Origin of the sequence: Paracoccus sp. 08, assembly GCF_024105395.1 — a bacterium.
Classification (GTDB): Bacteria; Pseudomonadota; Alphaproteobacteria; order Rhodobacterales; family Rhodobacteraceae; genus Paracoccus; species Paracoccus marcusii.
Genome location: NZ_WEKR01000072.1, coordinates 1 through 54,799, shown reverse-complemented (window position 1 = coordinate 54,799; position 54,799 = coordinate 1). Strand labels below are relative to the sequence as shown.

General features: G+C 61.8%; 53 protein-coding genes and 10 pseudogenes. 30 read left to right on the top strand and 33 right to left on the bottom strand.

The annotated features are described in order from the left end of the window. Positions 1-202: 202 nt before the first annotated feature. The 10 genes and pseudogenes from GBO37_RS19080 to GBO37_RS19035 form a co-directional block, all read right to left on the bottom strand. Positions 203-343: pseudogene (locus GBO37_RS19080) on the bottom strand (Y-family DNA polymerase); the annotation flags it as partial. A gap of 11 nt (positions 344-354) precedes the next feature. After that, the gene (locus tag GBO37_RS19075) at positions 355-789 is read right to left on the bottom strand and encodes a LexA family transcriptional regulator (protein ID WP_252930461.1); all 435 of its coding nucleotides are present in this window, start codon (positions 787-789) and stop codon (positions 355-357) included. Positions 790-987: 198 nt separating this feature from the next. Further along, positions 988-1,377: a hypothetical protein gene (locus GBO37_RS19070; RefSeq protein ID WP_252930460.1), complete on the bottom strand. Its 390-nt coding sequence runs from the start codon at positions 1,375-1,377 to the stop codon at positions 988-990. Positions 1,378-1,444: 67 nt separating this feature from the next. Beyond that, positions 1,445-1,654 (bottom strand): annotated as a pseudogene (locus tag GBO37_RS19065) (integrase core domain-containing protein); the annotation flags it as partial. Positions 1,655-2,212: 558 nt separating this feature from the next. Further along, positions 2,213-3,568 (bottom strand): IS1380-like element ISPme1 family transposase, encoded by a 1,356-nt coding sequence (locus tag GBO37_RS19060; RefSeq protein ID WP_012112698.1) that lies wholly within the window; start codon positions 3,566-3,568, stop codon positions 2,213-2,215. 179 nt (positions 3,569-3,747) lie between these two features. After that, positions 3,748-3,984: pseudogene (locus GBO37_RS19055) on the bottom strand (integrase core domain-containing protein); the annotation flags it as partial. A 35-nt stretch (positions 3,985-4,019) separates the two neighbouring features. After that, complete coding sequence (locus tag GBO37_RS19050; protein WP_136857822.1) at positions 4,020-4,958, bottom strand: IS110 family transposase; 939 nt, start codon at positions 4,956-4,958, stop codon at positions 4,020-4,022. Between the two features lie 215 nt (positions 4,959-5,173). Beyond that, positions 5,174-5,470, bottom strand: a pseudogene (locus GBO37_RS19045) (transposase); the annotation flags it as partial. 47 nt (positions 5,471-5,517) lie between these two features. Beyond that, positions 5,518-7,908: a YbcC family protein gene (locus GBO37_RS19040; protein WP_252930459.1), complete on the bottom strand. Its 2,391-nt coding sequence runs from the start codon at positions 7,906-7,908 to the stop codon at positions 5,518-5,520. A gap of 30 nt (positions 7,909-7,938) precedes the next feature. After that, positions 7,939-9,477: a proton-conducting transporter membrane subunit gene (locus GBO37_RS19035; protein ID WP_136857819.1), complete on the bottom strand. Its 1,539-nt coding sequence runs from the start codon at positions 9,475-9,477 to the stop codon at positions 7,939-7,941. 98 nt (positions 9,478-9,575) lie between these two features. On the opposite strand from GBO37_RS19035, the gene GBO37_RS19030 reads away from it, so the two are divergent. Further along, positions 9,576-10,448 (top strand): LysR substrate-binding domain-containing protein, encoded by an 873-nt coding sequence (locus GBO37_RS19030; protein ID WP_252930458.1) that lies wholly within the window; start codon positions 9,576-9,578, stop codon positions 10,446-10,448. A gap of 290 nt (positions 10,449-10,738) precedes the next feature. Continuing rightward, positions 10,739-11,647: a calcium/sodium antiporter gene (locus GBO37_RS19025; RefSeq protein ID WP_042250039.1), complete on the top strand. Its 909-nt coding sequence runs from the start codon at positions 10,739-10,741 to the stop codon at positions 11,645-11,647. An 81-nt stretch (positions 11,648-11,728) separates the two neighbouring features. On the opposite strand, the gene GBO37_RS19020 is transcribed toward GBO37_RS19025, so the two are convergent. The 3 genes and pseudogenes from GBO37_RS19020 to GBO37_RS19010 all read right to left on the bottom strand — a co-directional run. After that, complete coding sequence (locus GBO37_RS19020) at positions 11,729-11,968, bottom strand: hypothetical protein (protein ID WP_042250040.1); 240 nt, start codon at positions 11,966-11,968, stop codon at positions 11,729-11,731. Between the two features lie 138 nt (positions 11,969-12,106). After that, positions 12,107-13,075, bottom strand: coding sequence for a magnesium and cobalt transport protein CorA (locus GBO37_RS19015; protein ID WP_042250041.1), 969 nt, complete (start codon positions 13,073-13,075; stop codon positions 12,107-12,109). Positions 13,076-13,301: 226 nt separating this feature from the next. After that, positions 13,302-13,583, bottom strand: a pseudogene (locus GBO37_RS19010) (integrase core domain-containing protein); the annotation flags it as partial. Positions 13,584-13,707: 124 nt separating this feature from the next. Between GBO37_RS19010 and GBO37_RS21715 the strand changes: the two are divergent. From GBO37_RS21715 to GBO37_RS18965, 9 genes are all read left to right on the top strand, one after another. Next, the gene (locus tag GBO37_RS21715; protein ID WP_081994960.1) at positions 13,708-13,836 is read left to right on the top strand and encodes a zf-TFIIB domain-containing protein; all 129 of its coding nucleotides are present in this window, start codon (positions 13,708-13,710) and stop codon (positions 13,834-13,836) included. A 379-nt stretch (positions 13,837-14,215) separates the two neighbouring features. After that, positions 14,216-14,689, top strand: a complete 474-nt coding sequence (locus GBO37_RS19000) for a Na+/H+ antiporter subunit E (protein WP_052650125.1) — start codon at positions 14,216-14,218, stop codon at positions 14,687-14,689. Continuing rightward, complete coding sequence (locus GBO37_RS18995) at positions 14,682-14,963, top strand: monovalent cation/H+ antiporter complex subunit F (protein WP_042249992.1); 282 nt, start codon at positions 14,682-14,684, stop codon at positions 14,961-14,963. The genes GBO37_RS19000 and GBO37_RS18995 overlap by 8 nt, the downstream gene beginning before the upstream one ends. Continuing rightward, entirely contained in the window at positions 14,960-15,256 is a 297-nt protein-coding gene (locus GBO37_RS18990; protein WP_042249993.1) for a monovalent cation/H(+) antiporter subunit G, read from the top strand. The genes GBO37_RS18995 and GBO37_RS18990 overlap by 4 nt, the downstream gene beginning before the upstream one ends. Next, entirely contained in the window at positions 15,253-16,215 is a 963-nt protein-coding gene (locus GBO37_RS18985; RefSeq protein ID WP_042249994.1) for a hydrogenase subunit MbhD domain-containing protein, read from the top strand. Before GBO37_RS18990 ends, GBO37_RS18985 begins: the two co-directional genes overlap by 4 nt. Position 16,216: 1 nt before the next feature. Beyond that, complete coding sequence (locus GBO37_RS18980; RefSeq protein WP_136857814.1) at positions 16,217-16,549, top strand: NADH-quinone oxidoreductase subunit K; 333 nt, start codon at positions 16,217-16,219, stop codon at positions 16,547-16,549. Further along, positions 16,546-18,021, top strand: a complete 1,476-nt coding sequence (locus GBO37_RS18975) for a complex I subunit 5 family protein (RefSeq protein ID WP_136857813.1) — start codon at positions 16,546-16,548, stop codon at positions 18,019-18,021. Before GBO37_RS18980 ends, GBO37_RS18975 begins: the two co-directional genes overlap by 4 nt. After that, positions 18,018-19,496, top strand: a complete 1,479-nt coding sequence (locus GBO37_RS18970) for a proton-conducting transporter membrane subunit (RefSeq protein ID WP_252930457.1) — start codon at positions 18,018-18,020, stop codon at positions 19,494-19,496. The genes GBO37_RS18975 and GBO37_RS18970 overlap by 4 nt, the downstream gene beginning before the upstream one ends. After that, entirely contained in the window at positions 19,493-21,181 is a 1,689-nt protein-coding gene (locus GBO37_RS18965; RefSeq protein WP_136857812.1) for a complex I subunit 5 family protein, read from the top strand. The genes GBO37_RS18970 and GBO37_RS18965 overlap by 4 nt, the downstream gene beginning before the upstream one ends. A gap of 180 nt (positions 21,182-21,361) precedes the next feature. On the opposite strand, the gene GBO37_RS18960 is transcribed toward GBO37_RS18965, so the two are convergent. Both GBO37_RS18960 and GBO37_RS18955 read right to left on the bottom strand, forming a co-directional pair. Continuing rightward, on the bottom strand, positions 21,362-21,538 hold the full coding sequence (locus GBO37_RS18960) for an SDR family NAD(P)-dependent oxidoreductase (RefSeq protein ID WP_252930528.1): 177 nt from the start codon (positions 21,536-21,538) through the stop codon (positions 21,362-21,364). Beyond that, positions 21,538-21,984 (bottom strand): SDR family NAD(P)-dependent oxidoreductase, encoded by a 447-nt coding sequence (locus GBO37_RS18955; protein ID WP_197054753.1) that lies wholly within the window; start codon positions 21,982-21,984, stop codon positions 21,538-21,540. Before GBO37_RS18955 ends, GBO37_RS18960 begins: the two co-directional genes overlap by 1 nt. Before the next feature lie 259 nt (positions 21,985-22,243). On the opposite strand from GBO37_RS18955, the gene GBO37_RS18950 reads away from it, so the two are divergent. Continuing rightward, positions 22,244-22,795, top strand: coding sequence for a universal stress protein (locus GBO37_RS18950; RefSeq protein WP_052650133.1), 552 nt, complete (start codon positions 22,244-22,246; stop codon positions 22,793-22,795). 67 nt (positions 22,796-22,862) lie between these two features. Here GBO37_RS18950 and GBO37_RS18945 read toward each other — a convergent pair whose 3' ends face one another. Genes GBO37_RS18945 through GBO37_RS18935 form a run of 3 tightly spaced genes read right to left on the bottom strand, consistent with a single transcriptional unit; the run spans position 22,863 to position 23,851 of the window. Next, complete coding sequence (locus tag GBO37_RS18945) at positions 22,863-23,099, bottom strand: integrase core domain-containing protein (protein ID WP_255351411.1); 237 nt, start codon at positions 23,097-23,099, stop codon at positions 22,863-22,865. 30 nt (positions 23,100-23,129) lie between these two features. Next, positions 23,130-23,654 (bottom strand): IS3 family transposase, encoded by a 525-nt coding sequence (locus GBO37_RS18940; protein WP_252930456.1) that lies wholly within the window; start codon positions 23,652-23,654, stop codon positions 23,130-23,132. Beyond that, on the bottom strand, positions 23,651-23,851 hold the full coding sequence (locus tag GBO37_RS18935; RefSeq protein WP_231559036.1) for a hypothetical protein: 201 nt from the start codon (positions 23,849-23,851) through the stop codon (positions 23,651-23,653). The genes GBO37_RS18940 and GBO37_RS18935 overlap by 4 nt, the downstream gene beginning before the upstream one ends. Positions 23,852-24,159: 308 nt before the next feature. Here GBO37_RS18935 and istA point away from each other — a divergent pair. Next, positions 24,160-25,168 (top strand): annotated as a pseudogene (gene istA / locus GBO37_RS18930) (IS21 family transposase); the annotation flags it as partial. Here istA and GBO37_RS18925 read toward each other — a convergent pair. Next, positions 25,105-25,353 (bottom strand): annotated as a pseudogene (locus GBO37_RS18925) (transposase); the annotation flags it as partial. The pseudogenes istA and GBO37_RS18925 overlap by 64 nt on opposite strands. A 53-nt stretch (positions 25,354-25,406) precedes the next feature. On the opposite strand from GBO37_RS18925, the gene GBO37_RS18920 reads away from it, so the two are divergent. After that, positions 25,407-25,646 carry a hypothetical protein gene (locus GBO37_RS18920; protein ID WP_252930455.1) on the top strand — a complete coding sequence of 80 codons (240 nt, stop codon included), beginning with the start codon at positions 25,407-25,409 and terminating at the stop codon, positions 25,644-25,646. Positions 25,647-26,718: 1,072 nt separating this feature from the next. Here GBO37_RS18920 and GBO37_RS18915 read toward each other — a convergent pair. Further along, entirely contained in the window at positions 26,719-28,005 is a 1,287-nt protein-coding gene (locus GBO37_RS18915) for a DUF4010 domain-containing protein (protein WP_042250000.1), read from the bottom strand. A 262-nt stretch (positions 28,006-28,267) separates the two neighbouring features. After that, positions 28,268-28,573, bottom strand: a pseudogene (locus GBO37_RS18910) (IS5/IS1182 family transposase); the annotation flags it as partial. Between the two features lie 211 nt (positions 28,574-28,784). Between GBO37_RS18910 and GBO37_RS18905 the strand changes: the two are divergent. The 3 genes from GBO37_RS18905 to GBO37_RS18895 are packed head-to-tail and all read left to right on the top strand — an operon-like array spanning position 28,785 to position 31,778. Continuing rightward, the gene (locus GBO37_RS18905; protein WP_252930454.1) at positions 28,785-29,603 is read left to right on the top strand and encodes a sulfurtransferase/chromate resistance protein; all 819 of its coding nucleotides are present in this window, start codon (positions 28,785-28,787) and stop codon (positions 29,601-29,603) included. After that, positions 29,603-30,970, top strand: coding sequence for a chromate efflux transporter (gene chrA / locus GBO37_RS18900; RefSeq protein WP_252930527.1), 1,368 nt, complete (start codon positions 29,603-29,605; stop codon positions 30,968-30,970). The genes GBO37_RS18905 and chrA overlap by 1 nt, the downstream gene beginning before the upstream one ends. A 46-nt stretch (positions 30,971-31,016) precedes the next feature. After that, entirely contained in the window at positions 31,017-31,778 is a 762-nt protein-coding gene (locus GBO37_RS18895; RefSeq protein ID WP_042246922.1) for a sulfurtransferase, read from the top strand. Between the two features lie 219 nt (positions 31,779-31,997). Here GBO37_RS18895 and GBO37_RS18890 read toward each other — a convergent pair whose 3' ends face one another. The 6 genes and pseudogenes from GBO37_RS18890 to GBO37_RS18865 form a co-directional block, all read right to left on the bottom strand. Continuing rightward, on the bottom strand, positions 31,998-32,651 hold the full coding sequence (locus GBO37_RS18890) for a hypothetical protein (protein ID WP_252930453.1): 654 nt from the start codon (positions 32,649-32,651) through the stop codon (positions 31,998-32,000). Between the two features lie 367 nt (positions 32,652-33,018). After that, a pseudogene (locus GBO37_RS18885) lies at positions 33,019-34,123 on the bottom strand (IS3 family transposase). A gap of 243 nt (positions 34,124-34,366) precedes the next feature. Next, positions 34,367-35,485 carry a helix-turn-helix domain-containing protein gene (locus GBO37_RS18880; RefSeq protein WP_252930452.1) on the bottom strand — a complete coding sequence of 373 codons (1,119 nt, stop codon included), beginning with the start codon at positions 35,483-35,485 and terminating at the stop codon, positions 34,367-34,369. 203 nt (positions 35,486-35,688) lie between these two features. Continuing rightward, on the bottom strand, positions 35,689-36,612 hold the full coding sequence (locus GBO37_RS18875) for a ParB/RepB/Spo0J family partition protein (protein WP_252930451.1): 924 nt from the start codon (positions 36,610-36,612) through the stop codon (positions 35,689-35,691). Further along, on the bottom strand, positions 36,602-37,906 hold the full coding sequence (gene repA, locus GBO37_RS18870) for a plasmid partitioning protein RepA (protein WP_252930450.1): 1,305 nt from the start codon (positions 37,904-37,906) through the stop codon (positions 36,602-36,604). The genes GBO37_RS18875 and repA overlap by 11 nt, the downstream gene beginning before the upstream one ends. A gap of 133 nt (positions 37,907-38,039) precedes the next feature. Beyond that, the gene (locus GBO37_RS18865) at positions 38,040-38,924 is read right to left on the bottom strand and encodes a recombinase family protein (protein ID WP_252930449.1); all 885 of its coding nucleotides are present in this window, start codon (positions 38,922-38,924) and stop codon (positions 38,040-38,042) included. 274 nt (positions 38,925-39,198) lie between these two features. Between GBO37_RS18865 and GBO37_RS18860 the strand changes: the two genes are divergently transcribed. Together GBO37_RS18860 and GBO37_RS21495 are read left to right on the top strand one after the other, a co-directional pair. Next, a complete protein-coding gene (locus GBO37_RS18860; RefSeq protein ID WP_252930448.1) occupies positions 39,199-40,410 on the top strand; it encodes a helix-turn-helix domain-containing protein in 1,212 nt (403 codons plus the stop codon). Positions 40,411-40,573: 163 nt separating this feature from the next. Then, positions 40,574-40,705, top strand: coding sequence for a hypothetical protein (locus tag GBO37_RS21495; protein WP_256481214.1), 132 nt, complete (start codon positions 40,574-40,576; stop codon positions 40,703-40,705). A gap of 434 nt (positions 40,706-41,139) precedes the next feature. On the opposite strand, the gene GBO37_RS18855 is transcribed toward GBO37_RS21495, so the two are convergent. Both GBO37_RS18855 and GBO37_RS18850 read right to left on the bottom strand, forming a co-directional pair. Next, positions 41,140-41,346, bottom strand: a complete 207-nt coding sequence (locus GBO37_RS18855) for a cold-shock protein (protein ID WP_045983979.1) — start codon at positions 41,344-41,346, stop codon at positions 41,140-41,142. A 504-nt stretch (positions 41,347-41,850) separates the two neighbouring features. After that, entirely contained in the window at positions 41,851-42,042 is a 192-nt protein-coding gene (locus GBO37_RS18850) for a hypothetical protein (protein ID WP_252930447.1), read from the bottom strand. Positions 42,043-42,385: 343 nt separating this feature from the next. Here GBO37_RS18850 and GBO37_RS18845 point away from each other — a divergent pair, with 343 nt between their 5' ends. The 4 genes from GBO37_RS18845 (at position 42,386) to GBO37_RS18830 (ending at position 45,177) form a co-directional block, all read left to right on the top strand. Next, a complete protein-coding gene (locus GBO37_RS18845; RefSeq protein WP_045983980.1) occupies positions 42,386-42,673 on the top strand; it encodes a hypothetical protein in 288 nt (95 codons plus the stop codon). 112 nt (positions 42,674-42,785) lie between these two features. After that, positions 42,786-43,262 (top strand): hypothetical protein, encoded by a 477-nt coding sequence (locus GBO37_RS18840; protein WP_252930446.1) that lies wholly within the window; start codon positions 42,786-42,788, stop codon positions 43,260-43,262. A 244-nt stretch (positions 43,263-43,506) separates the two neighbouring features. Then, on the top strand, positions 43,507-43,659 hold the full coding sequence (locus GBO37_RS18835) for a hypothetical protein (protein WP_252930445.1): 153 nt from the start codon (positions 43,507-43,509) through the stop codon (positions 43,657-43,659). A 435-nt stretch (positions 43,660-44,094) separates the two neighbouring features. Beyond that, positions 44,095-45,177, top strand: coding sequence for an endonuclease/exonuclease/phosphatase family protein (locus GBO37_RS18830; protein ID WP_252930444.1), 1,083 nt, complete (start codon positions 44,095-44,097; stop codon positions 45,175-45,177). A 465-nt stretch (positions 45,178-45,642) separates the two neighbouring features. Here GBO37_RS18830 and GBO37_RS18825 read toward each other — a convergent pair whose 3' ends face one another. The 3 genes from GBO37_RS18825 to GBO37_RS18815 form a co-directional block, all read right to left on the bottom strand. Further along, positions 45,643-47,505 carry a sodium:proton antiporter gene (locus GBO37_RS18825; protein ID WP_252930443.1) on the bottom strand — a complete coding sequence of 621 codons (1,863 nt, stop codon included), beginning with the start codon at positions 47,503-47,505 and terminating at the stop codon, positions 45,643-45,645. A gap of 334 nt (positions 47,506-47,839) precedes the next feature. Further along, positions 47,840-48,091, bottom strand: coding sequence for a hypothetical protein (locus GBO37_RS18820; protein WP_252930442.1), 252 nt, complete (start codon positions 48,089-48,091; stop codon positions 47,840-47,842). Positions 48,092-48,103: 12 nt separating this feature from the next. Further along, positions 48,104-48,316 carry a hypothetical protein gene (locus GBO37_RS18815; protein ID WP_252930441.1) on the bottom strand — a complete coding sequence of 71 codons (213 nt, stop codon included), beginning with the start codon at positions 48,314-48,316 and terminating at the stop codon, positions 48,104-48,106. 450 nt (positions 48,317-48,766) lie between these two features. Between GBO37_RS18815 and GBO37_RS18810 the strand changes: the two genes are divergently transcribed. The 7 genes from GBO37_RS18810 (at position 48,767) to GBO37_RS18780 (ending at position 54,404) form a co-directional block, all read left to right on the top strand. Continuing rightward, entirely contained in the window at positions 48,767-49,546 is a 780-nt protein-coding gene (locus GBO37_RS18810; protein WP_252930440.1) for a cell wall hydrolase, read from the top strand. A gap of 186 nt (positions 49,547-49,732) precedes the next feature. Next, the gene (locus GBO37_RS18805; protein WP_252930439.1) at positions 49,733-50,560 is read left to right on the top strand and encodes a hypothetical protein; all 828 of its coding nucleotides are present in this window, start codon (positions 49,733-49,735) and stop codon (positions 50,558-50,560) included. Positions 50,561-50,995: 435 nt separating this feature from the next. Beyond that, positions 50,996-51,634, top strand: coding sequence for a hypothetical protein (locus GBO37_RS18800; RefSeq protein ID WP_252930438.1), 639 nt, complete (start codon positions 50,996-50,998; stop codon positions 51,632-51,634). Then, complete coding sequence (locus GBO37_RS18795) at positions 51,627-52,028, top strand: phage holin family protein (RefSeq protein ID WP_252930437.1); 402 nt, start codon at positions 51,627-51,629, stop codon at positions 52,026-52,028. The genes GBO37_RS18800 and GBO37_RS18795 overlap by 8 nt, the downstream gene beginning before the upstream one ends. After that, entirely contained in the window at positions 52,018-53,082 is a 1,065-nt protein-coding gene (locus GBO37_RS18790; RefSeq protein WP_252930436.1) for a DUF3618 domain-containing protein, read from the top strand. Before GBO37_RS18795 ends, GBO37_RS18790 begins: the two co-directional genes overlap by 11 nt. Before the next feature lie 348 nt (positions 53,083-53,430). Beyond that, on the top strand, positions 53,431-53,793 hold the full coding sequence (locus tag GBO37_RS18785; protein WP_252930435.1) for a DUF202 domain-containing protein: 363 nt from the start codon (positions 53,431-53,433) through the stop codon (positions 53,791-53,793). Between the two features lie 104 nt (positions 53,794-53,897). After that, positions 53,898-54,404, top strand: a complete 507-nt coding sequence (locus GBO37_RS18780; RefSeq protein WP_252930434.1) for a DUF421 domain-containing protein — start codon at positions 53,898-53,900, stop codon at positions 54,402-54,404. Between the two features lie 169 nt (positions 54,405-54,573). Here GBO37_RS18780 and GBO37_RS18775 read toward each other — a convergent pair. After that, positions 54,574-54,799: pseudogene (locus GBO37_RS18775) on the bottom strand (mechanosensitive ion channel protein MscS); the annotation flags it as partial.

Sequence of the window (54,799 nt, the reverse complement as noted above, 5' to 3'; positions counted from 1 at the left end):
GGCAATAAAAGATGTAGCGTGAGAAACAGAGGCTATTATCGTTGGCAGGTTCTTGCTTGATAAAGATTCATCAACTGTTGTTCTGACGCATGATCCAACCGGGCTGCGATGGCGGAAGTCTGCGCCCGCCCGGATCATGCTTTTCCATCGCGCGGCGTTTGCCTTAAATCAGAACTCTCACTTCCAATTCTACATAATCATCGCTGCGGGCGACGGCACAGCCGTCATTGTTCGACAGGACAATGACGGGGATGCCGCGCAACGACATATCAAACACGCGTTCACAGCTGACGTAAAAGTTGTTGCAGTCGATCAGCGCAATGGGGCGGTCGGATTGCTCCACCGTGCCTGCCCCTACTCGATGGGCAGGCGGCGGACGACACCGGCGACAACCCCCCATATCTCGGTCGTCTCCGTGACCGGGATTGTGGCATAGCCATCCGCACGGGCGCGCGGATCGAGAAACCAAACGCCGTCGCGCTTGGCGAGCTTCTTGACGGTAATGGCCCCATCGACCACCGCGACGACGATGCGGCCATGGCGGCGCTTGCCAGCGCGATCCACGGCAATCAGATCGCCGTCCAGAATGCCCTCTGCCTCCAGACTGTCGCCGGACACGCGCCACCAAAAGGTCGCATGCTCATGCCGCACCACCCACTTGATCGGGTCGATTGTATCCTCAAGATCATCCGCAGCGGGTGACGGCAAACCGGCCGGAACCGGCATGGATGCCAAGGGCACATGCCGGTCTACGAGCGTGATCTTGATAGGGCTTAAGTGCAGGGTCATGGCTATAAGCGGACATACATCGCGTTGATTGCAGCATAGACGCCGCAGAGAAAGTCGAGAGCGCCTTGTTTAAGTGGAAAGTCGGCCATATGGGACGTTATCTCCTGGTGTAGACGTTGATTGGATCACGGGATAAAAGCCGTTCTCAAGGGCTTGATAAGTTGGAGGGGTCTGCAAGCCACTTAAGCCTTGCACACATCAGGCCGCCTTCCGGGCGCCAAGAGCATCGAGAATCTGCAGCGCATGGTCGGGATCGCGCACCAAAAGGTGCGAGATCTTTGATCCCACGAACTCGGGGTAGCCGCTAAGATTGCTGTTGCAGCCCTTATTGTCCTCGCCCACGCCAATCCAGCCACGTCCCTTTGGCTCCTTTTCGCGGCGCTCCACGCCCTCCGGAATATCAACCTGAAAGAGGTTCATCTTCTTAATCCAGAAGCCCACGCTGTTTGTGCCGAACTCGACGCCGACATAGCGATCTGCCGCGCTTTCCCAGACCTCGAGATGCACGCCGCGGGTTCCCGCGAGCTTCGGCTGGACCCGATGGTAGCTGCTCTCAAGACGGGCGCGGACAATCTTCGAGATGGACATGGCTGCTCTTGGTTGTTGAAGGTCCGCAGTGGTCTTGTCGCGTATTTGTGCCGCCCCAAGTGCTCGTTTAGGCCACTTTCCGTTCGAAAGCGACCGGGCTTTTCCAGCCCAATGCTGAGTGCCGACGACGCAGATTATAGAAGCCGTTGATCTATAAGAAGATCGCCATCTCAGCTTGACGCCTTGTTGCCCATGACTTCCGCCAGATCAGCTCGGCCTGGTTGGTCTTGAAGAATGTCTCGACGGCCGCATTGTCATAACAATTGCCTTTCGCCGGGACTGGAACCGTCCGTTGCCGCAGGCACAGGAGCCGCTGCGGTTCGCCTAAAGAATCCTGTGCCACCGCGCCAGCTTCGACGCTGAAGAAGAGACATGGCGATGGAAACCCAGCCCGTCTTTTGAAAGGCGGAAGCGACTGATTAAATTGGGCAGAACTCCGGCGGTGCCACGTCCTCAAGCCGCGCGCCCGCGAGGGGAACTTCGACCGAGACCCAGGGTGCGCTCCCGCTCTTGCCAGTCTCCCATGTTGCGACGAGTAGAGCAACATCGCGGGGATCAACGTCCCGACTGCGGCAATCGAGACGGCTCGCATCATTGAAATAATGGCCTTGCAACCGACATTTCCCAAGTGGCCTGCCGCTTGACTTCAAGATCGCCTGATTTTGCTCGCTGGGCAAGCGTTTTTAGCCCCGAGCGGTGTCTGTCGTCGCGCAAACGGCCGAAGTCGGGTGGATCAAGCCTCGAACCCGCAGCATTCTGGCCCGGCAGAGCCGCTTTTCCGCGCGGCAGACGGACCTGTCCTGCCGCTTTCGTTCAGCTTGGGCATGGATCGTGGTCATGCGCATGACGGAGGCGTTCGAAGACGGCGGATGGCGGCAAGGACGGCCCGCACCATCGGGCCGGTGACGGCGACCTCGGCCAACTGGAAGGTAATGGCGCGGGCGTGGCGGACGACGCGGGCGCCGATCTTGATCAGCTTGAGTTGCAGGCTGGTCAACGACCAGTCCGCCATGGCCTCGGGCAGTTCGATGCAGCGCAGGAAGGTTGCCAGGTTGTAGGCCAGCGCGTGCAGTTGCAGCCGCACCTCGTTGTGCCGGAACTTCCGGCATGACAGCCGCGTCCAGCGAAAGGCATATTTGCCTTCCTTGATGTGCTGCTCTGCGGTGCCGCGCTGGTTGTAGAACCTCACCACCCAGTCTGGCTCCATCGGCAGGTTGGTGACGATGAAGCCGACTTTGGGGAACAGCTCGCCCGGATGCCATTCGATCTTGGCGATGACGCGGCGCGGCTTGTCCCAGGACGCCGCCTGATACTCGAAGTCCTCGAAGAACCGTTTGACCTTGGTCAGCGAAGGCCGTCCCACGGGCCGTGTCAGCCGATGCGCGATCTTCTCGCGCAAGACGGCGTTGGCGGGCAGACGGATGGCGTAGAAGAACCTGGCTTCTTCCAGCCGCATATAGATCGCGGGGATCGCGTAGGCAGCGTCGGCCCGGAAGAAGCGTCCACCAAGGTCGCGGCCAGCATATCGGGCAATGACGGGATCAAGGACATCCCGCCAGCCATCGGCGCTGTGGACATTGCCGTTACGCAGGGCGCAGCGCTCCAGCATGCCAAACTGGTTGAACAAGAAGATGGGGTGATAGCAGGTGCAGTCGAAATGCCCGTTCCAGGCAGCACCTTCCTGATCGCCGTGGGTGGGGCTGACCGAGCTGTCCATGTCCAGCACGATGTATTTCAACCCGTTGCGGTCATGAAACCGGTCGATCCATTGGCCGTTCAGATCGGCCAGCGCCGCCCGGTTCGCGGCCAGAGCCAGCGTCTCGGTCTCGAACCGTCCCATCTGCGATGCCGAAGCAGCTTGCGCCTCGACGGCCCTGCCGCCAACGACCTGACGCATCACGGGATCGAGGGCCAAGCGGTCGGCATCGTTCACATCCTCGTATCCGGCCAGTCGTCCGAACACCGATTGCCGGAACAATCCGTCAAGCCGATGGAGCGTGTTCTTCCCGGTGCGGCTGTCTCGCAGCGCCTCCGACGCCAGATTGGACAGGCCGAGCACGTCATCAAGCTCGCGCATCACCAGCAGGCCACCGTCTGAACTGATCTGCGCACCACGGAACTCCAGACGCACACGGCGGTCGAAATCAACCCGATCTCCCCGCGCCAAGCCCGCACCCTCCAGGTGATCCATGAAACGCGCCCCTCGCAGCCGTCAACGCCATGATTTATATGCGAAATATCACGATTACGACAGCGAAATCAGCGACTTACTTGGAGAATGTGGGTTTATGGGTAGAATTCTGGTTCGGTAAAGGCGGGCGGGCGTTGAAAAACATGTTCGCCAACTGGCACGTGTGAACCGCCCCGGATTTACCGGAGAGTTTCTGGTTCAATAATTAGGGGACTTTTTTCGACAGCTTTCAAGTTTGCATAGAAGGCCTCCTCTGCTTCTTGCGGCGTGACATAGCCAATGGCGCTGTGCAGGCGGGTGTTGTTATACCAGTCGACCCATTTCAAGGTTTCCCATTCGACCTGACCAACGGACTTCGAAGGGCCGAGGAACTTGATGACCTCGGTTTTGAAAAGGCCGTTGATGCTTTCAGCGATCATTTACGGAATGGGTGGTCGAGTATCCGTTTTGGTCAAGGGCGCTCCGGCTGCCAATCGCGGGCGTCGCGCAGCAGCGTGTTCGCGAGAACCAACATGCGGCGCATGACGGCGGTGATTGCTACTTTCTTGGCTTTACCGGCCTTCACGAGCTGCTGATTCTTGTCATGAAGATCTCGATTGAAACGGATCGCGACCAGCGTCGGCATGTAGATTGCCCGCCGGATTGATGACCGGCCGCCGGTAACGCGTTCCTTGCCCTGCCACTTTCCAGACTGCTGCGTCATTGGCGCCAACCCGGCCAGAGCAGTGATCTTCTTGCTGTCGAGATGCCCCAGTTCTGGCATGTCGATCAGCATTGTGGTGGCGGTCAGACGGCCGATCCCCGGGATGGTCATCAATCGACGAATGCGCTCTTCGAGGGTGCCTCGCTGCTTGGCGATCTGCGCGATTACTTCATCAAGCGCCTTGATATCGGTGCCAATGTCATCAATGCGGCGACAGATCTGTTCTCGCACGAGCGGATTGATTGCCGTAGCAAGTCTGGTCTTCGCAGTGACCTGATCCCTGACGAGGGCCCGGCGGGCTGTCAGCAACTCCCTGGGATCATGAACCTCTTCGCCCTCGACATCCTGTGGGGCCAGATCGAGCACCACCCCCATGCGCGCCAGCATCCTGGCATCGACGCTGTCGGTCTTCGCCAGTCGACCAATGGCCTGTGCAAATCGGCGCGCCTGCTTTGGATTGACTTTAATGAAGGGCCGCCCTGCCAGGCTGAGATGTCGCTCCAGGCCACGATGGTAGGCGCCGGTCGCCTCGAAGACGATCAGCACACCCTCCTCCTCACCAAGCCAGTCGCACATCTGGCCGAACCCTTCATCCGTGTTCGGCAGGCGGCGCGCTTCGGATCGGGAATGCCAGAATGCGTCGAGACGGTCTTTCGAGACGTCGATGCCGATGGTATCCTTGGCCATCTTTCTTTCCACTTTTGCTTGTCGTTCGGGCCCGAAGCCCACGTATCCGTTCAGGTCGTCAGAAAAGACGGGGGCTCGTCAACTCGACCGCGGTCCTGCAAGACCAAGCTCCGCACGACGCCACCCCCGCCGCTGCCCCGCAGTTTGCGGTGCCGGGCAGCGGCTCCCTTTTGCCTCAACAGCCACGGATTCCATAAGACAAGCTCCGCCATCGCAAAATACGCTGATGCCTTGCGAAGGATCTCGTTGGCTTGCCTGAGTTCACGGTTCTCACGCTCCAAGGCTTTGATTCGTGCCTTTTCCTCGCTCGTCGGTCCGGACAGTTCGCCTGCATCACGCGCGGCGCGCCGATACCAGTCCCGCCGGCTGAAAGACGAACAACACAGCTTCGAGGCAATTGCCCGGTAGGCGGCACTGTCGCTGCTGTAATCAGAACGATGGTCGCGGAAAAGCCGAACGCCGCGCGCGCGGAACTCGGCCGTGTAGCTCGGGGTGTGTTTCTTTTCTGTCATGAGGCTTACCCTTTGAGAGTTTTACTCTCCGGTAAACCCGGGGCGGTTCAATACGGCTTGTTGCCGTTAAAAGGGGGAGTTCCTCCACTCGTCTCCTTACGCCAGCCCTTTCCGGGACGATGGCGTGCGACGACGCGGCCCCCCTCCAGCGCCAGCAGATGCAGCCAGCCGTTGTCGAACAGGCGCGCCACGTCCGGATGGCGACCAAGGATCGCGTCGATGGCGGATGTCGGGGCGTCCAGCATCACCGTCAGCCGCAGCGGGTCGTGGACGGTGCGGGTGCCGTCATGGACCGCCTGCCACGGCAGGCCGGGGCGCAGCCGGCCGCCATTGCCCTCGACCACGCCGATGCCGCCGGTGACGTTGTGGATCAGCTTGGTGCCGCCCCCGAACAGGGGCGGGGCCACGGTCGAGCCATAGTATTGCAGGCTGATCCAGCTGGCGACGACGACCGGGGCGGTCAGGATCAGCTCCAGAACCGTGAAATCAGGGTCCAGCGCGCGGTCATAGCTGTGCAGGAAGGCGCGCCCGCCCAGGTCGATCCCGCGCGTGACGGCGCGCGGCGCGGCGATGAAGGCGGCGCATCCGGCCAGCCCCCATTCCGGCCGCGTCTCGGCCCAGTTCGACGCGCGCGCCGCCACCGTGGCAGGCGTCGCACTCGGCAGACGGGTCGCTCGCGCCGTGCGGTTGCGCGCCGCCGCGCGGGCCAGCCAGTTCGCAGCCCGGTCCAGATCACTCGCATGGCTGGCCGGTGCATTGACCTCGTACAGCGCCACATGGTCCGTCGTTGTGTCATGCAGCGCCGCGACGAACAGCGTATCATCGGGCAACGTGATGCCGTGATCGGGCAGGGCCGCCCGTGTCTGGGGGTCGTTCAGCAGGTCCGCCAGCACGCGAGCCGAAACCTCTCCGGTCTGGCCGCCGCAGGCGCCGCAGTGATAGGCGCTGTGATGCGGGTTGTTCGTCATGCTGGCGCCGTGGCCGACCAGCAGGACCAGCCTTGCATGCCCCGCGACCAGGCCCATGGCGCGCAGGATGGTGGCGGCCAGCCGTCCCTTGTCCGCCGTCGACATCGGCGCGGACAGGCGGGGCGCGCCCGCAGGGGCAGGGGCGGCGTCGCGGCCCATCGCCCCCTTCAGCAGCTTCATCCCGTAGAGCGGCCCGACCGCCTCGACAAAGGCAAAGGACGACACCGCGGCCTGCCGGAACCGGTCCCAGGCCCGCGTGGCCCGGGCGGCGATGCGCGCGGCATCCTCGGCCTGATCCTGGCTGGTGGCGTCAAGCGAGGGGGTCAGCAGCACCGGCAGATGCGGCACCGCCCGGACGCTGGCCTGGGTGTGATGCTGCAATGGCAGGCCGAAGAAGCCCGCAAAGCCATAGGTCTCGGCGTCCGGGGCGACCTCCTCCAGCGCGCGGCGAAAAGGTTCGGACCGGACGTCGATGCAGAACGCCGCCTGCATCGCCGGACGGGACAGGGTCGGGCGCGACCCCGACAGGCATGCCGCAAGGCCGCGCTGATAAGCGCGCTCGACCGCGTCCTGGGCGATCGCATCCGCGACCTGATCGGCCGATGGCTGGACCGGCCGCGCATGCGCGCGCACCGCGTCGGCCCAGGGATCGGCCAGGTCAGGGCAATGCGCCAGCAGCGCCTCCTCCCAGATCAGGCGGATCGCCAGCAGGTCGATCAGGGTGCCATCGGTGCCCCCCGCCTGTTCGGCCTGCCAGGACAGCCATCGCGCGTGCTGTGCCCAGCCCCCCAGATCGACCAGCAGCCGATGGAACGCGGTCGGCGCCGCGTCGGGCGTCAGGGCCAGCCGTTCGGCCGCCCGCAGGATGACGCGTTCCGCCCGGTCGGGGGCGGCTGCGACATGGGCGCAGAAGCCGCGCAGGCCCGCGATTTCCGGCGTCAGGTCATGGGTCGCCCATTCCTTCCACGCCGCAAGCGCGCTGGTGCCGGGCGCGGGCGTCCACAGCGCCTGGCCCTGATCAAAGCGCCCCGCGGCCCACAGGCCGATGCTGCGGGCAATGACCTCGGGCCAGTCGGTGCCGTCATGGCGTGCGGACAGATCGGCGAGCGTCGGCAGGGCGGGGGGGATCGGCGCGGTCGCGTTCAGCCGCAGCTTCAGCATGCCCAGGTCGACCGGCTTCAGCGCCGACGGGCAGGCGATCAGCGCCGCCGCCAGGTCGTCGTCGGTGATGCGCCCGTCTGCCATCATCGCCCCGAACGCGGCCCGCGGGCGGGTTGCCGACAGCCCCGCGACGCGGGCCAGTCTGGCCGAGGCGGTGGCCAGGTCATCGTCCGACTGGCCCAGAAAGGGGTTCACCGCGACGGTGGCCGTCAGCGGGAAAGCCGGGGGGATGGTGCGTGCGGCCTGGGTCGCGGCCGCCAGCAGGCTGGCCGCATGATCGGGGGTGACGCCGGCGTGATCGTGGAACATGGGAACCTCAGCGGAAATGGGGGGTAGGGATCAGCTGGACCGCGCGGCGCGAAAGCCGCCGATCAGCCGGTCGAACAGGGCGTTCAGGTACAGCCCGTTGGCCAGGTGGACGCGCAGTCCCGCCATCGCCGGGTGATGCGCCCACAGCGGAAACAGCGCCTGCGCCACCGCGACCATCCCGAACGAGATCACCGCCAGCGCGATCAGCGCCCATTCCAGCGCGCCTGGCGACGGCGGCAGCGGCAGATGCGGCCCCCACAGTGCGCCTGCCAGCAGGTGAAAGCCGAAATAGCCAAGCGCCGCCGCGACCGATGCCATCGCCGTGCGCCGCGTCAGCGCCCGCGGGGCGGCATCGGCCAGCCCTTGCGCGACCAGATAGGCGGTGCCGAAGATCAGGATCGCACCCAAGGCCAGCGCCTGCGCCGATTTCTGGCCGCCGATCGCCGCGAATCCAAGCGCGACAGTCGCATAAAGGGCAAGGGCCAGCGCAAAGGCCTGCGCGACGGCACCGATGCCCGGCACGGCGACGGGGCCGGGGCGACCCGCCGCGGCCACCGCCGCGACCGCGTTGCCCGAGGCCAGGAACCCATGCGCCTTGTACAGCCCATGCGCCACGATATGCAGCAGTGCCAGCGACCACAGGCCCAGCCCGCATTGCATCAGCATGAACCCCATCTGCGCGACGGTGGACCACGCCAAGGCCGTCTTGACCGCGCTTTGGATCAGCATGACCGCCGCCCCGAACAGCGCGGTCAGACCGCCCATGGTGACCAGCACCGCCATCGCGCCGGGGCTGGCCTGGACCAGATCGGCCGTGCGGATCAGCAGCAGGCCGCCCGCATTGATGACCCCCGCATGCAGCAGCGCCGAGACCGGGGTCGGGGCCTCCATCACCTCGGTCAGCCAGCCATGCAGGGGAAAGGCCGCCGATTTCAGCAGCGCCGTCAGCACCAGCGCCGCAACCGCCCCCTGCGCGGCGGGGGTCAGCGGCCCGGTTGCCGCAGCCTTTAGCGTGGCCAGATCGGTCGTGCCGAAGGCGACCCACGCCATGACCGCGGCCAGAACCAGCGCCACGTCTCCCGCACCCCAGACCCGCACGAACTTGGCCGCCGCACGCCGTGCCGCGGGCCGATCGGGATAGAACAGCAGCAGGTCGCGCATCGCCGCGCCGATGACCATCGTGCAGACCGCCATCAGCGCCAGATCGCCGGCCTGCACAAGAACCAGCACCGCGGCCAGCACGATCAGGATGCCCGCCTGCGCCCGGGGGGCGCGCGCCTCTCCGTGCAGATAGGTCCGGCAATAGCGCAGGACGATCCAGCCGACGAAGGCGACCAGCACCGCCATGGTGACCCCGATCGCATCCAGCGTCAGGCGGACCCCCGGCGACAGGGCCAGCGCTTGCGCCCCGCCGGTCATCAGCTGCACCGCCCCGGCCAGTGACAGGGCCAAGGCGCACAGCGCCGCGGTTTCCGCCAGGCGCGGGCCGGGCCTGACCCGGGTCAGCAGGGCCGCAGCAACAAGCAACAGGGGGCCAAAGGCGGTCAGGGGCAGGATCTGGGTTGTCATGAAGGGCTCCGCGACAGTGTCCGGCACCGGATAGCCGCTGGAGATCATTCTTAAAAATACATATAATATGCCGAAACGTTCTATATTGTGGAAGCATCGTGAACCTGCACCATCTTCGCCTGTTCCGCGCCGTGGCGCTGGACGGCACGCTGACCGGCGCCGCGCGGCGGCTGAACCTGTCGCAATCGGCGCTGTCCACGCAGTTGCGCCAGTTGGAGGCGTCGCTGGGTCATGACCTGTTCGAACGGCGGGGACGGGGGCTGATCCTGACCGAAGCCGGCCGGATCGCGCTGGATCATGCCGAGGCGATCTTTCGCACCGCCGACGATCTGACCGCCATCCTGCGCGAGACGGGCCGGTCGCGGCACGCCCTGCGGGTGGGGGCGCTGGCCACCCTGTCGCGCAATTTCCAGATGCTGTTCCTGCGACCGCTGATCGGTCGCCCCGATGTCGAGGTCGTGCTGCGATCCGGCACCCAGGCAGAGCTGCTGCGCAATCTGGAGGGGCTGTCGCTGGATGTCGTGCTGACGAACCTGGCCCCCGCCCGCGATGCCGCCAGCCCATGGCTGATCCACCGGCTGGCCGAACAGCCGGTCAGTCTGATCGGGCGGCCGGACCTGGTGGGCAAGGGCCGGTCGCTGGCCCAGCTGCTGCGGTCGGAACCCCTGGTCCTGCCGGTGCCTGAAACAGCGCTGCGGGCCGATTTCGACACGATGGCCGCCCGGATGGGCATCGTGCCGCTGATCTCCGCCGAGGCGGACGACATGGCGATGCTGCGCCTGCTGGCGCGAGAGGGGGCGGGGATCGCGGTCATCCCTCCCATCGTCGTGCGGGACGAACTGGACGCCGGATCGCTTGTCGAGGCCGCCCGACTGGCGGGCATCAGCGAGACGTTCTACGCCGTCACCCAGCATCGCCGCTTTCCGAACCCGCTTTTGGCGGACGTGCTGTCGCTTTGCGATAACAGGTGATCAGCAGTTTCAGCGCCTGCTGGCCTACAACAGGACCACCTGCTCGATATCAGGGTCGACTATGTTCGAGACAGCTCACCACCCGGCGCAATGAACTTTCAAGGCAGGGTGGGCCGTGCTCTGCAATGACGCCGCTTGGTCAGGTTGAATTTCGATAGCGTGCGGGTTCGCAACCGTTTTGAGCAAGGGCTAACCGATGGCACCGATAAAGGAAGGGGGTGGACTTGTTGTTTTAGAAGAGAAATCTCATATGAAATGAACCGTGCCTCCGGGCCAACTTTGGATCGATCATGACATATCTGCTTTTTGCTCTTGGGCTTGTGGCACTTTTCTTCGGGGGTGAGGCCCTCGTCAGGGGCGCGACGGCCATTGCCCGTCACTTCCGCCTGTCGCCGATGGTGATCGGCCTGACCATCGTGGGCTTTGGAACATCCGCACCCGAAATGCTGGTTTCCGTGCAAGCAGCGCTTGCAGGTCAGCCCGCCATTGCGATCGGGAACGTCCTGGGCTCGAACATCGCCAACATTCTGCTGATCCTCGGCATTTCAGCGGTCGTTGCCCCGCTCATCATCCCTGTGAAAAAGCTCTGGCGTGATCTCGGCTTCATGCTGTTGGCGACGGCGACCATCTGGATCATGCTCCTGGACGGCAATGTCACCCGGCTGGACGGCGTGGTGCTGATTGCTGGCCTTATCGTCTTCCTCGTCACCGCTTTCATGACCAGCAAGGTGGAAACCCCTGAGGTCGAGCTTGGGGATTCCCCTCAGTGGAAAGCCTGGGCAATGACCTTGGGGGGCTTGGTTGTCCTCGTCATCGGCGCCCGGTTGCTGGTGGACAGCGCGACGGAACTGGCACGCGCGTTCGGCATATCCGAGGCGGTGATCGGCCTGACGATCGTGGCGGTAGGAACCTCGCTCCCGGAACTGGCAACGTCCCTGATCGCAGCCATCCGCAAGCAGACCGAGATCGCCGTAGGCAACATCGTCGGCTCGAACATCTTCAACATCTTTGGCATCCTCGGCACCACGGCGCTGATCCATCCGATCGTTGCAGATCCGCGCTTTGCCTCCATCGACATGATCTGGGTGACGATTGCCGCTGTGGGGCTCTCCGTGCTGGCATTCGTCCTTGGGGGCCTACCGCGCATCGCAGGTTTTGTCCTCATGGCGACCTATGCCGGGTATGTGGCCTTGATCTAACTAGGCGGTTTCTGAGTTGCATGGCCCATCGCAGCCATTTGCTATCACCCACAGTGCAGCATTCGCATCCATACAGGCGCATTAGCTGGTCCCCGCTTGACCAGCACTTTGCGCGTGGCCTTGGATGCCCTTTGCCGCCCTCTTGGGAGAGCCATACCCGATCACAAGCATGACGCCCTCAAAGTGATCGGCATGACACTTGGTGCAAATCCAGTTGGCATCGAGTTCGCTTTTGCAGACCAGACAGGGATCATCCTCGACGTTGAAGTCGAGCGGAAATGGGACAGGGACTACCGCAATGGCGCACATGGTCTGTCTCATCAATGATCATCATTTACTATACACAAAATACCGTCAGGAACTGACAGCTATGCGACACCGGTGCCAAGCGATTCATGAGGCTGCCATGAGAGAGGCAGTGGCTTTTCCAGCCAGAGCTTTTCTTTGCAGGCGATCCAGTCAAAGCCAGCCAAGCCGCTTGAAGCGGACATAGAGGAACGTGCAGGCTCCCACGATGGCCGATAGCACGACAAAGTAGCCGTACCTGGTCGATAGTTCGGGCATGTTCTCGAAATTCATGCCGTAGATCCCTGCAATTGCCGTCGGCACGGCGAGGATGGCCGCCCACGCCGCCAGTTGGCGGGTGATGATGCCTGTGCGTTGCTGCTCCAGCAGGTTGCTGAACTCAAAAACCGAGGCCAGGACCTGAAGCAGCCCATCGACCATGGTCTGCACGCGCCGGACATGATCCAGGACATCGCTGAAGTACGGTCTTGTGTTCGCGTCGATGCAGGGAAGGTCCTGTCGGACCAGCTTGCCGGCGACTTCGCCCATGGGGCCCAGCACCCGCTGAAACCTGGTCAGATGGCGACGGAGCGCGAAGATGCGCGTGATCTCTTCGCGTCCGAGAAAAGTGTCGATGGTCTGCTGCTCCATCAACAGCACCTTCTCTTCGATCTGCTCGACGATGGGCAGATAGCCGTCGACGATGTAATCCAGAATGGCGTGCAGAACGTAGTCGACCCCGTGGATCAGCAGGCTCGGGACCGCCTCCAGCTGCGCACGCAACGCGATGTGAGATCGGGCCGATCCGTGGCGCACGCTGATGATATGGCTGTGGCCGACGAAGATGGCGGTTTCGCCATAGGTGATCGTATCGCCTTCCAGACGCGCAGTCCGCGCAACGACGAACAGCTGTTCGCCATAGATGTCCACCTTGGGCAGTTGATCCGCCTTTACGGCATCCTCGATGGCCAGCGGATGCAGGTCGTACTGCTCTTTGAGCGTCTGCATCTCCTCTTCGGTGGGATCACAGATCCCGATCCAGACGAACTCGGAGTTGTCCGAGGGGCAGTCGATCTTCTCGGTGATCGACACCTCGCGCACGCGCTTGCCGTGGCGGTAGAGATAGGCAGCAACGACCGTCATGGTAACCTTTGCGAACGATAGGCATCCTACGAGGCATAAGCCCTAACCCGACACCCACCGCTGGCGTCAAGGGCGGATCACGAGTGCTGATTCACAATCGTTATACCTACGTCTGGTCAGTCAACTAAATTGCCTGCGCAGTCGAAGTGGTCACCCTAATAGTTTCGCCCATCAAGTTCGCACCAGGGACGGTGCATTCTGCTAGTGTTCTGGTCTTGCCCCCGTTTCACCGGACACTCAGGCAGTTGCTGGTTTGAGCTGCGATGAACTCGCGAGGCGAGCGCATCTTCAGCCCTGAATGCGGGTGATTGTCGTTGTAGTCCTCGATCCAGCCTCCGATCCATCCGAGAACGGTTTGGGCGTCTGGTAGCGGCGTCACCTGGACGTAATCGTGCTTGAGCGTCTTCACGAATGCCTCTGACATGCCATTGCTCTGAGGGCTCCGCACCGGGGTGAAGCAAGGCTTCAGACCAAGTTGGCGAGCGAAGATCTGCGTGTCCTTGGCGATGGATCGTTGCAGACCCACCTTGGCACACAGATGCCGTCGGGGGGCGGTTACATCATCAACGCCCATGCCAACCACCACCTCAGACTGACAGAGTGCGCTTGCACTGATGAAAGGAACCAAGACCATGAAATGCCCCGTTGATGGAACGCTGCTCACGATATCAGACCGCCAGGGCGTGGAGATTGACTATTGCCCGACGTACAGGGAAGTCTGGCTCGACCGGGGTGAACTCGACAAGATCGTCAAAATGTGATAGTCTGCTACCGTTCTCGCAGAACCCCGCAGCGACAGTCGTTCGCCGCAGCGCGAACGCGACAGCCGAGCCCGCCGCGACGGAGATCGATATGATGACCGCCCCGACTATGATGACGAACACGATCCGAGCCGCCGCAAGCGTAAATCGATGCTGGGCGAACTGTTCGACTTTTGATCCCCACACCAGATTTCCGCGATAGCGCTGGTAGAACGGTTGCAATCGGGTGCGGGTTATGCCGCATCTCGTGTCTATCCTGCTAACTGAGACGCCGCTTGATTAACACCTTGCATCCGCCGAACTTTTCGTGTGCTGGTGGCTGTAACTTAACTTGGGGTATCGTTTCTTGATGCATGCTGTTTCGTTCCTGAACCGATCAATGATCCTGGCACTGCTCTGGATCGTCTTGACAGGTTCTGCTACAGATGCACTGCCCTATGGCGCCGTCGCGGTCGTGGTGGCGGCGGCGCTCAGCCTGCGGCTCTATCCGGCGGACCGACCGGGCGTCGGTGCCTGGCGCGTGGCAGTGTTCCTGCCGCGCTTTCTGGTGCAGAGCGTGCTAGGCGGTCTGGACGTGGCGCGCCGGGCCTTCGATCCGCGCCTTCCGGTTGGGCCGGGCTGGGTCGAATTGCCCCTGGCCAGCCGCCAGGTCGAAGCTAATGTGCTACTGGGCGGGGTTGTCAGCATGCTGCCCGGTACGCTGGCGGCCGGTCCCGGCGACGGCGATGGCGCGATGGCGCTGCATGTGCTGAACCTGCCCAGCTTTGCCTCGGCAGATTTTCACTCCCAGGAACAACGGATCCTCGGCCTATTTGGTCCCCGGGTCATCGCATCCGAGGCTCCGCATGGCTGACTGGTTCACGCTCGCCGCTATCTTCCTTTTGCTGACTGTCGCTGCGGCACTCCTGCGCTGCTGGCGCGGACCCGGCCCGGTCGAGCGGATCATGGCCGCCCAGCTGGCCGGTACCGGCGTGATCGGCGTCGCGGTGGTGCTTGGTGCGGCGCGCGAAAATGCGGCCTTTCTCGACGCGGCGCTGATCGGCACGCTGTTGGCGGCAGTCGCGGTCACCGCTTTCGTTCGGGTGGCCGCCGTGCCGCCGAAGCCTGACGCGGAGGACCGGGGATGATCTGGACCGAACTTTTGGTGCTGGCGCTGCTTGGCACGGGCCTTGGGTTCTATGCCGCAGGCTCGCTGGGATTGTTGCGCTTTCCCGACACGGCATCGCGGCTGCATGCGCTGACCAAGGCCGACAACGTCGGTCTTGGGCTGGTCGCGCTGGCGGCGGCGATCCACTGGGGTTCGGGCGCGGTGGCGGCCAAGCTTGCGCTGGTCTGGCTTCTTGCGGTGATCGCAGCCGGCACCACCTCGCAGCTTCTGGCGCGGCGGGTGCGCAAGAACGAGGAGCCCGACCGCAGATGAGCGGTGCCTTCGACCTCATCCTGTGCCTGATGATCCTCGGCACGGCGGGTATCGCGCTGTTCGTGCGCGACGCGCTGGCGGCGATCGCCTTCTTCATCGCCTTCGGCAACCTGATGGGGCTTGCCTGGCTCAGCCTTGGTGCGGTGAACGTGGCCCTGGCCGAGATAGCCATCGGCGCCGGTGTCACCGGCATCCTCCTGATCCTGGCGCGGGCGCGGCTCCTGGCGCTGGGCGATCCGGTGCATAGCGGCGACACACCGACCTGGCTGTGGCTCGGGGCCTTTGCGGCCTGCACCAGCTTTGCCGTGCTGCTGGCGGCCACGGTGTTGTCGATCACCCCGGAAAGCGGGCTGGACCGGGTGGTCGCACCGCTGATGCCAGGGCTTGGCATCGAGAACCGGGTGACCGGGGTTCTGCTGGCTTTTCGCGCCTATGACACGCTTCTGGAAAGCTTCGTCCTGCTGGGCGCGCTGGTCGCGGTCTGGTCGCTGGCACCTGCGCGGGCCTGGCCGGGCCGACCGGCGGAACCCCGCATGGCCGACGGACAGATGCATCAGGTTGCCGGGGCCTCCGGGCGGGTTCTGCTGCCCGTGGCGCTGGTGATGGCGGCCTATCTGGTCTGGGCCGGGTCCGACCTGCCGGGCGGAGCCTTCCAGGCGGGAACCGTGCTTGCGGGCGGGCTGATGCTGGCGGCGATGGGCGGGGCCATCGGCCTGCCACGCAGCGACCGGCCGCTGTTGCGCGCTGCCTTGGTGCTGGGGCCGCTGGTCTTTCTGGCGATCGGGCTGGGCGGCATCGCGGCGGGCGGATTCCTGATCTATCCCAAGGGCTTGGCTAAGGCGCTGATCGTGACCATCGAATACACGCTGTTCCTGTCGATCGGGGTGACGCTGGCACTGCTGGTGGCCGGGCCGCCGGTGGCCGATTCCCCTGTCCCGGACGCGGGCGGAAACGGCTGAGATGGAACTCCTGGCACCCGAACCGGTCTCCGCCGGTCATATCTACGCGGTGACGGGGGCAATCCTGACCGCACTCGGGTTCTACGCCTTCATCGTCCGGCGACATGCCTTGCGTCAGCTTCTCGCGGTCAACGTGGTCGGAGCGGGCGTCTTTCTGATCCTGGGCGGTCTCGGCCGCGGGCCGGATGCCATTGACCCGATGCCGCAGGCGCTAGTGATCACCGGCATCGTCGTTGCGGTGGCACTGACCGCCTTTGGCGCGGCGATGATCGTGCGGCTGGCCGAAGCACCTCGGTCCCCAGATCAGGGCAAAGCCGGAAAGCCGGACGCATGAACCTGCTTGGCCTTCTGGTGGCGGTGCCGCTTGGCTTCATGGTGGCGGCGCTCTTGCTGCGTGGCAGCGGTCGCTGGCTGATCCTGGCGGCGGCACCGGTGATGGCGGGGCTGGCGCTGTGGCTGGCGCTCCTGCCGCCGGGGACAACGCTGCTGGTCGGCAACTGGGACCTGCCGCTGGGCATCCTTCTGCGCGCCGACGGGGTCGCGCGGCTGATGGTACTGGCGGGCGCACTGGTAATCGGTGCCATCGGGCTGCATGCGCTGGTCGATCCGCCGGGCGGCAATGATGGCGGCGCGGCCACGGCCGAGACATTCTGGCCACTCCTCTACCTGATGTGGGCCGGGGCCAATGCGGGTTTTCTGACCACCGACCTTTTCAACCTCTACGTCACGCTGGAGATGGTCAGCCTGGCAGCCGTGGCGCTGGCCGCGATGGGGTCGCTTGCGGCGGCGCTGCGCTATTTCATGATCGCGATGCTGGGCTCGCTGGCCTATCTTCTGGGCGTGGCGCTTCTGGTGGCGAATTACAACACGGTCGACGTGACCCTGCTGGCACAGGTCGCGCGCCTCGATCTGGCGACGGTCATGGCGCTGGGGCTGATGACGGCGGGGCTTCTGATCAAGGCTGCGCTCTTTCCCATGCACGGCTGGCTGCCGCCCGCCCACGCCGCCGCCCCCGCTCCGGCCAGCGCGCTTTTGTCGGCGATTGCGGTCAAGCTTGGCTTCGTGATCCTGTTGCGCCTGTGGTTCGAGGCTTTCCCGGCCATCACCGGCTCTGCCGCCCTGCATGTGCTGGGTGGCCTGGGTGCGGCGGCGGTGATCTACGGGTCGATCCAGGCGATGCGGCAGGACCGGCTGAAGCCGCTGGTGGCCTATTCGACGGTGGCGCAGGTCGGCTATCTGTTCCTGGCCTTTCCGCTGGTCGCCGGGGCGGTCGAGCCTTCCAGCGCTTGGGCCGGGATGACGCTGCACGGCGTGGCGCATATGCTGGCCAAGGCGGCAATGTTCCTTGCGGCAGGGCTGATGCTGAAGGCTGCCGCCGGTGACCGGATCGCCGATCTGGGCGGACTGGCGCAGGCTATGCCCCTGACCGTGACCGCCTTCGGCCTTGCGGCGGTGTCCCTGATGGGGCTGCCGCCCTCGGGCGGGTTCACCGCCAAGTTCCTGCTGCTAAGCGCAGCAATCGAGCAGGGCGCGTTCCTTTATGCCGGAGTGCTGGTGGTGGGTGGCCTTCTGGCAGCGGTCTATCTCTTTCGGGCGCTGTCGGCCTGCTTTGCCCCTTTGGCTGGCGCGGGACCTGATACCGCGTCGCGCGGCCCGGTGACCGGCGGAGTGAAAGCCGTGGCACCGCTGGCGCTGGCGGGACTGGCGATCGTTATGGGATTTGCCGGCACCGCGCTGGTCGACGTCTCGGCCATTGAGGTACCCTGGGCCACGCCCACGGTGATCCAACCGGAGGTCGCGCCATGATGACCTCCGCGCCGCTGCTTTTGGTGTTCCTGCCGCTGGTCGCCGCCGCGGTCAGCTTTGCCTTGCCAGAGCGGCTGTCCTCCTGGCGCAACGCGGCCAACCTCGGCGTGGCCTTTACCAAGCTGCTGGTAGTAGCCTACCTGCTAAACGCGACTGAGGCCGGTCTGGTGTTTGAATGGCGCTACGAGTTCCTACCGGACAACGATCTTGTGCTGCGGCTGGACAAGCTTGCGCTCTTGTTCGTGACTCTGTCGGTGTTCTTGTGGCTGATGACCACGATCTATGCCATCGCGTATTTCGACCGCGGGCCGAACCTGTCGCGGTTCTTCGGCTTCTTCAATCTATGCGTTCTGGCGGCGACCGGCGTGGCGATGTCGGGCACCGCGATCACCTTCTTCCTGTTTTACGAACTGCTGACGCTGGCGACCTGGCCGCTGGTCGCGCATAAGGGCGACGATAAGTCGCTGCGCGCGGGGCGGATTTACCTTTCCTACACGCTGGCGGGCAGCGTTGCCTTCCTAGCCGGGATCCTGTGGCTGCAGTCGCTGGTCGGGGCGATCGAGTTCGCCGCGCCGCCGGACCTGACCGGCATCCCCGCGCTGACCCTGACGCTGATCTTCATCCTGTGCATCGGCGGGCTGGGGGTGAAGGCCGCGATCTTCCCCCTGCATGGCTGGCTTCCCGAGGCAATGGCCGCCCCCGCCCCGGTCAGCGCGCTTCTGCACGCCGTCGCAGTGGTCAAGGCCGGAGCCTTCGGCATCGTGCGGATGATCTATGATGTCTACGGCATCGGCACCGTGGCCGACCTGGGGCTGGGCCTGCCGCTGGCGGCGCTGGCCTCGGTCACCATCCTTTACGGCTCGGTCCGCGCCTTGATGCAGACCGATCTGAAGAAGCGGCTGGCCTATTCCACGGTGAGCCAGGTCAGCTACATCATCCTTGGCGCCAGCCTGATCGGGCCATATGCCGTGATCGGCGGGCTGGTGCATCTGGTGCATCAGGGGATCATGAAGATCACCCTCTTCATGTGCGCCGGCGCGCTCGCGAACCGCATGGGGATCAAGGCGATTGCCGATCTGGACGGGGCGGGCCGCCTGATGCCGGTGACGATGGCGGCGTTCTCGGTCGGCGCGCTGGGCATGATCGGGCTGCCGCCGGTCGCGGGCTTCATCTCGAAATGGTATCTCGGGATCGGCGCGCTGCAATCGGACGCGGCCTGGGTGGTGGCGGTGCTGGCGGGCTCGTCGCTGTTGAACGCCGCCTATTTCCTGCCGCTCCTCTATCGCGCCTGGCTGTTGCCGCCCCCTGCGGACCGTCCCGCCATCCGCGAACTGGCCACCACGCGCGACCGGATGCTGATCCTGCCTGCAGCGGTGACTGCCCTGGTGTCGCTGGGGGCGGGCATCTTCGCCTCGCTGCCATTCAGCCCGCTGGCCTGGGTCACCCTGATCGCCGAGGGGGGCTACCTGCGATGACAGCCGACCTGTCGCTGCTCTTGCCGCTGGCTGTCCTGTGGCCGATGCTGCTAGCGAGCCTCTCCCTCTTGCCGGGCTGGGGCCCGCGCATGGTGACGCTCTTGCCGCTCGGCCCGCTACCGGGGTTGGCGGCCGCGGTCATCACCCCGCGCGACACCCCGGTCGCGCTGCCGGGGATCCTGCTGGACGGCGGGCTGGAACTGACCGGGACCGGTGCGCTGTTTCTGGGCGGGGCGGCGCTGCTGTGGTTCTGGGCCGGGGTCTACGCGGCCTTCTACCTGCGGCACGACGGCCGGCCCACGTCTTTCGCGCTGTTCTGGAACCTGGTGCTGGCCGGCAATCTTGGCGTCTTCATCGCCGCAGACATCATCAGCTTCTACGTCTTTTTCGCGCTGGTCTCGCTGCTGGCCTATCCGCTGGTGATCCATGACCGCAAGCCCGCGTCGATGCGGGCGGGCACCGTCTATCTGGTGCTGGCCGTGCTGGGCGAGGTGGCGATCCTGGTCGGGCTGATGCTGGCCTCTTACGGCGCGGGCGGAGCCATCGGGATCGAGGCGGTGCGCGCCGCCCTAGCCCTGCCTTCGACGCATCCTGCGGCACTCGGGCTTCTGATCGCGGGCTTCGGGATCAAGGCCGGGCTAATGCCCTTGCATGTCTGGCTGCCGGTGGCGCATCCGGCGGCACCGGTGCCGGCCTCGGCGGTGCTCTCGGGCGCCATCGTCAAGGCCGGGATCTTCGGGCTTGTGGCGTTCCTGCCGCTGGGCACGCCGGCACTGGGGGCGGGAACTGTCCTGATGATTCTGGCCTTCACTGGGCTGTTCCTTGCGGCGCTGCTGGCGCTGGGGCAGGCTGGGGCGAAGTCGGTGCTGGCCTATTCGACCGTCAGCCAGATGGGGCTGGTCATGGGCGTGCTGGGCTATGCCCTGGCGCAAGGCAGCGCGCCCGCCACGCTGCTGCCGGCGCTGGCACTCTTCACGCTGCATCACGGGCTGGCCAAGGGGGCGCTGTTTCTTGGCGTCGGGCTGGCCCCGACCTGCGGCCGGGCCTGGCGCTGGGGGCTCATGGCGGTACTGGCGGTGCTGGGCCTGTCGCTGGCCGGGGGCCCGCTGCTGGCCGGGGCGCTGGTCAAGTCGGCGCTGAAGGACCCGGCCGGGGCCCTTGGCGCGACGCTGATCGGGCTGTCGGCGCTGACCACTGCGCTGGCGATGGCGCGCTATCTGGCGGTTCTGCCACGGTCGAAACCGCGCCGCCGCCCGCCGGTCCTGATGGCGCTGGCGTTCCTTGCGCTGGCGGGCGCGGCGCTCTGGCTGCCCTGGCTGCTCTACGCCGATCTTGCCGACAAGTCCCCGCTGGCGACGGATCTGCGCGCGCAGATCACCGATGCCTGGCCGCTGGGCCTGGCGGTGCTGCTGATCGCCGGGGCCGCCGCGGTCGGGCTGAAACCGCCCGCCCTGCCCGAAGGCGATGCCCTCGGCCCGGTGCAGCGCCGGGCCGCAGCCCTGACCGTCGCCGCCCGGGCCGCCATGCGCGCCGGATCACGGTCCCTGCGCCGGTCGCGTCCGAAGCCGCAGACGGTCATCGCCGAGGACTTGGACCGCGTCGAGGACATCTTCCGCGAAGGTGCCGCCGCTGCGATCCTGCTGCTGGCCGTCACCGGTGCGATCCTGGCCTCCGTCCTGATCTGAGGCGACCCCGCGCTTCGACCCCTGCGGACCACTGTGCGACGAACCCGCCATCGACCGGCACCACCGCGCCGGTCATGAACCCGGCCTCGGGCGAGCAGAGCTAGACGATCAGGCCCGCCACCTCGCCGGGAGCGCCGATGCGGCCCATCGGGTGCAGCCCGTCCATCATCTGGCGGCTGGTCATCTTGCCCCCGTCGCCTGTTCGGCCAGCGAATCGAGCATCCGGGTGTCGATCCCGGCCGGGCAGACCGAATTCACCCGGATCCCCGACTTGGCATATTCAAGTGCTGCATTGCGGGTCAGCCCGTTCACCCCGTGCTTTGCTCCGACATAGGACGCAAGGCCCGGAAAGCCGATCAGCCCGGCGACCGAGGACAGATTGACGATGGCCCCCCGTCACCGCCCTGGGCCAGCATCTGGGTGATCTCGGCCTGCAGGCACAGGAAGGTGCCCTTCAGGTTGACCGCGATGATGCGGTCGAAATTCGCCTCGGTCTGCTCGATGAAGGGCGCGATCGTGCCTTCGATGCTGGCGTTATTGCAGGCACAGTCCAGCCGACCATAGGCCGCGACTGTGGCGGCGACCAGCGCCTGGACATCGGCTGCAACCGACACGTCGGCGCGCAGGAAACATGCCTCGCCGCCCCTGGCGCGGATCAGCGCCGCGGTTTCCTCGCCGCCCCCGGTCTCGACATCCGAGACCATGACCCTTGCCCCTTCGGCGGCGAATTTCAGCGCCGTCGCGCGCCCGATCCCCGCCGCAGCGCTGGAGACCAGCGCGACCTTTCCAGCCAGCAATGCCATGTCCGATTACTTTCGTTCCGGTTTGCGTTGCCGCGATGCTGCCATAGCCGGTATCGACCAAGCCTGACATGGATCAAGCAGGCGCCGGATTTCCGCGTTTTCGCCTGGACGTCCGGAAAGGCTTGCCTTTGCGGCGAATAGCGCAAACCCTCACTAGATGATCGAGACGCTTCTTCTGGCAACCAATTTCGCCCGGCAGTCGGTGGCGGCGCTGGACCGGGCATTGTTGCTGTAGCGCGGCCATGCCGAGCGGATCAGCATGCTGCATGTCGTGGACCCCGAGGTATCGGCCGCGCTGGTTTTGGGCGACGGTGGTACCGAGCCACCGGTCATGACCGAGTGGCTCGACGCCCGCCAACCCGCCGACGCCGTGCGCCCCGAGATGCTGATCCGCAAGGGCGAACCCCATACCGAAATTCTTGCGGCCGCCGAGGCGGGCGACCACGATCTGATCGTGCTTGGCGCGTCGCGGTCGCGCGGGCCTCTGGCGGGGCTTCTGGGGACAACGATCCAGCGGGTGCTGCGCGGCAGCACCCGTCCCGTGCTGTCGGTGCGACAGCAGCCGCAGGGCCCCTACCGGCGCGTCCTCATCGCCTCCGACCTGTCGGACCCCGCCGATCTCGCGGCCCAGACCGCACTGTGGCTAGGGGTTCTGGATAGCGCGCGCATCCGTCTTGTCCATGCGACCGGTGGCGATGCAGCTGCGGCCGCAGATACCGCGCCCGAGGCCGGCCTGCGCGCCCTTGCCGCGCGCCTTGACCCTGTCCCGTCCGACCGGATCGAGGTATCGGTGCTGCTGGCCGTGTGTTGATTTCCGCTGAGAACTGAGCCGGGTTTGGAGTGAACCCCATGGGGTGGACGACATCGCACCATTCGAACTAAGCCGCTTTCTGGGCAAACAGGGTTTCGAATTCCTCTGGGGTTCTGTAGCCGAGGGCTGAGTGAAGCCTTCTCGTGTTGTAGATCTGCTCAATGAAGATCGGCAAGCGGACTGCCACATCGGCAAAAGTCTCGTAACCGGCTCGATAGACCTCCTCGACCTTCTGGGTCTTCATAAAGCTATGAGCCTGCGCGTTATGATAAGGATTGCCGTCGCTGCTCATCGAACGGCGCAAGCCTGAAGCAGCGAGGGCGTCCCAATAGCTTTAGGATGCGTACTGACAGGCGCGATCCGTATAATGAATGCAGCCCTTGGAAGGCTTTCTGGTCATGACGGCCGCGCGCAGAGCTGCGAGTGCCAGTTCCGTATTCAGATGCTGTGACAATGCATAGCCTATGACTTTGCGGCTACACGCATCAAGGATGGCGGCCAGGTAGCAGAAGCCTGTGACGACACGGATGTAGGTGAAATCCGCGACCCAGACCCTGTCAGGGCGATCGGGAATGAGGTTGCGATACAGGTTGGGAAAGATTGGAGAGTCATGCCGGCTGTCAGTCGTACGCACAGAGCGCTTGCGGGGCTTGATGCCCAGTCCCGCTACTCGCATGCCCCGTGCTACCCTTTTGTGATTGATTGCAAAACCACGGCGCCGAAGCTGGTGAGTCACGCGTCTATAGCCATAGCAGGGTAGCTCATCCTGGACATCTTCGATGATGGCGGTGAGTTCGCCGTCTGTCAGCTCGAGGGTCCTAGCAGAGCGGTAGTAGTAGGTGCGCCGCGGCAGGTTCATGGCTTTGCACCCCCGTCTGACGGAGCAGCCAAGGGGCCGCTGATCACGAAGAATCTTTCGCTGCCGCCCGCGGTCCACATCCGTGGTGTTTTTTCAAGATCCAGCTCCATCGTGAGCTGACCCATCTTCCGCTCGAGCGCGGCAATGCGAGCTTCATACTCTGCAATGACACCGGCCTTGGCTTCCTCGTCGTTCAAACCCCCCGGTCATATTGCGTAAGCCATAGCTGAATGAGGTTGGCGGAAAGATTGTGGCTGCGCTGCGCATCGCGCCGCCCAAGAGCGCCGGTGCGGGTGTCTTGGCAAAGCCGCAGCTTGAACGGCGTGGAATGCCGGCGGTAGGGACCTCGTGGTGTCATGGGCCTTCTCCAATCAAGGCCCGTCCAGCGTATCAGCTGTGGTCCAGCCCATGCAGTTCACTCCAGTGGCCAGGAGATTTCCACTGAGAAGTGACCTATGTTTGAACGCGCCCTGGCTTTGGAAGCGGGGACAACGGAGTAATTGACATGGCGCTACTGAGTGTGATCCGACGCTGGGGGCTGCGGGATCGGCTGTCCATCCGGGAGATTGCGCGGCGGACGGGGCTGTCGCGGAACACCATCCGCAAGTATCTTCGGGCAGGCACGGTGGAGCCGGCGTTCCGGACGCCGGATTGGCCGAGCAAGCTGGATCCGTTCGCGGACAAGCTGTCGGCGTGGCTGAAGACGGAAGCTGGCAAGTCGCGCAAGAAGCGGCGAACGCTGAAGCATCTCCACAAGGAGCTGGTCGCTCTGGGCTACACCGGTTCCCACAACCGTGTCGCGGCCTTCGCGCGGCAGTGGAAGGCCGATCACCAGTGCGAGGAGCAGAGCGCCGGCCGCGGCACCTTCGTCCCGCTGGTGTTTCAGCCCGGGGAGGCCTTCCAGTTCGACTGGAGCGAGGACTGGGCGACGATCGCGGGCGAGAACACGAAGCTCCAGATTGCCCACATCAAGCTGTCTCACAGCCGGGCATTCCTGCTGCGGGCCTATCTGCTGCAGACGCACGAGATGCTGTTCGATGCTCACTGGCACGCGTTCCGGGTGTTCGGCGGGGTACTAGGGCGGGGCATCTACGAAAACATGAAGACCGCCGTTGACCGGGTCGGCCGGGGCAAGGTCCGGAGGGTCAACACGCGGTTCCTGGCGATGACCAGCCACTACGTCTTCGAGCCTGAGTTCTGCAACCCGGCAGCGGGCTGGGAGAAAGGGCAGGTCGAGAAGAACGTGCAGGATGCCCGGCACCAGATCCTTCAGCTGATGCCGGACTTTTCCGGATCTGGCGGCGATGAACGCCTGGCTCGAGGAACGCTGCATCGAGCAGTGGGCGCGCCTGCCGCACGGCATGCTGCCGGGCACGATCGCTGAGGCTTGGGCTGCGGAACGGGCTGCGCTGATGCCGACACCGCCGACCTTCGACGGCTTTGTCGAGCAGAGCAAGCGGGTCTCGCGTTCCAGCGCTTTCATATTCTCGGCAATCTCACTCGGGATACCGGCGCGCCTGCCGCTGTCGATTTGGGCCTTCTTGACCCACTCGTTCAGGGTTTGTGCGGTGTAGCCGATCTTCGCCGCGATCGACATAACCGCCTGCCAGCGCGACTTATGCTGGCCCTCGGTGTCGAGAGCCAGCCGCACTGCGCGCTCGCGGACCTCAGGGGAAAACTTGTTCGTCGTCTTGCTCATCATGCTCCATCCTACTCAAGAGTTGGAGTCTCCGGCAGACCCGGCGCAGTTCAGTGCCCACCCGGTCCTCCTATGTGATCGCCGTCGTGACCGAGGGCGAACGGACGGCCGCCGCCAGCTTCACCTCGATGCCACGCAGCCTTGCCGCCGCGGTCAGTCCCTCGATCGCGGGGGCAATGATGGGGGCGGGATGGCTGGCCGTACCGTTTCTCGTCTGCGGCGGGCTCAAGATCACCTACGACCTGCTGCAGCTGCACCAGTTCCGCCACTTCCGCGCCCCGGAGGAGTGCTAGGCGCAGTCCCCCGCTCAGGCCGCCTTGGGCCAGCGGCGGTGCAGATCGTCGATGACGACAGCATGGGCATGGTGGGGCCGTGTTCGGCCAGATGCGGATGGTCGGGCGGCAGGTCCGGGTGGACATGCGGCAACACGGTCAGGTCATCGGCGGGCCACAGGCGCAGCACCGCCACCAAACTGGCCGCCCGGATCCCCGCCAGCACCAGCGCCGCGACCGACAGCCCCGCGCCCGCGCCCGCGCCGATACAACCCGCCAGTGGATACGTGACCAGCCAGCAGGCGTGTGAAAACGCGAGTTGTGCGGCAAAGACCGCGCCCCGGTCGGCCTCGCGCGCGGAGCGGTTGATGAAGCGCCCGATGGACGTCCGGGTCAGCGAAAAGCCGAAGCCGATGGATGGCTCCAGGGGCGATCAGGCCTGTCAGGTTAAACAACCAACAAGCCCAGAACAAAGGCCAGCCGATCAACTACGCCCGCGGACGGGAAGAAGCTGCGGGTAAGTAAGGGCAGCATCGAGGCCCCCTTTGCCGGCGAGCACGGCTGGTTCTGGCGCAACCGCGACGCCGCCGCCGTCACCATCACGCTGAAATTGCGCGGCACCTAGGTCATCGAGACCTAATGAGAAGGGCTTCGGTCATCGGCAGCCTGGTCCGCTGGTGGCCAACCCGGACCTTCCGTCGCACCGGCGGGAGATTTCAGCGCAACATTTTGCGCCAATGCCCAACGGATCCTGCAGGCCGCGTTAACCGGCCTGCTCGTATCCCGTGGGCCAAGTTGGCGCTGGCATCTCTTTTTGCCAAAGATTCTTCGAGCCCTGCAAGTTTAGCTGTCCAGCCCGAAATGAGGCTTCGCTTCCCTGACTGCCACCTTCCCCGCCTACCGCACCCCATACGCCGTCGCCAGTGTACATCCTGATGGCCACCAGGGTGCAGTGTGAGAATCACCATTGAAACGGGCATTGCAGATTAGTCGCCAACCGGGACGCACAGCGACCTGTGCAGGCCGCCAGCATGGCGCCCCAAGCGAAAGCCTGGAGCCAGGACCAAGCTGCCGTATCGCCACAGGCGCCTGCTTAGTCGTTCAGCCAGACCTTAATTACCGCCGAGAAGTGCCAGCCGATCCAGACGGATAGGACGGACAGGACCAGGCCCAGTGCCACAATCCGCCCAAATACCGGCGATCGTGAGCGGAGGGCAAGCACAAGTCGTACCATGGCATTGACCGTCAGGGCAGCCGCCAAGGGCATCACGGCCTCACCCGCCGGCATCTGGCCTGCAGCCACCAGTGAGGCTAGAGCGACGGCAGCCGAACTTGTGCTGATCAACCCGGCCAGGGCCGCTGACAGCAGTACGGCCTCGGTACCAAACCGATCGTTCAGCATCGCAGAGATCAGGATGACCGCTGTCACGGTCAAAGCGAACTTCACCGCGTCCTTGACGCTAAAGATCCGCGAGGGCAATTCGATCCCCGCCGGCTCGCCCCCTTTTCGCGTAGCCAGGTAGACCAGCAGGGCGCTGAAGATCAGCACGACCACGGTCGGTACCACCAGCACCGGCAATGCCAGGGCGAACAGGGACGGGCTGACCAGGCCCAGCACCATGCCGGTCTGCACCAGCGACGACACCGAAGACAAGGTGGCCCCCGCCGCCGCTGGCTGGATGAAGCGGACGGCCGTATCACCCGGTGCGTCGACCTTGCGGCCCATCTCGACCACGGTGGCCGTCGAGGACACGAAACCCGACAGGAACCCCGAAAGTGGCAGGCCAAGCCGGTCGCCGAAGACCCGGGTGCAGATGTGACTGACCGCCCCGATGACCATCACCAGGATGACGATGACAAAGATGGCGCGCGCATTGATCGCACCGTCCGGCCCGAAGCCGGTATCGGGGATCACTGGCAGGATGATCAGACCTGAGACGCCAAGGATCAATCCGTCGCGCATCTCGAAGTCGTTCAGGACCGAGCGGCTGAAGTCGCGCAGGGCCGACCGTGCCGCCAGCAGGGTGACGACCAGCACCCCCGACGCGGCGGCAAGGAACGTATGCTCGACCGACAACCCACCCAGAACCACGACCAGCACCAGCGCGAGGCTGGTGGTCATTCCTGCCTGCCGGTCCGGCTGCGACAGATGTGCGACCGCCCGCAGGACGCCCACCGCGGCCAGCGCCACCGCCAGCAACGGCAGCCCGCCCGCATACTGGCTGAGTGCGCCAATCAGCGAGGCGAGCGAGAAGGTCCTGACCCCGATCGGGGCCGGACCGCCGTTCTCGCCCCCGTTGCGCTCGCGCTCGATCCCGATCAGAAGACCGATGCCGAGCGCCTCGAGCAGCAGCAGGGCCTGACTTGCTTCTTCCATCATCCGATCACTGCGCCCTTCCGACTCGGCTCAGGCCATCAGGCGCGCCGCGCTTTGACCATTCCTCACTGCGCCTGCGGCCACAAGACCATCCACGCCGATATCAGGCCGCGACCAGGACGACCACGACCAGGGCCAGCAGCGGGCCGACGCAGGCGACCATGAAGATGTCGGCATAGGCCTGACGATGGGTCAGCCGGCAGACGCTGAGGGCGTTGTTGCGTAACTCACGCCTGGGGCATGATTGTCCCTTCCCCTTTTGGCCTCAGTCCACACGAATGATTTCGGCCGTTCCGAGGGCCGAGAAGCGGTTCATCAGTGTGACGCGGATCTGGATTTCGGCGGTCTGGCGATCGGGGTCTCTTGCCGCGATGCGTTCACCGAAGGCCTTGAGGCACCGCATCTTCGCTTCGATCCGACTTCGGACGTGGTATCCCGTCCATCGCTTCCAAAACGCCCTGGCATAGTGCCGGGTGGCACGCAGGGTTTCGTTTCGGGCGATCGCGGCAGGGCAGTCCTCTTTCCAACATCGGCCGTTCTTCCGGATAGGGATGATCGCGGTGGCCTCGCGGCGACGCCATCCATCGGTTGGACTTCGTAACAACCGGCAAGGACGTGCTACGCCCCGGAGGCTGCATCGCTGCACACGAGGTAACGTCGATCTACCTTCTTGACCTTGCCATCACCCGCAATCTATTTCCTTGCGCATGGGGCCTGCGACCGCCCCACGAGGCGTCAGCCGAAGTTCGCGTTCCATTGAAACCTTCACGGGAGGAACGCCCATGCCTGCGCTCAATGCGATTTCCATCGACAAACTTGCCCGGATCTTCGGCACGCCGCGCGCGCCGGTCATTCTGGATGTCCGGTCCGATACCGACTTCGCTGCCGATCCGCGGCTGGTGCCGGGGACCATCCGCGCGGATGACCGTGCGCTGGCCGATCTGCCGCCGCTGCCGCCCGGTCTTGTCCTCGTGCTCTGCCAAGCGGGTCATCGTCGCAGTCAGGGTGCTGCGGCGTGGCTGCGCGCCGAAGGACGCCCGGCCGAATACCTGGAAGGTGGTTTTGTCGCGTGGCGAGAGGCAGGCTTGCCTTTGATTCGGACGGACCATTTGCCCCCGCGCGACGGGCAGGGCCGCACAGTCTGGGTCACCCGCGCGCGACCTAAGATCGACCGGATCGCCTGCCCGTGGCTGATCCGCCGGTTCGTCGATCCCCGTGCGGTAATCCTGTTCGTGGCGCCGGCCGAAGTTTCGGGTGTGGCCGAGCGCCATGAGGCTGCGCCGTTCGACATCGAGGATGTCTTTTTCAGCCATAGGGGCGATCTGTGCAGTTTCGACGTGATGCTGGCTGAACTGGGCCTGTCCGTTCCGGCGCTGGACCGACTGGCCGTGATCGTGCGGGCTGCCGATACGGCACGGCTGGACCTGGCACCCGAAGCAGCGGGGCTGCTGGCCGTCTCCCTTGGCCTGTCGCGCATGTATGCCGACGATCTGGAGCAGTTGGAGGCGGGAATGCTGGTCTATGACGCGCTCTATCGGTCGGCGCGTGACGCGACCGGCGAGACCCACAACTGGCCCACTAACAAGTCGAGGGCAGAATGATGACGACCCGTCCCTATCCTACCCTTGCCGAGGCCACCCGCATTTGGGCGCGCATTGGCCTGCTCAGCTTTGGCGGTCCCGCAGGCCAGATCGCCTTGATGCACCGCGTGCTGGTCGAGGAACAAAAATGGCTGGGCGAGCGGCGGTTCCTGCACGCGCTGAACTACTGTATGCTGCTGCCCGGCCCCGAGGCGATGCAGCTGGCCGTCTATATCGGCTGGCTGATGCACCGGACACTTGGCGGTATCATCGCGGGGTTGCTGTTCGTACTGCCCGGTGTCGTGGCGATTATGGGTCTGTCGTGGATCTATGCGATCTGGGGCAATACTGGCGTGCTGGAAGGGCTGTTCTTCGGCCTCAAGGCCGCAGTGCTGGCCATCGTCGTGCAGGCGGTCATCCGCATCGGGTCGCGCGCCCTGAAGAACCCTACGATGATCGGCATCGCCGCTGCGTCCTTTGTTGCCATCTTCGCATTTGGGGTGCCGTTTCCGGTCATCATCCTGACCGCAGCGGTCGCGGGATATCTGGGCGCGCGGTCCGGGCTAGCCGCATTTCAAGGCGGCGGTGGGCACGGCAAGATGGGCGGCACCCAGGTCGAAGATGCCGATACCTTGCTGGGAGAGGGCACGCCCGATCACACACGGGTCAGCGCGGGGTGGGCGGCCCGCATCTCGGTCGTGTTCCTAGGGCTCTGGTTGCTGCCAGTGGCAGCGCTGTTCCTAATGCTTGGGCCGCAGAACGTGTTCTCTCAGATTGCCGGGTTCTTCAGCGTGATGGCGGTGGTGACCTTTGGCGGTGCCTATGCGGTGCTGGCCTATGTCGCCCAGCAGGCGGTCGAGACCTATGGCTGGCTGGCCCCCGGAGAGATGCTGGACGGGCTGGGCATGGCGGAGACCACGCCGGGGCCGCTGATCATGGTGACGCAGTTCGTGGGCTTCATGGGAGCGCTGCGCGAGGCGGGCAGCCTGCCGCCGCTGCTGGCCGCGACCCTGGGCGGGCTGCTGACCACCTGGGTCACATTCCTGCCGTGCTTCCTGTGGATCTTCCTGGGCGCGCCCTTCATCGAACACCTGCGCGACAATCACGCGCTGAGCGCCGCGCTGACGGCGGTGACCGCGGCGGTGGTGGGGGTGATCCTGAACCTGGCGCTGTGGTTCGGGCTGCACGTGCTGTTCGGCCAGCTGCGCCCTGTCACCGCGATGGGGCTGGACCTGGACTGGCCGGTTTGGTCCACGCTGGACGTGGCCGCACTGGCGCTGGTCACCGTCGCCATCGTGGCGGTGTTCCGCTTCAAACTGGGCGCGGTTACGGTGTTGGCGATCTGCGCGCTGGCCGGGCTGGCCCTGCGACTTGCCGGGATCGCTTGATGACGCCCGATCTGCTGACGGGCATTCTGAAAAAGGACATAAGCCTATGATCAATTCGCCCATCGTCACCGCGCCTCAGCTGGCCGATATGGGTCTGTTTCGTCTGCTTTACGTCCCCACAGCAGAGGAACGTCCCACGGGCATGACGGTTGTGCCGATCCGGATCTGGGTTGCCACGGCCAAGCAAAGCGACACGGGGTTTGATGACCTCGCCTATTGGCAGGACCAGATTGCACAATTGGGCCTGACGCAGGATGCCCTGACCGTGGTCCTGGACGACGGCAGCATGACCGAGGCCGCCCGGGTTTGGTTCATCCTGCAGTATTTCGGGCTTCCGGCCGCGGTGCTGAACGGGGGCCTGCCGGACCTTGGGACGCCTCCCGCGCAGGCGATGCCAGGCACCTCCGCACCCGACCTTCGCCCGGGCGCGGGGGCAGTCGGCCTCATCGGGCGGCAGGAGCTGAAGACAGCCTTGCCATCCGTCCAGATTTTTGATGCCCGGACCGCTGCCGAGTTCAGCGGCGAAGATCTGAAGGGGAACAAGCGTGGGGGCCATCTGCGCGGCGCCGCGCATCTCGATCATCGCGATTTGCTAGACGGGCGGCATCTGCGACCGGCAGCCGAATTAGTGCAGATGATGGCTGATGCAGGGGTCCGCCGCGGCGTTCCTGTCGTCACACACTGTCAAGGCGGCGGACGCGCAGCCCTGGCAGCCTTGGCCGCACTCACCGCGGGGCAGGAGGATATCAGGGTCTACTATCTCAGCTTCGGGGACTGGGCTGCGGATGAAAGCTGCTCCTTAGAGTAGCTCTACCGCAGCGAATTTCTTAGCATAGCAAGGTTGTTCTCATTGCTTAATCTCTGGATGCCCCCAGAAGCATCCCCGGAAAATGTGGATAACTTGGCGCTCAATCCAATGAACCCACTTCCCCTCCATATTGAGCAACAATAAGCTATGTTATGTCACATGTAGATATTTCTACTCGATACAGATTCTTCACTTGTAGAAAATCATAATGCCGCTGCTTTAGGGCTTATTTGGTATATGGTTGGTCACAGTTTCGACCTTATCTAGCCAATTAGCCGCGACAGTGCTACGCCATCCTACTACCTTCTTAATACGGTTATACTCGTCCTGAATATTACGCCGAAAAATTGGTTCATGGTGCGCAATGCGATTCCGAAGGTCACGTATATCTTTTAGCGTGTCAAATGCTTCGCGTCGAAGTTGCTGAACAGATTTTGCTGCGTCTAAGTTGGGCAGGACCGTTCGAAGGTGATGGTTCCAGATTGTTTTGTCGTGGCGGCCTGTGAACATTCGTTCCCAAAACACAAACTTTAGTTCCGCAATGACCTTCCCCGTCGTAGGCTCATTTCGATGAGACAGCAGGTTCGCTCTCGGACTGTAAGCTCTCTGTGGGTTCGGCAATGCGATCTCGAAGCTTTGTTCATAGGGCCAGTTTGGCCCATATGTTAACTCAATCGCTTCCGAGATTGCATTACGGATGCTGACTTCGCACACCTGTAAGGGTGCAAAAAATGCACATGAGACGTCAAGGTTCCATTTATAAAGCTCTAGTGCTTCGATTCGATGAGCATTTTTCTCGGCTAGGTAGGTGGCAAACCTTGGCGCGGAAAAGATGTCTGGAAGCTGTTGCACTTCATCTTGTGTAAACGGCATGAGCTACATCTACTTTTCATAAGCTATTGACTGAAAAACGTTTTATAAACCTCAGAGACATTCTCTTCACCTTTGCTCTACATCACTGGCGATAGTCAACATTTTGTTGACACTGCCGATTCACTAGCTATATTGACCTGTGAAAGGCGCGTGAGGTCGCGGGTTTCGGCCACCCTCATCGTCCAACGAGTACGTAAAAAAGTCCGTTTTATGCGGGCTTTTTTGCTTTTAGACGCCAAGTTTTCGCACATCCGTATAGTGATTTTGACCTGCCCCCCGGAACGTCCCTCGGTTTAATGAAGAGTTTGCTTCATCATGCGCTGCTCCCCAACCTTGGACCGCCGGATGCTAGAGTTTTCCGGCTCGGTCATGGCGACGGGCTGGCTGCGCCGCCGGGATAATGCAGGGCGATCGGGACGTTATATCCGATCGCACTATGAGGTCGGTCCTCATTGTAGTGCCTACGCCAAGTCTCCAGTTTTTCCTGCGCGTCCGCAAGGCTCATGAACCAGTGCGCGTTCAGGCATTCGGACCGGAGCTTGCTGTTGAACGCCTCGATGAAGCCATTGTCTGTCGGTTTTCCAGGGCGTGAGAAGTCCAGGGTAACGTCGTTGGCATAAGCCCACAGGTCGAGATCGCGAGAGATAAATTCGCTGCCATTGTCGACCCGGATCGTCCTGGGATAGCCGACCTGGGCACAGACCCGTTCCAGTGTCCGGACCACATCCTCACCCCGATAAGCGAAACGCGGGTCGGCTGCTGGACAGAAATGGGAATGCGTATCCACGATCGTCAGGATCCGCAGCTTGTTGCCGAGGGCGAGTTGGTCATGAACAAAATCCATGGCCCAGACATCGTTCGGTCCGACTGCCTCCTGGCGATCATCGCGCAGCTTGGCCTTCACCCGACGTTTTGGATTCTTGTTCCTGAGCTGCAGACCCAACTCATTGTAAATCCTGCGCGTCTTCTTGATGTTCACTTGCCAGCCCTCCCGTCGCAGCAAGACATGGACACGCCGATATCCGTAGCGCACCCGTGTTTCGCAGATCTCTCGGATCCTCAGGTCCAGTGCGGCCTGCCCGGTTCGGCGGGATTTGTAATGGTAGCTCGACGGGTCAAAGCGCAGGGCCTCACATGCCCGGCGGATCGATATGCTCCAGCCCACCAACATCCCGTCGACCAGTTCCCGTGTCCGGGCAAACCTCAGAGCTGTCGGCGGATGACGTCCTGCAACATCTCCCGATCCAAGGTCAGGTCGGCCACGATCTTCTTCAGGCGGCTGTTCTCATCCTCCAGTGCCTTCAGCCGGCGCATCTCGTCAGGCAGCAGACCTCCATACCGTTTTTTCCAGTTGAAGTAGGTCGCCTGACTGATCCCGGCCTTGCGGCAGATCTCCGCAACCGGCGTGCCTTCCTCGCCTTGCTTCAGGATGAACGCCTGTCTCGCGCTTCCGTGAACTTCGATGCCTTCATCGTTCTCCGCTCCTCTCCCAGCCAGGGAAGGCTAGCCGAAAACTCCAGCTTCAAACGGTCCAGTTTTCAGGGGGCAGAGCAGTAACAGAGCGATTTTCTGAAAAATTCTCTTCATCAGATCTTTTACTCGGCAGATGTTCGAAGTCAATGTCTGAGGTCTACCTGCGGCCTCCCTCCAAACGTAGAAACCGGTTCGTTCCAATGTTAATCTTGACCGCGGTCAAGAACTGGAAAATGCGCTGTTTATGTACGTAAGATAGTTTTGAAGTATGCCTCGGGCTGCCTAATATCTTCAGCTTTTGCGAGCAGGTAATCCAAGACCAGTAGAAGCTTCCCGGCGCCTGCTCTCTCCAAGCCGCGCAGCATGTTTTGTTGGCTTATTCTAAGAAATTGGCCAATGTCGCAAAGAATTTGGCTGAGCGCCTTTTCGGTTCTAGGTGCCTCTGGAAAGAAGCTGGCCACGTGTGAGAAGTCATGCCATGCCATATTTTCTGGATCTCGATTCATGGATACTCTCGGGTTCTTCTGGACATGGTTACCCTGGTGCGTAAGCCGGTCAGTCTTTTTAAGTTCTTTTTTTAAAGACTCTATCTGCCGGTCATTATGACCGTTTTTGCCGGTCACTTCGTGCGGACAATGGTCTCTACAGGTAGTGTCGTCGCCTGACGCTTGGGTGTTAGCTAATTGTGTGCTTTTAGCTTGGCACTCTCCGTAACTCTTCGGGGTATTGGCGCCTAGCTCGCGCAGATCAGAAATGATTTGCAATACGGCGTCTGCCGTAAGTGTTGCCCGCCGCAGAATGTTCCTGACCGTCTCGAGTGCCGACAACCGTGTTTCGTCGAAACGCTCCGTATGGAGGAGCGATGCGCGTAGGGCCAGTGCTTCTGCCTTAAGTGAGCGTACACGTTCACGCTCTTCCGCACGCATCGATGCTTTTGCTGCAAGGACGTCATAGCCTTGTATGAGCGGGCTGAGGTCGATCCCAAATGCGTCCTGGATGATGCCGCCATAACGGAGGGGGAAGCGCTTGCCGTTTGCTGAGTTTTTCCTGCTGATGAGGCCAGCATTCTCAAGGCGGGCCAAGCACCGACGAAGGGTCCGCTCATCAATGCCGTTGGCGCGGTCAGACAATGAGAAGTTTGAGGGGAACACAATGGTCAGTTTAGGCGGCGTCTTTCTTTCAGTGGTTTCCCAATCGCGGGGAAGAAAGCTGAGCAAAGCGGTCAGTACCGTCACATCGTTGCTCGTAAGGCCTAGCTCTTTCCTAAGAACCCGTACCGGGCCCAGGAGTTCGTAGTTTTTCGGGAAGGCAATAGCTGTACGTTCCGCCAAAGCGGTTTGTGATTGAATTGCATGTTTCATGGTGTTTCGGAAGAAAAAGCTTCCCCGGTCACCGTGAGCGGTGTTGAAGTAGATTCGTTTAGGGGATATCAATCAGGTGTCGAGACTGATTGAGGCCCTTCGGAAGCACCGCTTTCGGGGGGTCTTTCTTTTTCTAGCCGGTCCTCCTTTCGTGCTCTGCTCGTTGCTCTTGATGTCTTGACCGCGGTCAAGACATGGGGTCGTCACTCGGGGCCATCTTGACCGCGGTCAAGAAGGTGGCTGACCACTTCCCGGACAGCTTCCTCAACGCGTGGGGCGAGTTCAGCGTCCACATCAATGGTGATGCGGTTGCCCTTACGGCCGATTTTCACGCGTTCACCTGGCTCAGCCTTCGGCGCACTTGTCTTGGTGCCCATAAGGAGTGTAACCGCCGTCTCGAGCCGGTCTGGGCTTGGCAAGTTGCATGGGATTTCGCGGGCAACTTCTCTGGCTCTTGCGACGTCCTTTTCGCACAGCCTGAAAAGCCTCTCCCAGACCCGCCTACCAACACCGTGTGCAGGTCCAATTGCTTGGATCAGCTCCATCGGAATGACAGTCGCAATACGGTTCATTCGAGAGACGAGCGATTCGTCGATCTGAAGTGCCCGATACGCAACTGTCTGGGCATTCTTGCGTGTCTCACTTGTTTTCCCAAGTTCCCGGATGATCCCGGCGACAAACAGAGCCCTCTCGATAAACGATGGATCTTGGCGGGCATTGTTTTCTACTCCTTGGGCGATCAGTGCCTCCTCTTCGGTCATCTCCATCACCGTGGCACGCACCTTTTGACCAAGCTCACGACAAGCGAGAAGCCTGCGGCGTCCATAGACGATTTCAAGAGTACCGTCCTGCGTTCGACGGACAAGAACCGGAACCTTTTGTCCGTGTTCAAGAATCGATGAGACGAGATCCTCGATGCCGTCACTCGGATCGATACGATCTATGACCGCGGACATCCTTATGGTGCTTGGGTCGATCAAGCGTGTAGCATGCTTGTCTTCTTCCAGCACGGATGCTTGCGCACGAGCAACGGTCGGGCTTGTGCGTCTGACATCAGGGACTTCGTCCGACGCCAGCGCTTTGCCCATTGCGTTCTTGAGTGAGTTCCCAAAAACCTTACGTGCCATTACTACGCCCCCATGCCTGCAGGATTTCGCGTTCAATCTCGTCGGTAACGCGCGAAACGGATTCGATCGCACGCTCGTAGGTTCTGCGGTTCACGTCGCGCGGTTCGACCTCAAAGATGCTCTGCTGGGTGTTCGCGGCATCGCCCACAGCTGTCGACTTCAGGAACTCGGCCGACAGGACTGCATCTCCTAGGACCGTCCGCAGCAGGGACGAAATCTGAACTTGCGGACTATCCGTAGTTTCATAGCGGGTGAACAGAACCCGCACGAAGTTCAGCCCATGTTCCGGGGCGTGTGCCTCGACGACGCCCATCAGGTTGCTCGCCATGCCCAGAAAGCTCGCTAGGGACATGACATCAAGCATTGACGCGTTGAGTGGGATTAAGACTCCGGTCGATGCAAAAAGGGCAGAGATCACCGAGAAGTTTAGCTGTGGCGGGGTGTCGAAGATCACCATGTCGTAGCGGTTTAGCACAGGCTCAAGCGCGTCAAGGATGCGACTGTGGAACGTAGTGGCGCCATGTCTAAAGCTTAGAGCAACTTCAAACTCGTACTCCATGATGTCCATGGAGGCCGGGATGAGGTCTACTGTGGGGAAGTTCGTTTTGCGAATAATATCTGATGCGGGCAGTGGCCCCTCGGATCGGATCAGGTCGTAGGAGGTTGGCATGTTTGGATCAAGCTCAGGGGTAACCCCGAACAGGTTGGTCAAGCTTGCCTGACTATCGAGGTCGATTAGCAAGACTCGGTAGCCACGAAGACCTAGAAGCTGCCCTACATGAGCAACGGTCGACGTTTTTGCACTGCCGCCTTTTAGGTTGAAAATTGTCACAACCTGACATGGTTCTCCAGCTTTTCTGTGCGGATGTTCGTCAGGCTTTATTCTGCCTGTCTCAAGAAGGACGCGTTGAGCATCGACCATCTCCTGAGCAGAAAAGCTACGGCGGTTGCCGCCCTCGATGATGCCTTCTGGAAAGCCTTCTAGGTTTGACACATGATGGCGGAAGGTGTTTTGGTTGATCCGAAGGAGATCGGCTGCCTCACGCATCGCGAAGCGACGGAGGCCTTTCTGGGCATCTGGTGGGAATGTATCCTGCGCATGTTCACGCAACCGGCTACCGAGCCGCTTGGACATGACGTCGAATCTTTGAGAGGCCCGTATCCCGCTCATAATTGCCCTCAGATCTTTATCGCTTTTCCGCAATTTAACAACTTTTTTGGATAAATCCAGCCTAAACCGTTGAATGATGCGGTGGCGTTGACAAGTCCTGCGTCTGTCGTGAAAACTGTTCATTATCAGCGCTTTGGACAGCGTTGGCCTTTTCGCACTCCTACAGTTCATTGCCCGCCACAGGGCGACTGCAACATATTACGTGGACGCGTGCGGAACCCAGATTTTCGGAAACGGGCTGCCGATTCCCGCGACCTTACTCAAGTAGCCCCAGACTCACACCCCGCTCCAGCAGCATCTTGACCGACGAGGGCTGCCACGTTGTCCGCCCGCGGGGGGTGCGCTCACGCATCGCCTCCAGGCGATCGCAGATGGCCTGGAGGGTGATCTGGGGATCAGCCCCCTTTATAGCAGCCACGATCGCCGGCAGACGGTCGTCGCCTACGCGTCGGGCGGCACGCCCGAAAACCTCTTCGGGAAGAAAGCCATCACGAACATAGGCCCGCACAGCCCTCAGGAGCCGCGGCTGTGTCCATTGTCGGTTCTGGGGCAGGGATGCATTGATGATCCGCAGGATATCCTCCCAGGCCATGTGTGGGCGCATCCTGCGTACATGGGGAACCCAGTCCCCTGCGGTCTGGGCAACGCGTTCCATGTAGCCGTCATGCCGCGCCAGGCGTACCTTGCGAAGCGCGTCGGGGTTTCGTGCGCGGGGCCCGGGATTCCCGCCGATACGGCCTTCAAGACGTGCGCTGGCCAGTCCCGCCTTTGTGCGCTCGCGGATCAGGGCCCGCTCGAACTCTGCCGCTGCGCCGAGCACCTGGAGCGTAAACTTGCCCTGGGGTGATGCCGTATCGATCGGATCCTCGATCGAGCGGAAGAACGCGCCCTTTGCTTCGAGCTGCTCGATGATCTCCAGCAGATGCGAGAGGGACCGAGCCAATCGGTCGATCCGAACGACGACCAGCGTGTCTCCCTTGCGGATACCGTCCAGGACGCTCGTCAGCACCGGACGCGCACGATTGCCTCCGGAGCCGTGCTCCTCGCGAATGACTGAGCAGCCTGCGGCTCTCAGAGCTTGGGCCTGGGGCAGGGGGGTCTGATCATCCGTAGAGACGCGGGCATAGCCAATCAGCGGCATGGAGGGCCATCTTTCATAACATGTAGACGTCAAAAAACGACCGTTTGGAAACGAATGCAACGCCGATATCTGCGTCTGCCGTACGGATGTCCAGATCCTCTACGTTCAGCAGGGGACGGAAATGGGCGGCTTCGTGCGCTCTCTGGGCCGTATTCCAGGGCCTTCGAGATCTCATCTGCCTGAGTGGTGGGGTGGCAGTGACTTTGGCTCATATCTGAAAGTACTAGGCAACTGCAGAATGCTGGCGATATACTAAACTATTGGCAGCATAATCATGGATTATCAGATGGGTGTTGGATCGCTGCTTCTCAGTGCCGAGACCCACGCAGCGAGGGTCGAAGGCATCCTATTGGCCGACCCCGCCCTGGCTGCACTGTGGCGGATGGAGACGAGCCTTCTGGAGGCTGCCGCGTCGGTCGGGCTTGAAGGTGAGCGGATCTCCACGCAGGGGATGGTGCTGCGTCTGACCAGTGGCACCGCGATGGACGAGGATGCCCGGGCGGTCGAGATGGCCCTGAAGGTCCTGGCCGTCATCCGGCGGCCCGGGGATCCATTCGGCGCGCCGGTCGCGGTGCTGCGCCGGATCGAAGCGGCCGCCGCGCCCATCGGTCAGACACGCGATGAGGGCGATCGCCTCGAGGATGCGGAACTGCCCCTGGTCGTGGAGGCTGGTCGCGCCTGGTCTCACGTTCCGATCCTTGCGGGATGGCGTGCGTCGGCCAGCTATGCCTTCCGCTCCCGGCGGAGCAGCCCGGTGGCCGAGCGGCTGATCTTCATGGCCGTGGAGGGTGCCGCACGTCATCTGCAGGGGCTGTCTCCTGATCGAAGAGCTGGCCGCGATGCGCTGGACGAGAGGGCAGGGGGCCTGCTGATGCCGGCGGGGGCCGGGTGGATCGTGCCGCCATCCGTATCGCTGACCCGCACCGGCTTCCGGGTCTGGTCGCCGATGACCGGGTTGGCCTCGTTTCTGGAAGCAGCCACGCGGAGCCTCTCTCATGATCTTGGCCATCTGGGGACCCTGCGCCACGAGCTGGCGCGTCTCTCGGCCATGACGTCGTCTGCGCATGGGCGGTCGCGCCTTGTCGACCTGATCGCCTATCTGAAGGCGCAGCCGGTCATCAGTTCGGCAATGGTCATGGATCAACTGGGGGTGACCCGCCGGACGGCCCTGACCCTGATCGGCGAGCTCGTCGATGCTGGCTGCCTCAGCAACCTCACCGCCCGAAGCACCTCCCGGTTCTGGGCGCTGCCGTCCCTCGCCGCGCGGATGGGACATGCGGGAGGGGCGGGGGCGGTTCGGGGTGATGTATTCGTCAGCCGCGAGGGGCCGAGCGAACGCATAAAGCCGATCGGTGCCTTGGAGCGGATAAAGGGAGGGCGCGACGAGGCCCAACTGGACCGGATCATGGCGGAGCTCGATGCCGCGATGTCGGGGGTCGATGATGTCGTGCGGCGGGCGGGGGGTCGAGAGCGGAAAGAAGAGTAGGGCAGCTCATATCCCAACTGCCTGCGTGTCCGAAGAAACGGAGGCAAGACTAATTAGCGGTGTGCCGTTCTGCCGATACCTTGCCCGAACTCTTGGATGCCGGTACGCCCCTCTTGGGCGATCCATATCCGATCAGGAGCATGACGCCCACAAAGTGATCGGCATGACACCGCGTGCAGATCCAGTCGGCGTTGAGCTCGCCTTTGCAGACCAGGCACGGATCATCCTCGACATCGAAGTCGAGCGGAAATGGGACAGGGACTATCGCAATGCCGCACATGGTCTGTCTCACTGAGGGTATGTTGTTGACTATACCAGCTATAGTTCACCGGAACTGACAGCTCCGCGACATAGGTGCGAGGTGCTGCTCTTGGCGACGATCCGCTCCAGTGTCGGGTTCACGTCGTCGCCGTACTACTGGAACCGCACCTCCGGCGCCGGGCAATAGCGCGAACTGCCCAAACGTCCTGAGCTGTCTGCCTTGACGTCTCTGATTTAACGGGTACGCGACAGTTGCGTCGAGTCAGTTAGTTGAACCACGCGGCGCGCTTCATGCCGTCATCATCCGACCATTAGCGCCAAAAGGGCAAGGTTCTGACTACAATGGAGACGCGATATGCCAACGGTGATCCGATGCAGACAAAGGGGCGACCCGAGCACGGGTCGCCTGCAAACAATTTTGGCCGCGCAGCAAAGTCAGCTGATACTCGCCGGTGCCGCCGGCAGCATTCACACTAACTGAAGGTCGATCGCGCTGGTCTTGCCGCCGCGACCTGTTTCCAGCTCGTAGGACACAGCTGCCCCGTCTTTCAGGGTCTGCAAGCCAGCGCGCTCAACGGCCGAGATGTGGACGAAGACATCCTGCGCGCCGCCTTCCGGTTGGATGAAGCCGTAGCCTTTGTCCGCATTGAACCACTTGACCGTTCCTCTGGGCATTTCATTCTCCAAGACAATTTCTGATGCAGCGACATTCGGCGATCACGTGCGATCCGGCAAGCCGCCGATTTGGCTGCCGGTCCCAACCGAGGCGTCGCGAACCGCGATTGGTGCCAAGGTGGATAGATGCGGGGAGGATGGCGGCGGCCGAGACCAGGCGCGCAAGAATTTCGAACAATGGTGTCAGATGCATAGTCCGGAGTTTGCCTCGAACGGCGCGGAACCTTGCCTTTAGATCAGAAGCGTCAACACGCGTTGGTCTTCTAGACGATCCTTATCTGTCGGTCTTGATAGCGGACGGTCTCAGAACAGCTGTCGGGAAAAAATGCCCCGCTCGGTTGGAGGGAGTTGCCGAGCGGGGCCGGGTGACAACAGGGAATGCTGTCGAGTTCAACCTATAGGAGAATCAATAATCTCGCGATTCCTTAAATTGTACCGACACGCTTTCATGTTCAAAGGCCCGCCGAGCGGGCGGGCCTTGACGTCAACGCATGGTCACTTTGGTCAGGTCTTGCTCTTATCAATCAAGCCAGGCTTGGTTGGGTCTTCCGCGACTGCGGCGTTAGGGCGGTTGCCGCCGGGTACAGCAGGGTCCTTCTCATCTAAAACATGGTCAGGCACTTCGGGGTGTCGCTCCGTCTTTGCGGCCTCTTCAACTTGATCGGTAGGTGTCGGTTTCGGTTGGTCTTGCGTCATGACATGGTCCTCCTGCACCTCAACAGATGACTGGATCCAATGTTCCGCAAGGTAGCTTGCCAAGTCTGACCGTTATCCTGACATTTGCCGGGTATACTTCTTCATCCAGGCCCTATCGAAAATAGCATTGCCAAACCTGCTTGATCTGGAGGCTTGGTTTCTCGATCTGTTCGCCTGAACCCTTGACCGCGAGTTTGCCGGTATCGATGATCTCTCACCGAAGAACGCGCGCCGGTCGGACAAGAAGACCGATGCTTGCCGCGGAACTCACACTGCCAACGAAGGTTCGTCTTTATATTAAAGGCGCGACATGGCCGCGTGATCGTAAGGGACTGACTTCGGCATGAAATACGCATTGATCGGCTTGCTTGCTCTTGGGGGGTGCACAACACCGCCCGTTTCCGATTTCGGCACCGCTGACGAACATTTCTACAAGGGGAATGCCTGGTACATCGCCGATCGCCGCGGCCAACTGGAGGTCGCCTTGATGGCTGTCGGGATCGAGGATCCGGAAATCGAGTATCGTGGGGCCGCCCGCGACTACCTCCTCAGCAATCAGCGCATATGCTCAGTCAGCCCCGGTCGCCCAGGTGGCGAGGGGCGGTACCTGTTCAGCTACTCTTGCCGCTGATGAACATCGCGCGCACCAGTTCAGTGGAAGAGGTGTAGCCACACCGAGCGGCACTCCCGCGATACCGAGCAATCCACCTCTTTATCATGAGTATCAGATCGAGGCTCCCGGCATGATCCGCATCCTCACCTTCGCAGCGTTTGCCGCCTTGTCGTCGACGCTTTCATATGCGCAAGAAGCCGCCCCCTATCTCGATGATCGGTCCACTGCGGACCGGGTGGTGGCGTCGCTTTATAATGCCATAAGCAGGCAGGAGTACCTTCGCGCGCACAGCTACTTTGATCCCAGAACTGCTCCGGACCTGGCCGCCTTCCGTGAGGGTTACGCCACCATCCAAAGCGTCCGTCTGCGCCATGGAGAGGTCATCGCCGATGGGGCTGCTGGCACGCTGCACTTCGCTGTTCCTGTTGCGATCGAAGCGGTGACCACCGACGGGACCACCGTGTACACCGGCTGCTATCGTCTCAGCCAGGTCCAACCCGCCGCCCAGGAACTTCCGCCGTTTCGGCCTATCGACATCGATAGTGGAGAGCTGTCGGCATCAGACACGTCGTTCGACACCGCCATGGGCATATGCGACCTGCAGTGAGGTATCAGGCATGAACCGTATAACCGACCGCACGGAGGCCGTGACGGCACATGCCGCCAACGTCGCCTCTGTCACAGCGGATGGTGGGATCATCGCACGTGTCGTACTTCATCTCGGCGATCGACGGTCATTTTGCTTGGTCTGAGCGCGTTTCCGCCAGAATCTCAACTTGCGGTTAATCAGTGCAACCACGACGTGCGCTGCATGTTGATGCCGGTAAAATAGAAAATCAACGGAGACAACCGTGCGGGACAACGTGATCATGGCCATCGCCACTGAAGACGAACTCGATATGATCGTTTCAGCTCTTGCTGCATATCGCCACAACACCCGGTATCGGGCTCTTTACGAAAAGCTCATCCGGCAACAGGATCAGTTGTATAAGCTCGCCGGTTGATAGAAGCCACGCTCTAGCATTGGGCCGGATCGAGATGCAGCGCGGCTATCCACTGACTTTAAAAACCCCCAGCATCCTTGTTACGGAATGCAGAAATAGCGCCACTGAAATCGTTGAGCGCGATTTCGTCTGGTTTAGCCGCAATCCAGACAGATCAGCTGATGCGTCTGCCGCAGGTTTGTCGTGTGTCCAGCCGAGGCGTCTGAGCCGCGAATTCGCGTGCCTCACGACTTTGGGATCGAATGGTGGGCTATGCCCGCCACTGCATGTCGCGAGGCCAATGTCAGTTACGATATGGACCTCGGTGCATGATATCATTGAAACCGCCCCGATGCCTGCAGGACAGCGTCAATTCCAGGGAACATAAACGACGTGTCCATCCTTGAGGGGAGCCACCCCTACACGCCTGCCCGATGCACCCTGGGGAAGCTAAGAATGTCGATGCATATCCTCCGCCACGCAGCCCCCCTTGTCGTGTGGCCTCTGGCGATCCTGACCGTCTGCGTGACGATCCTTCCACTGTGGAACACGAACGAATGGTGGGTGCGGGCAATGGGCTTTCCCCGCGTTCAGATCCTTGTCGCCAGCCTCTTCCTGATGATCGGCGCCCTGTTCCTGAACCGACCCGCACGTTGGGTAATCCTGTTGGCGATGGTCGGAGTCTGCAGCTATCAGGCATGGCGGGTCTATCCCTATACGCCGCTGGCATCTCCGGAGATGGCCTTTGCAGAGCCGGCGCCAGACGCTGTCAGGGTCATCACAGCCAACGTCCAGATGGGCAACACGCGGTATCAGGACGTCATCGAGACGATCAACCGCTATGATCCGGACATCCTACTGCTCCTGGAAACAGACGCGACTTGGCTCGCCGAACTCCAGCCGATGCTATCGCGGTATCCGACCATCGTGCGCCAGCCGCAGAGCAACTACTACGGTCTAGTGTTTGCCACCCGGCTACCGGTCGATGAGGCCCGGGTTATCCAACTGACGAACGACAGAACGCCGTCTCTTTTCGCACGCCTGAGAAGCCCCGACGGACAGCCGTTTCATTTCCTGGGTTTGCATCCACGACCGCCGATCCCCGGGGAGGACACAAACGACCGCGACCGCCAGATTTATGCCGCAGCAAAATTTGCGGAGAGCGACGACATGCCCGTGGTGGCGATGGGCGATTTCAACGATGTGGCCTGGTCCGAGACCTCACAGACGTTCAGACGGGTCGGAGGCTACCTCGATCCCCGCATTGGTCGCGGCTTCTATGCCAGCTTCGATGCGAGCCGCTGGTTTTTGCGGTTTCCGCTGGATCAATTCTACGCAACGCCCGACATTGCCGTCGTATCGATCGAGCGCCTGGATCATGTTGGCTCGGACCATTTCCCGATGGCCGCCACGTTTCGCGTGGATCCCGGCCTTGCCGCAAGGCTCAATATCCAGCCCCGTCCCCTTACCGAGGAAGATCGGGACCTGATCGACGATCTGGACCTCGAGAGTGCAGAGACGCTGGTCAGGGAGAGGTAGGTGCCGCTCAGCGCCGGCGGCAGGTCCAACGGCGCACCGGCGCGAGTGTATTTTGCTTGATATCCGGGTCGCCCCGTCCGCGCCGGCTCCGATCGCGAAAATCAGAGCGTTAGAAGATCGAGTTCAACGACAAGCAGGTTAATCACCCGAACCACGTGATCCTCGCCAATCCCGTCCTCGAGACGATCTGGAAAAAAGCCGTCTGTTCCCGCGCAGTGCCCTCCACGAAACCCGATCTGCCAACCCCCCCCCCCCGCCGCCATGTATAAGTCCACCATAAGATTGACTTTCCACGGCCTCGGTTCAGAGCGTCTATACTACGCGGAACGAGGACGGTCCGCATTGATGAGGATAGCCAATTGAAAGTTATCCGCGTGACTGGAGGGGCGAAACAGCCTGCCGACAAGCAAGGGGGGCTAATTCCGTGCGATACGTAAATTGCTAGCTTCCTGATTGCTGCGTGCTTTAATGATCTTTTACAATCTCGCTCGCCTCAGCAGCAGATTGTTTTTGCTGCTTCCCAGAGTTTCCTGATTGCTCAGGCGGCACGAATGCCGTGATCCAATCCTGGGATTGAGCCGACAACGCCATATCCTCACCGACAAAACACAGCTGATCCTTGCTGATTGTCAGGATGGGAATGGCATTCGGTCGGTCAGCGCGCCAGGCCTCTGCATCGTACTCCTCAGTAAGGCGGGTGCTGCGGATCGCCCAGCCTTCAGCGATGCGCTGGTTGACAGCCTCGAATGTCGGCCTTCCTTCCAAACGCTGACCACCCAGTTGAGCGGGCAGGGCATGGCGCGAGCCCTCGCGAACCCTGCTCAGTTGCCAAACATGCTCGCGGCCGAGGTCGGGGCCCATATCCGTCGCAACCAGCGTATTGTAAGCGTCGTTATCAGACGCAACAAGGACGGTAGAGTAGGCGACGAATTCGACCTTGTGTTCGGCGACTTCGCCCAAGATATCACCATGGTAGGTAGGAATGCCGGCCTGCCGCGCGTGGCTCAGATGCTGCCGATTGGTATCGGCAATCAATGTGCCGACATCCGCACGCTCCAGGGCCTGCGCCAGTGACACGGCGAAGGGCGACCCGCCGACGATCAGCAAGCCAGGTCGCTCCGGACCGGACAGGCCCAACTTGCGAGCGAGCGGTGCAAGCGTGAACCCATGGATGATGACCGTCGCCAGAACGATGATGAAGGCCAGCGGTGCAAGCGCTGCCCCATCGGGAATCCCTGCCTCCACCAATTTTTCTCCGAAAAGCCCGGAAACGGCCACCATGACGACGCCGCGCGGTCCTGTCAGCGCGATCAGCCACCGCTCGTTCATCGGCAGGGCGGTTCCTATCAGGGGCAAAAGCACCTGCAAGGGGCGTGCCAAGGCAACGGTGAAGACAACAAACAGCGCAGCGCGCCACGTCAGTCCTCCTAAGGTCGAAAAGTCCAGAGAGGCGGCCATGAGGACGAACACCCCTGACACGAGAAGGATCGTTGCATGTTCCTTGAAGCGATGGATCTCCGTGTAGGATGACAATTTCGCGTTTGCCAGGACCATTCCCATGATGGTGACAGCCAGCAGGCCTGTTTCATGCAGGATGGTATCGGTGACGGCAAAGACGGCCAGGACCGCCACGAACAGGACAGGGACCTTCATATATTCAGGGACGAATGCCTTGCGGAATGCCGCCGCCATTCCGGCTCCGACGGCCCATCCTGCAAACGCTGCGAAGCCGATGCCCGAGCCTATCGTCCAGATAGCTGCGCCCGCCGACAGTCCTGTCTCAAGAACAAGCACGACCTCAAGCAGCAATACCGCGATCAGGACGCCGATGGGATCATTCAGGATGGCTTCCCATTGCAGGATCCTGGCGGGCCGAGCACGCAGCTTTGCCTGGCGCAGCATGGGCGCGATGACGGTAGGTCCCGTGACGACCATAACGCCCCCGAACACTGCCGACGCTTGCCACGACAGGCCCACTGCTAGCCATAGCACGCCGGCTGACAGGGCCCAGCCCAAGGGTGCGCCAAGATAGACCAGTCTTTGGACAGGGCCCCGTGCATCACCCAAATGATGGTGTGTCAGGGTCAATCCGCCCTCAAAAAGGATGATCGCGACTGCAACCGAGATCAGTGGGCGATATATCGGCCCCAGATCACGTTCGGGCAGAAACCAGCCCATGAACGGCCCCACCAGCAGACCGACGCCCAGCATCAAAACGATCGCCGGCAAGCGAAGCCTCCACGCAAGCCATTGCGCGCCGACGCCAAGCACGCCTACCAAGGCCACGACCTGTACAGGTGTCAGCCCTTGCATGATTTCGCCTTCCATAATGTCCCTTTACGCTGCCGCTACGATAAGCCGCCGCACAGAGGGCAGTTCCTTAAGGCGAAGATCCTTTGGTTGATCATGTTGAACCGGCCGCAATAAGACCGTGAAAGTGCGCTACATCGTCGAACGATGTCCTAGCCTAGTCAGGCTCAGACCGTCAGACGAGCCACGTCCTGTAGTCACCGCGCAACCCTGGTGCTTGGGTAGGCGTGGTGGCGCAGACGCTAACAGAGTGAGATAAAGGGACCCGTGCGACCTAACTGGAGCTTGCAAACACGCATCAATCAAAAAACAGGATATCACTCGCTATGGTTTCGGGTGTAATGCCTCGGCCTTAGATGGTGATCCTGTTTTCGTGTTCGAAATCGATGACCACGCCCAGGGCAGTCTTATGGACGTCCTTGGTATAGAACCGCGGCAGCATTGCGTCACCGATCGTAAGCCGATCGATCCCGACCTGATATCCGGCGATCCTGTCACCTCCGTTGCCTGTGTGGAAAGCGAACGTGTCGACACCGGCGCCGCCAGCAAGAAGGTCATATCCTTGGCCGCCGATCAGGGTCTCGTGTCCGCCGCTCACCTGCAAGGTGTCGGCGCCTCAGCCTCTCATCAAACTATCACCGTCTGCCAGGCTGTCATTTCCGCAACCGCCGATCAGCGTGTTCGGACCGACGCAACCAATCAATGTGTCGCGGCCGTCTCGCCTCCAAAGGAGGTCGGAACCCGAAGCCCCGTTGATACTGTTATTTGCGCACAGGTCGAGCGTGACGCCGGCCTGCCAAAACAGATAGGCATTCGCGGGGTCATTCACGATACATTCACTGCAGGTCAGGCAGCGGTCTTTGGGAGGAGCAACTGTCTGGCCAGCAACTTGACGACGCAGTTACCTCCCGTGGAACCAGTCCGCATCGCAGTGAGCCCAATACTCGTAAATGTTGTGCGTGCTCGGGTATGGGTTTAGGTTGAGCCTAAAAGCGAGGCCATATTTCCGCTGAATGAGAACTGCGGCATCGTTTGTTAGGGCTTTGACCACGGCAGTTCGTCGATCCTTGCACGGTATGACACCCATTCGTGGCTGTACAGGCGCCGAGCCCAGCTGCTCAGCCCGCGTTCTGTAGATGCCGGTCTCGCCACGGGCAGCCCAAATGTAGCACTTCCGCATTTCAGTTTGCTGACGCCAAGCATCGACACGGTCCACGAAGCGAAAGCGGAACGCAACTGCGTCGATCACCGTTCCTCATGCAATCAAGGGAACATGCCAATGGTTCGGGCGCAGTCTGCAGCGTTAACTGTCCTTATTGCTTTATGCTCCGCAGGAGCTTTTGTGTCCGTTATACCGGAGCAGCTTTGGACGGGCGAGACGTCCAGCTTCACCGCGCCCAATGGCAGCACTAGTGCGCCGGTGCGCAATACTGCTAAAGCCGTTTATCACGGACAAACAGCCACCGGGCCAAGCCGTATTGAACAAGCAGCGGCTGATCCTGATCAGGACGGCTTTCATAGCAACGGCCTGACACTCGAGGTGGCCATCGCTCCTTTACCACGTCCTGCAAAGGTCATGACATTTCGTCCTGCCCCTCGACCCGCAACACCCGCCGAAATTGTAAACGGGGCTGCCATCCCTCCGCCTCCACCATCCTTGCGCAACGCCAGCGAGCTTTCCTGCATTGCCGTCGCGATCTATCACGAGGCACGTGATCAAGAAGAGTTCGGGCAGCGCGCGATAGGCTCAGTCATCCTGCAACGCGCTGCAATTCCTCACCGATGGGGCGACAGTGCATGCGAAAACGTTGTTCCGACGCAGTTCAGTTTTATGACATCACGCTACGAATATCCAAGCATAGAAAATGCTGAATCATGGGAAAAAGCGGTGCGAATTGCAGCAGAAGTTCTCATAAATGGTCCGCTGCCGGAATTGCGCGGAGCAGATCATTATCACACCACCGCCGTGTCGCCACAATGGGCACCCAAAATGGTTCGGGTCAGGTCGATTGACGATCACGTGTTTTATGTGGACCCGCACTCATCTTCTGCACTTTAAGGCAGCCGCCTGCTTTTTCTCGCCTTCAAAATACCTTTGCCCTGCGCCACGGGTCGTGGTCGCAGCTCCGGCATCCATGACAGTTCGGAGTAAGGTCGTGTCTGCCGCGTGGACGTGGAATATTGATCACTGCCACGATCGCTGTGAAGAGTATCGTAACAAAAATGGACCACGGATGATTTCCCAATGCTGATTTTGACCGGCGCGGCTCTGGTGCTCGTCGCGTTCTACGATTTCTTACGCACGACAATCAGTCTCAGCGGTACAGGGTTCCTCAGCCGTGCCATTGCAGACGGGCTCTGGCGCTTGGGATCAAAGTCGACCTTGGTTCTGGAACGAACGACGGGACTTTCCATCCGCGGCTTGTTGGGGCCCGTGATCCTGTTGGCAGTTGCAGGAACCTGGGTGCTGATCCACCTTTGCGGCTATGCCCTGATCCTGCGCGGTGGCCTGTCTCTGGTGCAGGCTGAAACAGGTGAACCGGCCACATGGGTGCAAACCGTGGCTTTTGCCGGTTCGACGCTGTCCACCTTGGGCGCCTCTACGGTCCAGGTTACTGGTGGATGGTGGGATATCCTGTCGATGGTTGCGGCCATGAACGGTATGATCCTGCTAACTCTGGCTGTGAGCTTCCTCCTGAACATCCTGCAAACCACGACCAACGCCCGAACTTTTGCCAGCCGATTTCATGCCGTAAAAGCGAGTGTGCCAGACGGTGATATGTCAAAACAACTTGAAGGTCTTGGAAGCGATCTCACCAGTGTGGTTGTCATGCTGACCGCATCCCCTCTACCGAGATTTTTCGTACCCAGTGATCCTACGATGGATTTTCCAAATGCAATCGTCGAGTTGTGCGATCTGACCGGGAATGGGACACTCGCCAAAACATCTGAAATTGTAGCCGCCATCAGGCTCCTGGGGCGGCATTTGGGGACCTCACCCGACGAGGACGAGGTCGCGGCAGCGCGTACATGGGCCCTGCGTCATACAATTCCGCGAACGAATAGAAGGTGATATGTAAAGGTCTACCGGGAGCAAATGCAGGCTCTCGCGCTGCGCTGTACTGCATTTGGTAGACTTGTTTAAGCGGCGCTCGAGTGAGGTAGAAGTCTCAATGACCAGACGCTCATTCGTCGCCAATTCGCCGTGATTTTTGGTGATCCTATCTGCGAATGCGCTTGCGTGCGGATGTTCAAGGCCAAGCACATTCAGTGAGTTACTACGGTAGATTCGTAAGCCGTGAGTGAAAGTATCTATCGACATTCAAGTACCTGCATTGAGACGCGAGAGTCATCGGAGTTTCCTCATTCTGGAGCTCGCTCTCGTATGCGGAAATCCCGGTCTGAAGAACTTTATTGGAACATGGCGAGCCTTGTTTGGTTAACGCCTCAATAAGCCTGTCGGCGCGCAGCGATTATGCACGCCACAACGAGACAAGGGAGATCTCAGATGACCATCAATGATCCGCACGTTAAGGAGACTGATACGTCCGAACAAAGCAGCATCAGATCCGAGGCTTCTGATCAAGCGTCGCGTCTGGCCGGTAGTGTCAAAGACGAAGTCACGCGTCGCGAACAGAACTTCCGTTCCGGTGTCGCAGACCGCGCCGAAAGCGTTGCCGAGGGCCTGCGCAAGGCCAAGTCCGAGATCGATCCGGACTCGACCATCGCGGTCATGTTCGACCGCGCTGCCGATAGCGTCAGCGGCTTGGCCGACAGCCTAAATTCGACCGATCCTACGCAGATGCTGGGTGACGTGCGTCGCTTCGCCCGCAGCCAGCCGGGCGCCTTCCTAGGCCTGTCGGCCTTGGCGGGCTTTGCCGCCGTTCGCTTCCTGCGGGCAGGGTCCACGACCTCGACCTCGCCGGACCCGGTCAGGTCCAGCAGCTACGGCACCTCCGGCATGACCCGACAGACCCCTTCCCAGGACCGCGCGTCAGTCAGTCCTGTCGGCGCCGCCAGCCTTCACCGGCCGGCCGGCAGTATTGCAGGTGCTGATCAGGGCGCGAGCGCCGGCACAGCCCGCCCCGTATCGACCAGCTCTCCGACGCTTTCAGGCAACCGCAATATCGGGGGTTCGCATGACTGATCCAGTCCGTTCGCAAAACCCCGCCTCGCTCGCAACTGAAGCGCTGCGCCTTTCGGGTGATCTTGTCCGCAAGGAGATCGCGCTCGCGAAGGCTGAAATGCGCCAGAACCTGAGCCATGCCGGTGCCGGACTTGGGATGATCGTTGCCGCGGCTGTCCTGGGTATCGTCACGTTGAATGTGCTGACCGCGGCGTTGGTCGCCGCTCTGGCAGAGACCGATCTTGGCCCGATCTGGAGTGCGGTGATCGTCGGGGTGATCCTGGCGATCCTGGGCTACGTCTTGCTGCGCAAAGGTATGGCCGACCTCAAACCAGAAAACCTCATGCCGACACGCACGGTTGAAAATGTCCAGCGCGACGCGCACGCGGTGAAGGAAGCCTATCATGACGCATGATGCAAACAACCCGGACCACATCGAACGCGAAATCGAAAAGGACCGTGACGCGCTGCGCCGCACGCTGAACGATCTGCAGGACGAGCTGTCGCTCGACGGCCTGTCACGTCGTCTGACGAGCTCGGTTCGTCGGAACGGCGCGGATTGGGCAGAGTCGGCCAGCGCCGCCGCTCGGGCCAATCCCGTTGCCCTGGGCCTGACCGGCATCGGGCTGGCCTGGATGATCTTTGGCCGAGGGCATGACCCGGTCCACGGCTTCGGCTCATCTTCTGCTGATCGTCGCACCGACGACACAGCCATGGCGGCGGCTCGCATAGTGCCGGCGGCAGCTCGCGCGCCCCGGGCGATGACCCAGGACCCAGCCTCGGACTGGGCGTCGGATTACCGCACGATGAGGACCGGCCAATCTTCCGGCCCCACCACCGGATCCAGCAAGGAGCACAGCATGATGGACAGGACAAAAGAGACCGCCAGCCACCTGCGCGACCGCGTGAGCGACGGCACGAGCGCTCTGGGTGATCGCGCGCGCCATTTCCGGGACCGTCTCGGAGAAGGGACCGAGGGCATGAGCGAGGAAGCCCGTCGCCGTGTTGAGACAGCACGGCACAAGGCCTTGGATGCCAGCGAGGCGGCTAGCCGCCAAATGGCAAAGGCTAACCGGCAGCTCGCCCGCAGCTATGACAATGAACCGTTGCTGTTCGGGGCACTGGCATTGCTCGGCGGCGCGGCCTTGGGCGCATTGTTGCCCGGCACTCGGCGAGAGGACGAGCTGATGGGTGACTATCGCGACCAGCTGTTCGACGAGGCTGAAGCGGTCTACAAAGAGGAAAAGGGCCGTCTTGAAAGTGCGGTATCGGCCGGTCTGGACGAGGCAAAGTCTGCAGCCTCCAGCGTCGTCGCCGCGGCCAAGGACGAGTTGACGAACGAGGGCTCAGAGAAGACCTCTTCTGGCTCAGGACAGTCCCCGTCAGCAGCCGCAGCTGGAGTGGCCGGTACCTCCGGCACGTCTGGAACAACACCGACGCCAGGTGCGACCCGTACATCTCAGGTCTAAACTGGCAGCCGCAGCACATTTAGATAGCCCCGCATTTGCGGGGCTATCGCTTTGGAGGATCAGCCCCTCAGGGTGGTGCCCTGCTTGACCCTGTCTTCGGCTTTGACGACGTATACCAGTATTCCCGCAAACCATCGCAAACGTCTGTGGGTCAAGTGTGATGGTCGGTGCACATGCTGAAAGCGCTCGCCCGACCATGATCGCTTTCTCACGTCCTGGGCCGGGAAGGGGATCGGTAGACCGATGGCGAAGACGTATTTAATATTGGATATGGTTTGACGCTGATGCCCGAGTCTGCAGAGACATGCATCGCCTCTTCGCAGGAATTTCGAGCCGAAAAGGCAAATCATGGTAAGCAAGGACCAGCCTGCTGAAGATCGTACGGATCTGGCCGAGGATCGAACCATCCTTGCTGTGGAACGTACGTTTTCCGGCTGGATCCGGACAGGTTTGGCGACAGCCGCGGTTGCGATCGGGATGCAGGCTGTCTTTGGCCCATTTCAACCAACCTGGGTCCCTAAAGCCGTGGCGACGGTATTCCTTCTGGCGGCACAGCTGATGTTTCTCTTCGCCTGGTCAGCCAATCGCATGTCCCGGCGCAGGCTCTCGAGCCACACAGCCCGAGCCCAACCTGGAACTCGGATCCTCATCCTCATTCTGCTGCTATCAGCAGGGATCCTGGGGGTCGGGGTCGTGCTGTGGCTGCTTTGATTGAAGACGGCATCCATTGACCCTGACAGAGGATGCCCGAGCCAATCCGCTTCCGAAATTGAAGGTCAAATAATGCTATTGTTGAATATATAAAGGAGTTTCGCATGAACTGGTCTGAGATGTTGTTCCAGAGCTGGAGCGGGATCGTACGTACGATCATTGTCGGTACGCTGACTTACGTGTTTCTGATTGTCTCGCTCCGAGTTTCAGGCAAGCGGACCCTGGCCAAATTGAATGCGTTCGACCTTATTGTCACCGTGGCTCTTGGCTCCACACTGGCAACCATTCTTCTCAGCGAAAGTGTCGCCCTGGCAGAAGGGGTCACAGGGCTAGTTCTGCTGATATTACTTCAATATGCAGTTACTGCCCTGTCAGTTCGTTCTGAAAGGTTCTCCCGATTTGTCCGCTCCGAGCCAATTCTTCTCCTACGCAACGGAAAGCCCTTAACTAAAGCCATGCACAACGCCCGTGTCACCAATGCAGAACTTGAGACAGTCGTGCGCACGGCGGGCAAAAATGATATGGCCAGTATCGGGGCCGTCATTCTGGAATCAGACGGTTCCTTTTCGGTCATCGAAAGCAAGCTCGACGAAAATGATGAAATAATTTGAAGCCAAGAATTCATACAATGGTTTCAACATAAACTGCGCGGATGCCCTATGATAGTGAAGTGACTGCATGGGGCGTCCGACAGCGTGTGTCCGCAGTCTTCATGACCGCTCAGAGCTGGAACTGCGTTTTCCCACGGTCGCATGTGCAGGACACTCTAAAGCAATCCGATCACACTGCCCCCGCGGCGACCGGGGACGGGAAGACCGGGTCGCCGGTCTCGCGCTCGATCCGCCCGGCCTCGGCCAGCAGCCGTTCGCGGACCGCGCAGGCGACCTCCCACGAGGTGTTCGGGTCGCGGCACGGGATGCTGAACCAGACCAGGATCCCGAAGATGTCCTGATCGGCGACGCTGACGCTGGAATCGTCCAGATCGCCCAGGTTCTGGCCGATCTCC

Excerpts from the sequence above, each read along its gene's own strand:
- GBO37_RS19075 (WP_252930461.1), bottom strand. The coding sequence starts at position 789 with ATGACCCTGCACTTAAGCCCTATCAAGATCACGCTCGTAGACCGGCAT.
- GBO37_RS19070 (WP_252930460.1), bottom strand. The coding sequence starts at position 1,377 with ATGTCCATCTCGAAGATTGTCCGCGCCCGTCTTGAGAGCAGCTACCAT.
- GBO37_RS19060 (WP_012112698.1), bottom strand. The coding sequence starts at position 3,568 with ATGGATCACCTGGAGGGTGCGGGCTTGGCGCGGGGAGATCGGGTTGAT.
- GBO37_RS19050 (WP_136857822.1), bottom strand. The coding sequence starts at position 4,958 with ATGGCCAAGGATACCATCGGCATCGACGTCTCGAAAGACCGTCTCGAC.
- GBO37_RS19040 (WP_252930459.1), bottom strand. The coding sequence starts at position 7,908 with ATGTTCCACGATCACGCCGGCGTCACCCCCGATCATGCGGCCAGCCTG.
- GBO37_RS19035 (WP_136857819.1), bottom strand. The coding sequence starts at position 9,477 with ATGACAACCCAGATCCTGCCCCTGACCGCCTTTGGCCCCCTGTTGCTT.
- GBO37_RS19025 (WP_042250039.1), top strand. The coding sequence starts at position 10,739 with ATGACATATCTGCTTTTTGCTCTTGGGCTTGTGGCACTTTTCTTCGGG.
- GBO37_RS19020 (WP_042250040.1), bottom strand. The coding sequence starts at position 11,968 with ATGAGACAGACCATGTGCGCCATTGCGGTAGTCCCTGTCCCATTTCCG.
- GBO37_RS19015 (WP_042250041.1), bottom strand. The coding sequence starts at position 13,075 with ATGACGGTCGTTGCTGCCTATCTCTACCGCCACGGCAAGCGCGTGCGC.
- GBO37_RS21715 (WP_081994960.1), top strand. The coding sequence starts at position 13,708 with ATGAAATGCCCCGTTGATGGAACGCTGCTCACGATATCAGACCGCCAG.
- GBO37_RS19000 (WP_052650125.1), top strand. The coding sequence starts at position 14,216 with ATGATCCTGGCACTGCTCTGGATCGTCTTGACAGGTTCTGCTACAGAT.
- GBO37_RS18995 (WP_042249992.1), top strand. The coding sequence starts at position 14,682 with ATGGCTGACTGGTTCACGCTCGCCGCTATCTTCCTTTTGCTGACTGTC.
- GBO37_RS18990 (WP_042249993.1), top strand. The coding sequence starts at position 14,960 with ATGATCTGGACCGAACTTTTGGTGCTGGCGCTGCTTGGCACGGGCCTT.
- GBO37_RS18985 (WP_042249994.1), top strand. The coding sequence starts at position 15,253 with ATGAGCGGTGCCTTCGACCTCATCCTGTGCCTGATGATCCTCGGCACG.
- GBO37_RS18980 (WP_136857814.1), top strand. The coding sequence starts at position 16,217 with ATGGAACTCCTGGCACCCGAACCGGTCTCCGCCGGTCATATCTACGCG.
- GBO37_RS18975 (WP_136857813.1), top strand. The coding sequence starts at position 16,546 with ATGAACCTGCTTGGCCTTCTGGTGGCGGTGCCGCTTGGCTTCATGGTG.
- GBO37_RS18970 (WP_252930457.1), top strand. The coding sequence starts at position 18,018 with ATGATGACCTCCGCGCCGCTGCTTTTGGTGTTCCTGCCGCTGGTCGCC.
- GBO37_RS18965 (WP_136857812.1), top strand. The coding sequence starts at position 19,493 with ATGACAGCCGACCTGTCGCTGCTCTTGCCGCTGGCTGTCCTGTGGCCG.
- GBO37_RS18955 (WP_197054753.1), bottom strand. The coding sequence starts at position 21,984 with ATGGCATTGCTGGCTGGAAAGGTCGCGCTGGTCTCCAGCGCTGCGGCG.
- GBO37_RS18950 (WP_052650133.1), top strand. The coding sequence starts at position 22,244 with ATGCTGCATGTCGTGGACCCCGAGGTATCGGCCGCGCTGGTTTTGGGC.
- GBO37_RS18940 (WP_252930456.1), bottom strand. The coding sequence starts at position 23,654 with ATGAACCTGCCGCGGCGCACCTACTACTACCGCTCTGCTAGGACCCTC.
- GBO37_RS18915 (WP_042250000.1), bottom strand. The coding sequence starts at position 28,005 with ATGATGGAAGAAGCAAGTCAGGCCCTGCTGCTGCTCGAGGCGCTCGGC.
- GBO37_RS18905 (WP_252930454.1), top strand. The coding sequence starts at position 28,785 with ATGCCTGCGCTCAATGCGATTTCCATCGACAAACTTGCCCGGATCTTC.
- chrA (WP_252930527.1), top strand. The coding sequence starts at position 29,603 with ATGACGACCCGTCCCTATCCTACCCTTGCCGAGGCCACCCGCATTTGG.
- GBO37_RS18895 (WP_042246922.1), top strand. The coding sequence starts at position 31,017 with ATGATCAATTCGCCCATCGTCACCGCGCCTCAGCTGGCCGATATGGGT.
- GBO37_RS18890 (WP_252930453.1), bottom strand. The coding sequence starts at position 32,651 with ATGCCGTTTACACAAGATGAAGTGCAACAGCTTCCAGACATCTTTTCC.
- GBO37_RS18880 (WP_252930452.1), bottom strand. The coding sequence starts at position 35,485 with ATGAAACATGCAATTCAATCACAAACCGCTTTGGCGGAACGTACAGCT.
- GBO37_RS18875 (WP_252930451.1), bottom strand. The coding sequence starts at position 36,612 with ATGGCACGTAAGGTTTTTGGGAACTCACTCAAGAACGCAATGGGCAAA.
- repA (WP_252930450.1), bottom strand. The coding sequence starts at position 37,906 with ATGAACAGTTTTCACGACAGACGCAGGACTTGTCAACGCCACCGCATC.
- GBO37_RS18865 (WP_252930449.1), bottom strand. The coding sequence starts at position 38,924 with ATGCCGCTGATTGGCTATGCCCGCGTCTCTACGGATGATCAGACCCCC.
- GBO37_RS18860 (WP_252930448.1), top strand. The coding sequence starts at position 39,199 with ATGGATTATCAGATGGGTGTTGGATCGCTGCTTCTCAGTGCCGAGACC.
- GBO37_RS21495 (WP_256481214.1), top strand. The coding sequence starts at position 40,574 with ATGACACCGCGTGCAGATCCAGTCGGCGTTGAGCTCGCCTTTGCAGAC.
- GBO37_RS18855 (WP_045983979.1), bottom strand. The coding sequence starts at position 41,346 with ATGCCCAGAGGAACGGTCAAGTGGTTCAATGCGGACAAAGGCTACGGC.
- GBO37_RS18850 (WP_252930447.1), bottom strand. The coding sequence starts at position 42,042 with ATGACGCAAGACCAACCGAAACCGACACCTACCGATCAAGTTGAAGAG.
- GBO37_RS18845 (WP_045983980.1), top strand. The coding sequence starts at position 42,386 with ATGAAATACGCATTGATCGGCTTGCTTGCTCTTGGGGGGTGCACAACA.
- GBO37_RS18840 (WP_252930446.1), top strand. The coding sequence starts at position 42,786 with ATGATCCGCATCCTCACCTTCGCAGCGTTTGCCGCCTTGTCGTCGACG.
- GBO37_RS18830 (WP_252930444.1), top strand. The coding sequence starts at position 44,095 with ATGTCGATGCATATCCTCCGCCACGCAGCCCCCCTTGTCGTGTGGCCT.
- GBO37_RS18825 (WP_252930443.1), bottom strand. The coding sequence starts at position 47,505 with ATGGAAGGCGAAATCATGCAAGGGCTGACACCTGTACAGGTCGTGGCC.
- GBO37_RS18810 (WP_252930440.1), top strand. The coding sequence starts at position 48,767 with ATGGTTCGGGCGCAGTCTGCAGCGTTAACTGTCCTTATTGCTTTATGC.
- GBO37_RS18805 (WP_252930439.1), top strand. The coding sequence starts at position 49,733 with ATGCTGATTTTGACCGGCGCGGCTCTGGTGCTCGTCGCGTTCTACGAT.
- GBO37_RS18800 (WP_252930438.1), top strand. The coding sequence starts at position 50,996 with ATGACCATCAATGATCCGCACGTTAAGGAGACTGATACGTCCGAACAA.
- GBO37_RS18795 (WP_252930437.1), top strand. The coding sequence starts at position 51,627 with ATGACTGATCCAGTCCGTTCGCAAAACCCCGCCTCGCTCGCAACTGAA.
- GBO37_RS18790 (WP_252930436.1), top strand. The coding sequence starts at position 52,018 with ATGACGCATGATGCAAACAACCCGGACCACATCGAACGCGAAATCGAA.
- GBO37_RS18785 (WP_252930435.1), top strand. The coding sequence starts at position 53,431 with ATGGTAAGCAAGGACCAGCCTGCTGAAGATCGTACGGATCTGGCCGAG.
- GBO37_RS18780 (WP_252930434.1), top strand. The coding sequence starts at position 53,898 with ATGAACTGGTCTGAGATGTTGTTCCAGAGCTGGAGCGGGATCGTACGT.